Below are 55,963 nucleotides of genomic sequence, written 5' to 3' on the forward strand. Positions count from 1 at the left end.
TCGTCACATCGGCGCGCAGCAGTGCTTCGTTGCCGACCATCAGCCGGTCGATGTTGCTGTGCAAGCGGGCGTCGGCCAGCAGCGCACCAATTTCGCGCCGGTTGCGCAGCTTGTCGCTATCGATCCACGCGCCGGCCGTGACCTTCAGGTCGTTCCGGCCGGCCAGGTCCGACACTTCCGGGTTTTCGGTCGAGTTGTAGGTACGGATGCGGTGGGCGATGCCACCCAGTTGCACGAGGTCCTGCGCAATCTCTTCGTAAGAGGGGTAGATGCCGCGCAGCGGCGTCTGGTCACGGCGGTAGGGGCTGTACGAAAATCCGTCGATGTAATCGAGCGGTTCGACCACGCTGACCGGCCGGTTCATCACCGCCCACAGGCCGAAGTGGACCGCGGCAACGCCGCCCGCCACGAACAGCGCCATCAGTATCCGGGCGAGCGAAATATGTCTTTTCATGCGCGGTGTGCGACCGCGCCATGAAGCGTCGGACGCGGAATTTCCGGTAAGGTTGGGGTCTGCACAACTCGCCATTCTGCCGCGTTGTACATGTCTGCGAACGACCCGTTGTTGCAGCGCGGCGATGCTAACACAGCGAAAATCCGTTGCCCTGCGGCGACGGACTCCGCCTACACTCCCCCGCCCATGAACCGACACCTGTTTCACCGCAACGCGCCGCTCACCGGCCTGATCGTCGCCTTCGCCGCCGCCGTCGCGGCCAGCGCGGCGCTGCGTTACGGGTTGATGGAATCCGACGCGCTGCATGGCTTGTGCGCGGCAACGAGCGACGACTGGCGCTGCGCTGCAAGGCGCTACGCGCCGCAGCTGTTCATCGACCAGCGCATCGGCTGGCTGGCGCTGGCGTCCGGCGCACTGGCCGTGGCGACGCGCATCCCCGCGCTGACGGCACTGGCTGTGGTCAGCGGCGGCGCCGGCCTGATCCTGTACAGCGCCGATTACGCCGCCGCCGGACTGCTGCTCGGTCTGGTCGCGCTGACCTCGACCCGGTCACGGCGCAACAGCGCGCACTGAGTGCGCGGCGCAATTGTTAACAGCGCGTAAACCGGCTGTGTGGATTTGTCCCGAGTGCATGCGCGGCGGCGGCAAGCCGCTAAGCTTGCATGCATGAACATCGCCAATCCCAAGCCGCGCATTCTGGTCGTCGATGACGACCCCGACCTGCGCGAACTGCTGCGCGACTATCTCGGCAAGCAGGACATGGACGTGCGCACCGTGGCTGACGGCCCGGGCCTGCGCGCCGCACTCGCCCACGAAGCGTGCGACCTGCTGATTCTCGACGTGATGCTGCCCGGTGACGACGGCCTCGCGCTGTGCCGCGAAATCCGCGCGAAATCGCGCCTGCCCATCCTGATGCTGACCGCGCGCGGCGACGAACTCGACCGCATCATCGGCCTCGAAATGGGTGCCGACGACTACCTGCCGAAGCCATTCCATCCGCGCGAACTGCTGGCCCGGGTGCGCAGCATCCTGCGCCGAGCCCCCGAGCAGCCGGACGGTGACGGCAATGTGCGTACGCTCAGATTCGCCGGCTGGACGCTCGATCTGGGTGCGCGCCACCTGGTGGACGCCCAGGGCGTCGTGACACCGCTGTCGAGCGGCGAATTCCGCATGCTGAACGCGCTGGCCGAAAGCCCCAACCGCGTGCTGTCGCGCGACCAGCTGATGGATGTGCTGGCCGGTCGCAGCGCCGGTCCGTTCGATCGCACGGTCGATGTGATGATCAGCCGGCTGCGCCGCCGGCTCGGCGACGACGGCCGCGAACCGCGCATCATCCGCACACTGCGCAGCGAAGGCTATGTGCTGTCGGTGCCGGTGGAGAAACACGTTTGAGCGCGTTTTTCTCGCGCCTGATGCCGCGCACGCTGTTCGGCCAGATCCTGCTGACGCTGCTCGGCGGCTTGCTGGTGGCCAATGGCATCGGCCTGTGGCTGGTGGTGGACGACCGGGTGCGCCTGTCGCGTCAGGTGCGCAGCGAATATGCCGCGACCCGGGTGGCCGAATCGATCGCACTGATCAACGACACCGGCCCGGCCGGCCGGGCCCGTCTGGTGCGGCTGCTGGCAAGCCCGAGCACAACGCTGTCGCTCGACGAGCCCTGGCATGACGACGCGCGGCCGGTGGACGAGGAATTCGAGGCGTTTTCCAGCAAGGTCGGCGAACGCATTGCGGGACGGCATGTGCATCAGGTGATCACGCTGGAACGTCCAAAGGCGCCCGCCGGCGCGCCGGCCGGTGACGCGCTGCCGCTGCGACCGCCACCTCCGCCACCGCCAGCACTGGCCCGGCTGCTCGCCAGGCCGCATGCCGAAAACGTGTCGACGCAGGCGCGCCTGGACGACGGGACCGTGGTCACCTTCCGCTACTCGCCGCCCCCCGCAGTCGCCGAGCGACCGCTGCGCATCATCGGCAGCCTGCTGCTGGTGGCCGTCGTCGTCAGCCTGCTGTCGATCTGGGTGGTACGCCGGCTGACCCGGCCGCTCGACATGTTCGCGCGCGCCGCCGACGGGCTGGCGCGCGACCTCGAACAGGCCCCGCTGGGCGAATCCGGGCCGCGCGAAGTGGCCGGCGCCGCACGCGCCTTCAACAGCATGCAGCGCGCGCTGCGCACGCTGATCCACACCCGGGCGCAGGCGCTGGCCGGCGTGTCGCACGACCTGCGGCTGCCGATCACCCGCGTGCGGCTGCGCCTGGAACAATTGCCCGAAGGCCCGGTACGCGAGGCCATCGAGCGCGATCTGTCCGACATGGAAACGCTGATCGACGACACCCTGGCCTTCCTGCGCGCCGGCGACAGTTCAGAAGCTGCCGCACCGACCCGGCTCGACGCGCTGGTCGAAGGTGTGGCCGACGACATCGCCGCGCTGGGTGCCGACATCGAAGTGAGCGGCAGCGTGGCGCAGCCGGTCATCGTGCGGCCGTCGATCACCCGTCGCTGCCTGGCCAATCTGATGGACAACGCGCGCCGCTACGGCGGCGGCAAGATCCGCGTCACCGTGTCGGGCACCGCCACCGAAGCGCGGGTGGATATCGACGACGACGGCCCGGGCATTCCGGAAGCCGAGCGCGAGCGGGTATTCGAACCCTACGTGCGGCTGGAAGCGTCACGCGCCCGCCACACCGGTGGCAGCGGCCTGGGTCTCGCCATCGCCCGCGCCGTGGCCCGCGCGCAGGGCGGCGACATCACGCTGAGCCGCCGGCCCGAAGGCGGACTGCGCGCCAGCCTGGTGTTGCCGATCGCGCCCTGAGGCCAGCGGCAGCCGGGCCACGATTCAAGATTGCGAGGCGGCACCCGGGGGGTCACCAGGGTCGATCAGAAGCCCGCCCGGCAGGTAATTGCGGTCTCCGAGCACGCGCTGTCGCCTGATCAACGCACACATCGCGGACAGGGTCCGCTCCTGCGAAAAACGTCGCCAGCTGCGAAGCCCTCGCGGTCTTCGCAGGAGCCGTCCCACGGTCGGCCCTGCATGGCCGACCGGCTCCACGGGCGGCGAGCGGTGTTCGCCGAAACCCTCGCCGACGCGAGGCCCGGTGAAACGCGCTATGCGCTGCGCAGGTGCAGGGCGCGGGCGATCAGGATGGCGCTGACCGGCATCAGCACGGCGATGGCGACCACGGTCAGCAGCAGCGACGTGAGATCGCTGTAGTTGGCGGCGGTCACGACGGCACCGGTTGCCGGGTCCTTTACTTCGCGCGCCAGCGTGAAGATCTGGTTCAGGTACTTGGTGCCGAGCTGGCTGGCCGACAGCGCCAGATTGGTGAAGGACGCCATCACCGCGAAGAAAGTCGCCTTCAGATGGGCCGGTGCCGAATTGGCGATCCAGGCCAGCATCGGAATCATCGAAATCTGACCCAGCGGTGACTCGAGCGCGGTGTCGATCACCGCGATGAAGCGCGCGTCCACGACACCGCCGGTTACGCTTGCGGTCCATTCGTGCAGCCCCATGCTCATGCCCAGTGTGGGCATCGACAGCACGAAGCTGGCCGCGGTCAGGAAGCCCACGACGTACAGGATGGACCGCTCGGCCATGAAGCGGCGGAACAGGAACATGCCGATCAGCGTCAGCGAACTGGCGATCAGCGACAGCACCGAAAAGAAGGCCTGGTCGAAGCCCAGCACGTCGATCGACCACCAGGACACACCGGGCCCGGTGCCTGGCGTTGCGCGGAACATGAAAATGACCAGCGCGGTGCCGATCAGTGTGTTGCGTGCCCGGGTGTCCAGTTCGCGCGTGAGCTTCGCCATCAGGAAGGCGATGATGGCGAACGAACCGACGAAAATGATTTCCTGATTCCATTTCAGGTTCGACAGCCCCATTGTCAGCGTAAAGGTCACGAAGACCACGCTGCCGCCGATGATCCACCAGTTGGGTGTGGTGTTGCCGTCCGGGTCGCGCAGCAGCGCCGCCGCTTCGGCGCGTGAAAGGCCGCGCGCCATGTGCGCCCGCATGTGGCGCATCTTGAGCAGCGCCGCGAAGGCGACACCGGCCACCGACACCGCCGGAATGACCAGCGCCATCAGATAGATGTCGCGGTACAGCAGCACCTTTTCGGCTTCCGGCAGCGTTTCGCTGCCGGAAAACAGATAGAGGTTCACCAGTGCCACCAGCACGCTGCCGCCGATGATGGCGACCCGGCCGAGGGTCTGCATCGTGGTGTGCATCAGCTTGAGGCGTTCGGGCGTGACCGGCGTGCCGTCTTCCTCGACATGCGGCACCGCCTCGACCGTCATCGCGTCGGCCACCGCGTCCTGCAGCACGTAGCCGATCGGGCTCAACAGCGCGCTCAGCACGAACCAGGTATTGATCGGCAGGATGGCCGCCATCGCATCGCGTCCGGCGATCAGGCCGGCCATGATCAGCAGGCTGGCTGCGATGATGCTGGCGCCGAGGTAGATCAGCAGGCTCTTGTAGCGCCACACCAGATCGACCAGATGGCCCATCGGAATCTTCAGCGCCCATGGAATGCCGACCCAGAAACCCAGTGCGGCGAGAAACTCCGCCGACAGACCGAGGTAGTCCTTGACGAAGAAGGTGCCGACGATGCCGGTCAGGCCCTGGATGCCGGCTGCCATGTAGACCATCAGCGGCGGCAGGTAGGAGAGGCGCATGTCGCGCCCGAGCGACAGGATGTTCAGGTCCAGCCAGTGCAGCAGTCGGGATGTCATGGTCTGTATTGATTTTTTTGGCCGTGCCTGTGACCGGCAAGGATAGGGGGAATTCCGCGTCCGGCGTACTTTTGCGCGCACAAAACTCGGTATGCTCCGGCGTTGAGATCGATGCCCTACCGAACGGAGTCCGACGTGCGCTTGTTTGGCCGCCATGATGCACACGAAGCGCCGCATCCGCTGCGCCAGATCAAGCTGTTTTCGACCTTGAGCCGGCGCGAAATGCCGGTGGTGCAGGCACTGCGGCACGAGCGCAGCTACCTCGCGGGCGAGGTGGTGTTCGACGAAGGGGATGACGGCGAGGCGATCTATGCCATCGTGTCCGGCGAAGTCGAAATCCTGCGCCATGACGGCGGGCGCCAGCAGCGTCTGGCCGTGCTGGCCGCCGGTGAGGTGTTCGGCGAACTGGCGCTGCTCGATCAGGCGCCGCGCGCAGCGCAGGCCCGCGCCACGGCCGACTGTGTGCTGGTCGTGTTTTTTCGCGCCGACTTCATGAACCTGCTGGAAACCCACCCGAAGATCGCGTCGAAGATTGCGCTGTCGCTGGCGCGTCATCTCGGCAGCCGGCTGCGTCAGGCCAATGCGGGGCAGCGGCAGGACGGTCATCTGTGAGCGCGCAGGCATGAGGCGGCTGCGACCTTCCGGTGCCGGGCCGCTGGCCTGGTGCGGCATCCTGCTCGCCACCACCCTGGCGCTTTACCTGTTCCAGCAGGTGCTGTGGCTGGTGCTGCCCTTCCTGTTCGGGCTCATCGCCTACTACTTTCTGGCGTATCCGATGCAGCGGCTGATGTTCGCCGGCCTGTCGCAGGAATCGGCCGCCAACATCACGGTGGGCGTGTTCGCGCTGCTGCTGGTCGGCGCCTTCGCATTCATGCTGCCGCGCTTTGCCGCGCAGGCGGTCGGCGTGCAGGAAACCGGCATGCGCTATCTGCAGGGCGGCCTGTTGCTGCTCGACCAGACCCTGCGTGCGCTGGAACAACAGTCCCGTTTCATGCGCGATGCACATGTGGCCGACGCCGTGTCGTCCTACATTGCGGTGGCCGGCGAGGGCTTTGCGCAGAACCGGCTGCCGTCGCTGATGATGTCGGTCGCCGCCTGGCTGCCGTCCATGCTGCTCGCGCCTTTCCTCGCCTATTTCTTCCTGCGCGACGGCCGCCGCTTCCAGCGCTTTCTTGCGCGCGCCGTGCCCAACGCCTACTTCGAGCGCACGCTGCATCTGCTGTACGAGGTCGACCGCACGACGCGCGCCTACTTCCAGGGGCTGGTCAAGCTGACCGTGCTCGATGCGGTCTGTCTGGCGGCCGGGCTGTGGGTCATCGGGCTGTCGTCGCCGCTGACGCTGGGCATCATCACCGCGGTGCTGGCGTGGATTCCATTCGTCGGCTCGGTCATCGGCTGCGCGCTGGTGGTCATGGTCGCGGCAACCGATTTTCCCGGTTCGCCGTCGATTGCGTACGCGTCGATCGGCCTGTTCATCCTGGTGCGCCTGCTCGACGATTTCATCTTCATGCCGCTCACCATCGGTCGCAGCCTGCGCATGCATCCGCTGATCACCGTGCTGATGATTTTCGTCGGCGGTGCGGTGGCCGGCGTGGCGGGTCTGCTGCTGGTGCTGCCGGTGCTCGGCGTCATCATGGTGGTCGGCGAAACGCTGAGCATCGTGGCGTCAGACCCGCGCTTGCGCGCGCGCCACGCGCACGCCCGCCGCCTGCGCTGGCAGGCGGTCACGCGCGACCTCTGATCGCCCGGGCATCTTCCGCCTCCCGATGGCGCTTGCTAGTATGACGATCGGGTTGATGGAGGGGCGACATGAAAAGGTATGCAACCAGACCGATTGCCGCAGACGCCGCAGACGCCGCAGCCGCCCCGGACGGTCCGGCTGACGGTTCGCCGGTGGCGCAGCTCAAGCACCTGCTCGATGTGCCGGCCGAAGCCTGCTTCCTCGGCTTCGCGCTGACGCACCGCGGTACCGGCGACTATCTGTGCCTGTCACTTGACCGGTCGCACGCCGCGCTGTGCAGGTGGTCTGTCACCCCAGACAAGGCGGTCTTCTTCCGCAACTGGTCCGATACGCTGCAGGCTGCGGCAGCCCGCCCCGAGGCCGACATCGTGCTCATCTTCGATGTCGGCGACGCGCTGCTGGTGTTTCCGGCACGCTGAGTCCCGGCGTCAGTGAAAGTCCCGGCTGCGCGGTGCAAGAGCGCCGAGCAGCGGCGAGCGGTCGACCAGCCGGCGGGCGATCAGGTGGATCACCTCGCCTTCGCGCGACACCTGGCCGTAGATGCCGAGCAGCGTGGCGCCGAGCACTTCGCTGCGCTGCCGCTCCTGCAGGTCCTTGTGCACGATGATGTTGGCCAGCCCGGTTTCGTCCTCGACGGTGACGAACATGACGCCGCTGGCCGTACCGGGGCGCTGGCGGCAGGTGACGATGCCGGCGGCACGCGCCAGTGCGCGGTCTGGCAGGCGGCGCAATTCGGCCGCAGTGATGAAGCGCTGCGCGGCGAGCTGGCTGCGCAGCAGCGCCAGCGGATGGCGGCCGAGCGTGAAGCCCAGGCTGGCGTAGTCGGCCACGATGTCTTCGCCTTCACGCGGAGCGGCCAGCGCCAGCACCTGCTCGTTCACCGGTGCGTCGCGCAGCAGCGCGTCGGGCCGGCGTGCGGCAGCCTGCCAGTGCGCCTGATGGCGGTTGCCGGCCAGTGACTGCAGCGCGCCGCCGCTGGCCAGGCAGCCGAGCTGCCGGCGGTCCAGCCGGGCGCGGCGGGTCAGGTCATCGACATTCGACAACGGCGCCTGCGCGCGCGCCGCCACGATGCGCCGCACCGCGTCCTGTTCTACCCCCTTGACCATGCGCAGGCCCAGGCGCACGCCCGGTGCCACGCTGTGCGGTTCTGCTTCGAGCACGCAGTCCCAGCCGCTGACCGATACATCGGCCGGCCTGATGTCGACACCGTGCGCACACGCATCGGCGATCAGTTGCGCTGGCGCATAGAAACCCATCGGCTGGCTGTTCAGCAGGCCGCACAGGAAGGCGGCCGGGTGATGGCATTTGAGCCAGGAGGAGATGTACACCAGCAGCGCAAAGCTCGCGGCGTGCGATTCCGGAAAGCCATAGCCGGAAAAACCTTCGATCTGGCGGTAGATCTGCGCCGCAAATGCAGGTGTGTAACCGTTCTTCAGCAGGCCATCGGTCAGTTTCTGCTGGAATTTCTCCATCGTGCCGCGCTGCCGCCAGGCCGCCATCGAACGGCGCATCTGGTCGGCTTCGCCGGCGGTGAAACCGGCAGCAACCATGGCCAGCTGCATCACCTGCTCCTGGAAGATGGGCACGCCCAGCGTGCGTTCGAGCACCGGGCGCAGCGCGTCCGACGGATAGTCGATGCGTTCCGGTGGCAGGTGGCGGCGCGCCAGATAGGGATGCACCATGCCGCCCTGTATCGGCCCCGGCCGCACGATGGCGACCTGGATCACCAGATCGTAGTAACGGCGCGGTCGCAGTCGCGGCAGCATGTTCATCTGCGCGCGCGACTCGACCTGGAACACGCCGGTCGACTCGCCGCGGCACAGCATGTCGTAGGTCGCCGGGTCTTCGTGCGGAATGTCGGCCAGCGTGCGCGGGGCTTTTCCTGCCGCGGCCGGATCCCCGTCTTCGAACGCCGCCAGTGCGTCCAGCGACTTGCGGATGGCGGTCAGCATGCCCAGCGCCAGCACGTCCACCTTCATCAGGCCGAGCGCTTCGAGGTCGTCCTTGTCCCACTGGATGACGCAGCGCTCTGCCATGCGGGCGTTTTCGATGGGCACCAGCCTTGAGAGGCGGCCACGTGCGATGACGAAGCCGCCGACATGCTGCGACAGGTGGCGCGGCGCGCCGATCAGTTCGTTCGACAGTTCGAGCAGCAGCTGCACGCGTGGCGCTTCGGGCCGGAAGCCGGCTTCGAGCAGGCGGTCTTCGCGTACGCGGCCGCCGTCCCACCACATGTGGCCCTGCGTGAGCCGGTCGAGTGCATCGTCGGTGTAGCCGAGCGCGCGGCCGACGTCGCGCAGTGCCGAGCGCGGCCGGTAGGTGGTCAGGCTGGCAGCCAGGGCGGCGCGGTCGCGGCCGTACTTGCCATAGATGTACTGGATGACCTCTTCGCGCCGCTCGTGTTCGAAGTCGACGTCGATGTCCGGCGCCTCGTTGCGTTCGCGCGAAATGAAGCGGCCGAACAGCATGTTGGCGCGCCACGGGTCGACTTCGGTCACGCCGATGCAGTAGCACACGGCCGAATTCGCGGCCGAGCCGCGACCCTGGCACAGGATGCCCTGCGTGCGCGCCCAGGCCACGATGTCGTAGACGGTCAGGAAGTAGGGCTCGTATTCCAGCTCGGCGATCAGCGCGAGTTCGACCTCGATCTGTTGGCGCATCTCCTGCGCCTTGCGCGCGAAGGTGGCGTCGTCCAGCGTGACGATGCGGCGGATCTGCGCACAGCGCTCGACGTAGCCGCGCTCGGTCAGCTCGCGCAACCAGGAGGTGGTGGTATGGCCGGGCGGCGCGATTTCCTCCGGGTATTCGTAGCGCAGTTCGTCGAGCGAGAACCGGCAGCATGCAGCCACCTTGAGTGTTTCGGTCAGCAGTGCTGCGGGGTAGATACCGGCCAGCTTGTGCGGCAGGCGCAGGTGGCGCTCGCCGTTGGCGTACAGCGCGTAGCCGCAATCGGCCAGCGTGCGCCCGAGCCGTATCGCGGTCATCGTGTCCTGCAGGCGGCGGCGCTTGCGCACATGCATGTGCACGTCGCCGGCGGCGCACAGCGGCAGCCCGCCGGCGGCACCGATGGCCTGCAGCCGGTACAGCCGCGTGGCGTCGTCCGGACCGTGGTGCAGTTCGACGGCCAGCCAGGCACGTTCGGTGAAGCGCTGCTTGAGCCAGCCGGCGTGCGCCGACAGCGCGGCGTCCGTGTCGGGCAGCGCAGCGCCGGGCACCAGCAGCGCGATGCAGCCGGGCAGGCCGTCGTCGAGATCGGCGCAGCTCAGCTGGTAGCGGCCTTTCTCCGCCCGCATGCGACCGAGCGTGATCAGTTCCGACAGGTTGCCGTAACCGTCGCGATCGCAGGCCAGCAGGACCAGCTTCGGGCCGTCGGCCAGCTGCACTTCGCAGCCGATGATCAGTTTCATCCGCGGTTCGGACAGGTTGCGCCAGGCCAGGTGGGCGCGTGCGGCGCCGGCCAGCGAACATTCGTCGGTGATGGCCAGTGCGGCATAGCCCAGTTCCGCGGCGCGCGTCACCAGTTCGTCCGGTGCGGAGGCGCCGCGCAGGAAGGTGAAGTGGCTCAGGCAATGCAGTTCGGCGTATTCGACGAGTGGGGCTGGCATGGTGCATCGGCACGAATGAATGGGGTGATACGAATGTGCTGTTATTTTATACAGTAATACGGGGCGGTGAATCGCGTGTTGCGGCATCGGTCGGGTTGCGTCAGGCACCTTGATGGTGCATTTCCGGGCGCTACCAGTGCATGGCGATGCAAGGTGCAGCGCATGCCGCAACACGCGCCGGATACGTCTCCGCGGTGGCCGGTCGTGGCGACTTCCCCGCCTGCAGGCCGCGTGCGGCGAGGCTGTACCCGACTTCGTCTGCCACCCATCCGGTGCGGTCGGGCACGACCTTGCGGAATGCCCGACGTGAACTGGACCGCTACTTGCTGAACACCGGTCAACGGTCTGGATTGCCGGCGCGTCAACTGCTTGAAAGAGGAAGTGTGTCGCGCGCTGACCGGACCACCCGGAACGGGGAACTTAGGGGGCATCGCGACATCGACATCGACAGATGTTTCGACATCGCGCGGCACGGGTGTTCGACCGGATCAGAATGGTGATTGCAGTGTTTATCGAACTTTGCACAAGCGCTGCCGTAGACCAAGCTGAAAGCAGGGCGAACGATAGTGCGCCGCCGGTCGCGCATGCCGGGCAACAGGTGTTTTGCAGGTCAACGGATTGTGGAGATCAACATGGACATCGTCAGTCATTTCGCCGCACGCTACGAACGCACGCGTGAGGAAGAACTTTCGCTGGAAGAATATCTGGCGGAGTGCAAACGCGACCCGCTGAGCTACGCCAGCGCGGCCGAGCGCATGCTGAAGGCGATCGGCGAACCGCAGACGGTGGATACGCGCAACGATCCGCGGCTGTCGCGGCTGTTTGCCAACAAGGTGATCAAGATCTATCCGGCCTTCGCCGAGTTCTACGGCATGGAAGACGCGATCGAGCAGGTCGTGAGCTACTTCCGCCACGCCGCCCAGGGGCTGGAAGAGAAGAAGCAGATCCTCTATCTGCTGGGGCCGGTCGGCGGCGGCAAGTCGTCGATCGCCGAGCGGCTGAAGTCGCTGATGCAGGAAGTGCCGTTCTATGCGATCAAGGGTTCGCCGGTGAATGACTCGCCGCTCGGACTGTTCGATGCGACCGAAGACGCTGCCATCCTGGAGAAGGAATACGGCATCCCGCGCCGCTACCTCAACCGCATCCTGTCGCCCTGGGCAGTCAAGCGGCTGGAGGAGTTCGGCGGCGACATCCGCAAGTTCCGCGTGGTCAAGCGTTACCCGTCGGTGTTGAAGCAGGTCGGCATCGCCAAGACCGAGCCGGGCGACGAAAACAACCAGGACATTTCGAGCCTGGTCGGCAAGGTGGACATCCGGAAGCTGGAAACCTTCGCGCAGGATGATCCGGATGCCTACAGCTTTTCCGGCGGCCTGTGCCTGGCCAATCAGGGTCTGCTCGAATTCGTCGAAATGTTCAAGGCGCCCATCAAGGTGCTGCATCCGCTGCTGACCGCGACCCAGGAAGGCAACTTCAAGGGCACCGAAGGTTTCGGCGCCATCCCGTTCGACGGCGTGGTGCTTGCGCACTCGAACGAGAGCGAATGGAAGGCCTTTCGCAACAACAAGAACAATGAAGCTTTCCTCGACCGTATCTACATCGTCAAGGTGCCGTACTGCCTGCGCGTCAGCGAGGAGGTGAAGATCTACGAGAAGCTGCTGCGCGGTTCGTCGCTGGCCGAAGCCATCTGCGCCCCGGGCACGCTGAAGATGATGGCGCAGTTCGCCACGCTCACCCGCCTGAAGGAGCCGGAAAATTCCAGCCTGTATTCGAAGATGCAGGTGTACGACGGCGAAAACCTGAAGGACACTGATCCGCGCGCCAAGAGCTATCAGGAGTACCGCGACTACGCCGGGGTGGACGAAGGCATGAGCGGCGTGTCCACCCGCTTCGCGTTCAAGATCATTTCCAAGGTGTTCAACTTCGATTCGACCGAGGTCGCCGCCAACCCGGTGCACCTGATGTATGTGCTGGAACAGCAGATCGAGCGCGAGCAGTTTCCGCAGGATGTCGAGCAGAAGTACATTTCGTTCATCAAGGAACACCTGTCGCCGCGCTACGCCGAATTCATCGGCAAGGAAATCCAGACCGCCTACCTGGAAAGCTACAGCGAGTACGGTCAGAACATTTTCGACCGCTACGTCACCTACGCCGACTACTGGATCCAGGACAGCGAATACCGCGACACCGACACCGGCGAGGTGTTCGACCGCGCGTCGCTGAACGCCGAACTGGAAAAGATCGAAAAGCCGGCCGGCATCAGCAACCCGAAGGATTTCCGCAACGAAATCGTCAATTTCGTGTTGCGTGCGCGGGCCAACAACGGCGGCAAGAATCCGGTGTGGAGCAGTTACGAAAAGCTGCGCACGGTGATCGAGAAGAAGATGTTCTCCAACACCGAAGAGTTGCTGCCGGTGATCAGCTTCAATGCCAAGGCGAGCGCCGACGATGCGAAGAAGCACGAAGATTTCGTCACCCGCATGGTGGACAAGGGCTACACCGCGAAGCAGGTCAGACTGCTGTGCGAGTGGTACCTGCGTGTGCGCAAGAGCTCGTGAGGGCGCTGGCGCAAAAAGGGCAAGGACGTAGAAGTCGGATCGACTGACGGCTCGGAGAACACATCTTGCAGCAGATCATTGATCGACGGCTGGCCGGCAAGAACAAGTCCATCGGCAACCGCGAACGCTTCCTGCGCCGCCACAAGGAGCAGATCCGCGAGGCGGTGCGCCGGGCCGTGGAAGGGCGCGGCATCCGCGACATCGCGCAGGGCGAGGACATCCACATCCCGCGGCGCGACATCAGCGAGCCGGTGTTCGGTCACGGCCAGGGCGGCAAGCGCGAAATGGTGCACCCGGGCAACAAGGACTTCGTGCGCGGTGACCGGATCGAGCGGCCCAAGGGCGGGCAGGGCGGTGGCGGCGGCCAGGCGAGCGATTCCGGCGGGGGTGAGGACGACTTCGTGTTCCACCTGTCGAAGGAAGAGTTCATGCAGGTCTTCTTCGACGACCTCGCGCTGCCCAACCTGATCCGCACCACGCTGGCCGACACGCCGGAGTACAAGACGCACCGCGCCGGCTTTTCCAGCGACGGCACGCCGAACAACCTGCACGTCGTGCGCTCGATGCGCGGCGCCATCGGCCGGCGCATCGCGCTCGGCAGCGAATCGCGGCGCGAACTGCACCGGCTCGAAGACCTGCTGGCCGAATTGCGCGCCCAGCCGGTCAGCGCCGAACGGCTGCACGAAATCGAGCAGCTCGAAACCGACATTGCGGCGTTGCGCGCACGCATCGACCGCATTCCCTACCTCGATCCGATAGACCTGCGCTATCGCAGCCGGGTGCGCACGCCGGTGCCGACGGCCAAGGCGGTCATGTTCTGCGTGATGGACGTGTCCGGCTCGATGGACGAGGCGCGCAAGGATCTGGCCAAGCGCTTCTTCATCCTGCTCTATCTGTTCCTGACGCGGCACTACGAAAAGATCGACATCGTGTTCATCCGCCACCACACGCAGGCGCAGGAGGTGGACGAGCACGACTTCTTCCACGCCACCGAAACCGGCGGCACCGTGGTGTCGAGTGCGCTGGTGCTGATGGAAGAAATCATCCGCGCGCGCTACCCGCGCAACGAGTGGAATGTTTACGGGGCGCAGGCCAGCGACGGCGACAACTGGCACGACGACAGCCCGCGCTGCCGCCAGCTGCTCGAACACGGCATCCTGCCGCTGTGCCGTTACTTCGCCTACATCCAGGTGGTCGATCAGGAACAGAACCTGTGGCATGAGTACGCCTCGCTGGCGGAAGAATCCGACACCTTCGCGATGCGCAAGGCGAGCGAAGTCGACCAGATCTATCCGGTGTTCCGCGACCTGTTCAGGAAGGAAGGAGCGGCAAAATGAGCGACACCTTCAATCGCCGGCATGTCGGTCAGGCGGCCACGCCCGACGAATACGGCGGCCGCCGTCCGCGCCCGCCGCTGCGCGTGCCGCTGCCGCCGACCGACCGGCCGGCGCAGACGCTGCCCGCCCCGAGCGACTGGACCTTCGATCTGATCGATCAGTATCACACGGTGATCCGCGCAACGGCGCAGCGCTTCAGCCTCGACACCTACCCGAACCAGCTGGAAATCATCACCGCCGAACAGATGATGGACGCCTACGCGTCGGTCGGCATGCCGGTCAATTACCGGCACTGGAGCTACGGCAAGGAATTCATCAGCACCGAAAAGAACTACCGGCGCGGCCAGATGGGTCTGGCGTACGAAATCGTCATCAACAGCAATCCGTGCATCAGCTATCTGATGGAAGAGAACACGATGGCCATGCAGGCCCTCGTGATCGCGCACGCGGCTTACGGGCACAACAGCTTCTTCAAGGGCAACTACCTGTTCCGCATGTGGACCGACGCGGGTTCGATCGTCGATTACCTCGTGTACGCGAAAAACTATGTCGCGGCCTGCGAAGAGCGCCATGGCGTCGATGCGGTCGAACTGCTGCTCGACAGCTGCCATGCGCTGATGAATTACGGTGTCGATCGCTACCGCCGCCCGGGCAAGCTGAGTCTGACGCAAGAGCTGGAGCGCGCGAAGGACCGCGAGGCGTATGCGCAGCAGCAGGTGAATGAAATCTGGCGCACCTTGCCGCCGAAGTCGGGCAAGGACGCCGCGGAAAAGGAACAGGCGCGCTTTCCGGCCGATCCGCAGGAAAACCTGCTGTATTTCATCGAGAAGAACGCGCCGCTGCTCGAACCCTGGCAGCGCGAAATCGTGCGCATCGTGCGCAAGATCGCGCAGTACTTCTACCCGCAACGCCAGACCCAGGTGATGAACGAGGGTTGGGCGACGTTCTGGCACCACCACCTGCTGAACACGATGTACGACGACGGCTATCTCGAAGACGGCATCATGATCGAGTGGTTGAAGTCGCACACCAATGTGGTGTTCCAGCCGCCTGTGGATCACCCGGCCTACAGCGGCATGAACCCGTACGCGCTCGGGTTTGCGATGTACAGCGACATCAAGCGCATCTGCGAGACGCCGACCGACGAAGACCGTTACTGGTTTCCGGACATCGCCGGCCGTGACTGGCTGGAAACGCTCGATCACGCGATGCGCAATTTCAAGGACGAAAGCTTCATCGGCCAGTATCTGTCGCCGCGTGTCATGCGCAATTTCCGGCTGTTTTCCATCGTCGACGACGAGATCGATCCGACGCTGGAAGTGTCGGCCATCCACGACGAAGCCGGTTACCGCAGCCTGCGCGAGGCCATGTCGCGCCAATACGATCTGGGCTCGCGCGAGCCGAACATCCAGGTGTGGTCGGTCAATCTGCGCGGTGACCGCTCGCTGATGCTGCGCCACACGCAGCACAACGAGCGCCCGCTGCACGACAACGCCTACGAGGTGCTCAAGCACGTCGCCCGGCTGTGGGGCTTTCCGGTGCATCTGGAAAGCGTCGGCAGTCTTGGCAATGTGTCGCGCCGCTGGACCGTGGACCCGAGTACGGCCTGATCCGGTCCTGACTTGACCTGCTCGCGGCTGCGCGATTCCGGTCGGCGCCGTTTCAGTTCGATCCGGACTCGCCGGCGCCCGCCCGGATCAGTGCCACCAGTTCGGGCAGCCGGCGTGCCGCGGCGATGCGCGCGTCCTCCTCGATCGCCCGGTAGAGCGCGAGCACCTGTTCGCCGGTAGGTGTGAGCCGGGCACCGCCGCCCGCCGCGCCGCCGCGTTGCTTGATGACCAGCGGTTCGACGAAATCCTTGTTCATCGCATCGACCAGCGACCAGATCCGCTGGTAGCTCATGCCCAGCTGGCGACCGGTTTCGGCCAGCGAGCCGGTTGCGGCGATGCCCTGCAGCACGTCCGCCTTGCCCGGGCCGATCGCGACGGCGTGCTTGATCTGCACGCGAAACCGCGTGCTGTGTTCGGGTGTGTCGGGCGCAGCGTTCGTGTTCATCGTTGATCGCGGTCCATCGCTGTCGATGGACGAACTTCAGTCAGAGTGATGCATGGAAGACCCTGCACGGCATACGGTACTCGTTATACTCGGCGAACGATATCCATAAGAATGTATATCGAACCGTGCGGAGGCGCGTTGCCCGTGAAATCTGTTCGCCTGATCCACCGAATCCTGCTGTTGTGCGTCGTTGCCTGGTCTGTCGTGCCGCTTGCGCGCGCGGCCGGGTCGCCGACCGTGGCGGCCGCATCCGATCTGAAGTTTGCCATTGAGGAACTGGCGGCCCGCTTCGAGCGCGACACCGGCCACAAGCTGCGTCTGGTGTTCGGCTCGTCCGGCAATTTCTTCTCGCAGATCCGGCAGGGCGCACCGTTTCATCTGTTCATGTCGGCCGACGAAGACTTCGTGTTCAAGCTCGCCGAGCTGGGGCTGACGCAGGACCGCGGCCGGCTGTATGCCTACGGCCGGATCGGCCTGATGGTTCCGAGGGGCTCGCCGCTGAAGGCCGACGGCGAATTGAAGGATCTGGCGCTCGCGCTGCGCGACGGGCGATTGAAGAAGTTTGCCATCGCCAACCCGGAACACGCGCCGTACGGCGCGCGCGCAAAAGAAGCGCTGCAGCACGCCGGACTGTGGGCCGACATCGAACCGCGTCTGGTGCTGGGCGAGAATATTTCACAGGCGGCCCAGTTCGCCACCTCCGGCTCGGGTCAGGGCGGCATCATCGCGTTGTCGCTGGCCATGGCGCCCCAGGTGGGCGGCTTGGGCGAATTCGCGCTGATCCCCGAAAGCTGGCATCGCAGGCTGGCCCAGCGCATGGTGCTGCTGCGCGATGCGCCGCCGGCCGCGCGGGCCTTCTACGATTACGTCGCGACGCCGGCGGCACAGGACGTGATGCGTCGTTACGGTTTCGAAATGCCGAAGGAGTGACCCGGCGTGCGCCACTGCGGCTGACGCCGGTGTACTGATCCGGAAACGGGAGCTGACATGGACTGGCAGGCATTTTCGCTGTCGATCGAACTTGCTGTGGTGACGCTGCTGGTGCTGCTGCCCTTCGGCGTGCTGGCCGGGCGCTGGCTGGCGCGCACGCGCTTTTCCGGCAAGGCCTGGATCGAAGCATTCGTCGTGCTGCCGCTGGTGCTGCCGCCGACCGTGCTGGGCTACTACCTTCTGGTGTCGCTGGGTGCGGGCTCGCCGCTGGGCCGCTGGCTGCTCGACAGCTTCGATGTCAGGCTGACCTTCAATTTCGCCGGCCTGCTGATCGCCTCGCTGGTATTCAACATTCCATTCATCGTGCAGCCGGTGCAGCGCGCCTTCGAGGCGATACCCGAAAATCTCGCCGAAGCGGCGTCGGTCTGCGGGCTCACCGACTGGCAGACTTTCTGGCGTGTCGAACTGCCGCTGGCCTGGCCGGGCATCCTGTCGGCCATGGTGCTGACTTTTGTACACACGCTGGGCGAATTCGGCGTGGTGCTGATGATGGGCGGCAGCATTCCGGGCGAAACCCGGACAGTGGCCATCGCCATCTACGATCGCGTGCAGTCGTTCGACCTCGCCGGGGCCGATCGCATGGCACTGCTGCTGCTTGTGCTGTCGCTCGGCGCGGTCGCGGCATCGTTCTTCGCGTCGGCCAGACTGGTGGCCCGGCGATGAGCGACCGGCGCGACGGACCGCGCGCCTTGCGCGTCGAGATCGATCAGCACGAACCGATGCCGCTGCGCGGCCGCTTCGAGTGTTCAGCCGGCGAACTGCTGGCGCTGGTCGGCCCGTCGGGTGCCGGCAAGACATCGATGCTGCGCGTGCTGGCCGGGCTGATGCGCCCGCAGAGCGGACGCGTCGAGGTCGGCGGGCAGGTGTGGTGCGACAGCGAACAGGGCATCTTCCTGCCGCCACAGCGTCGGCATGTCGGGCTGGTGTTCCAGAACTACGCGCTGATGCCGCATCTGAGCGCGGCCGACAACGTCGCGCTGGCCATGCTGCACCTGCCGATGGCCGAGCGCGACGCGCAGGCCCGGCGCTGGCTCGACCATGTGCACCTGTCGAGCGAACAGCAACAGCGGCGGCCGGCTGCGCTGTCCGGTGGCCAGCAGCAGCGCGTGGCGGTGGCGCGTGCGCTGGCCCGCGAACCGAAGCTGCTGCTGCTCGACGAGCCCTTTTCGGCGGTCGACCAGATGAGTCGACAAGGGCTTTACCGCTTGCTTGCCCAGTTGCGCAGCGATCTCGACATCCCGATCCTGCTGGTGACCCATGACCTGAACGAGGCGCGCCTGCTGGCTGACCGGCTGGTGGTGATGGATGCCGGCGCGGTGCTGCAGGAAGGGCCGCCCGAACACATTCATCGGGCGCCGCGCAATGCGCGTGTGGCCGATCTGGTGGGCATGCACAACCGGTTTCAGGGCGTCTGGATGGGGCCGTCAGGTCGCGACGGCTGGGGCCTGCTGAAGTGGGTGACGGCGGCCGGTGGCGCGAGCGAGGCCGGGGACATGCTGCTCGAAGTGCGCGACAAGGGAAAGATCAAGCCCGGCCAGCCGGTGAACTGGGTCGTGCCGGGTGACGGCATCCTGCTGGGTGCGGAAGGCAGCGGTCAGGCGCTGGAAGCGCGGGTCAGCGACGCCCGTCATCTGGGCGAAATCACGCTCGCATCGCTGACGCTGGAGCGCAACCCGCAGATCAGTCTGCGCATCACGCTGGCCGGGCCGCAGCGCCAGCGCATCGGCAACGGCGATCGGCTGGACGTGCGCCTGGATCCCGCGCTGGTGCACGTGATGCCGCTGCATCCGCGTCCGCCACTTGAGGTGGAGCAATAGCCGATTGCAGCCGGCCTCGCCGGTCAGGGGGTCGGCTCGGGCTTGCGCGGCAGCAGCATGCGCGCGATCGCGCTCGCAGCCAGCCCCATCAGCAGGAAGCCGAGGGCACCGATCAGCCACACCGCCCAGACGATGGCGCTCAGCCAGCCGGTCAGGTCGGGAATCTGCTGCAGCGACGCCTGTATCGTCGGTCCCCAGTCGAGCAGGGTTTGTCGCGCCGACTCCAGCCAGAGCTCAGGCAGCCAGGGCGCCAGCCACACGGGTGGCTGCAGGCTCACCACCCAGCCCGGCCAGGTCGCCAGTGCGTCGGCATTCCAGCCCGGCCACGTGAGCACGGCGTCGGCCGTCCAGGTCAACAAGGTCCAGAAGCCGAGCAGAAGCGCGGTGATGATCCAGATGATTGCGTAAGTCATGGGGTCCTCTGTGCTTCTATGGGCAGTTTCGTCAGATGGTGTGGGTCAGTGGGAGCGGCGGCCTCGCCGCGATACGCACTCTGCAATGAGACCATCGCTGCGCCGATCGCGGCGAGGCCGCCGCTCCCACAAAACCGCCGCCGAGCTCAATCCTCCTGCACCAGCTTCTTCAGCGCATACAGCGCATCGAGGGCTTCGCGCGGGCTCAGGCTGTCCGGGTCGAGCGCGGCCAGCGCATCGACTGCGGCGTGCGTGGGTGGTTCCGGCGGCGGGGCGGCAGGCGCGAACAGGTCGGCCTGCGGACCGGCGCTGATGCGGCTGGCTTCGAGCTGCTGCAGCGCGCGCCGCGCGTCGCGGATCACCGTGCCGGGCACACCGGCGAGTGCCGCGACTTCGATGCCGTAGGACTGCGACGCCGGGCCCTCTTCGATGGCGTGCAGGAATACGATGCGCCTGCCGTGCTCGACCGCGTCCAGGTGCATGTTGGCGCACATCGGGTGGGTCTGCGCCAGCTGCGTCAGTTCGAAATAGTGGGTGGCGAACAGCGTCCAGCTGCGGTTGCGCGTCAGCAGGTGGCGGGCGATGGATTGAGCCAGCGCCACGCCGTCGAAGGTCGAGGTGCCGCGACCGATTTCGTCCATCAGCACCAGGCTGCGCTCGGTCGCGCCGTGCAGGATGCCGGCGGCTTCGGTCATTTCGACCATGAAGGTCGAGCGGCCGGAAGCCAGATCGTCGGACGCGCCGATGCGCGTGTGGATGGCGTCCAGCGGGCCGAGCCGCACCGACTGCGCCGGCACCGGGCAGCCGCAGTGCGCCATCAGCGCGATCAGTGCGACCTGTCGCATATAGGTCGACTTGCCGCCCATGTTCGGGCCGGTGATCAGCAGCATGCGCCGCGCGTCATGCATGGCGGTGTCGTTGGCGATGAAGCTGTCGACCTGCTGTTCGACCACCGGGTGGCGCCCGCGTACGATCGTGATTTCGGGTTCGTCGACGAACTGCGGCCGGCAATAGTCGTGGCGCTGCGCGGCGCGCGCGAAGGCGAGCAGGCCGTCGAGCTGCGCCAGCGCACGGGCGATGTCGCCGAGTGCCGGCAGATCCGGGGCGAGTGCGTCCAGCAGTTGTTCGTACAGGTGCTTTTCGCGCGAGGTGGCGCGTTCGGCGGCCGACAGTGCGCGGTCCTCGAAGGTTTTCAGCTCCGGCGTGATGTAGCGCTCGGCGTTCTTCAGCGTCTGCCGGCGGCGATAGTCGTCCGGAATGCGTTCGACGTGGGCGTTCGTCACCTCTATATAGAAGCCGTGCACGCGGTTGTATTCGACCTTCAGGTTGGCGATGCCGGTGCGGCTGCGCTCGCGCGCTTCCAGTGCCAGCAGGAATTCGCCGCAGTTGTCCTGCAGGCCGCGCAATTCGTCGAGTTCGGCGTCGAAGCCGGCGCGCATCACGCGGCCGTCGCGCAGCTGCGAAGCCGGTTCGTCCATGATGGCGCGGGCGAGCAGGGCGCAGGCGTCGAGCGGCTGCGCCAGTGTGGCGCGCGCGTCGTCGAGCAGGCCACCGTCCGGCGGCACGGCGGCGGCGATGCTGCCCAGCCGCGCCAGACTGTCGCGCAGGCTCGACAGATCGCGCGGCCGCGCGGTGCGCAGCGCGATGCGTGCGCCGATGCGCTCGATGTCGGCCAGCCCGCGCAGCGCGTCGTGCAGCGGGTCGGCGGTGGTGTCGGTACGCAGTGCATCGACCGCCTGGTGCCTCGTCTCGGCCTGCGCGCGTTCGCGCAGCGGGTGGTGCAGGCAGCGGCGCAGCCAGCGCGACCCCATCGACGTGGCGCAGGTGTCGAGCAGCGAAAGCAGCGTCGGCGACGCTTCGCCGCGCAGCGTTTCGGTCAGTTCGAGATTGCGCCGGGTGGCGGCGTCCATGCGCAGCCAGGCGGAGTCGTGTTCGACGGCGAGTGTCGTCACGTGTGCCAGCGCGCGCTGCTGTGTCGCCTGCGCGTAGCTGAACAGCGCACCACAGGCGGCCAGCGCGATCGGCACCTCGACCACGTCGAAGGCGGCCAGATCGCGACTGCCGAAGTGTTCGCACAGCAGGCGCGTGGCTTCGCCCGCGTCGAACTGCCAGGCGCTGCGCGACGTGACGGCCCAACTGCCCTCCGGCGCCGTGACGCTGTCGGCCACCAGCAGTTCAGCCGGGCGCAGCCGGTCGAGCAGCGAAGGCAGCACATTGGCGGCGACTTCGGTCAGTTTCAGTTCGCCGCTGGCCAGATTCAGCCAGGCGACACCGGCGCGGCTGCGCTCGACATGCAGCGCCATCAGCAGCGAATCGGCGCGCTCGTCGAGCAGACTGGCGTCGGTCAGCGTGCCCGGCGTGACGATGCGCGCAATCGCGCGCTCGACCGGTCCCTTGGACGTCGCCGGGTCGCCGATCTGTTCGACGATGACCACCGACTCGCCCAGCTTCACCAGCCGCGCCAGATACTGCTCTACCGCGTGGAAGGGCACGCCCGCCATCGGGATCGGCTGGCCGGCCGACTGGCCGCGGTGCGTCTGCGTGATGTCGAGCAGCCGCGCGGCGCGGATCGCGTCCTCGAAGAACAGCTCGTAGAAATCCCCCATCCGGTAGAACACCAGCAGATCGGGGTGTTGCCGCTTGAAGCCGAGATACTGCTGCATCATCGGTGTATGCGACGGATCGATGCTGGGCACGCCGTTCGATGAATTCATTTTTGACGTTCAGCCCGCTTTCGGAAAAAGCCGCACGCCCGGCAGTCCGTCGAAGTGCCGGTCACAGGTGATCAGGTCAGCCTTGTACTCGCGCGCAGTGGCGTACACGATGGCGTCGGCCGTGGCCAGCCGATGCGCGCGATGCAGGTCCGCTGCGAGCAGGGCGATGCGGGTGTCGAGTGCTGCGATGACGCATTTCTGCGTGTAGGCGATGACCTGGTCGGCCTTGTCATCGCCGACTTCGCGCACCAGCCACTTCGAAAGTTCGAGCTGCACGATCGTGGGCACGATGCAGTGCGGGCGCTCCGGCAGTTCCTTGCCGATGATTTCGCCGAGGTCGCTGCCGGTGAGCCACTCGATCCACGCCGAGGTATCGACCACGCACGCGGCGGCCGGCATCAATAGCGGTCCTCGCGGTCGCGCGTGTCATCGGTCGATGCGCCCCGGGCGATGCCGGCGAGCTGCGCGGCATCGGGTACCGGCATCATCAGCACGCCTTTGCCTTTCGGGATGAACACGAATTCCTGTCCGGCTTCCCAGTGCTGTGCTTCGCGCACGGCCTTGGGGATGGAAATCTGGAATTTGCTGGACAGCATGGCAGTACTTGGCATGGTCGTACCCGGAGCTGATCGATCGGAGTTTGGTAAGAATACTCGTTCGCGACCGGTGCCGCCACGGGTGGCCTGCGGTCAGCTGCGCAGCGCGTCCGTCAGGTGCGGTTCGATCGCAGCCAGCAGGGCCGGGAAGATGCGCGGCGTGGAGGCGACCAGATTGCCGCTGTCCAGATAGCCGGTTTCACCGGTCAGATTGCCGACCAGCCCGCCCGCTTCGGTCACCAGCAGGGCGCCGGCGGCGATGTCCCACGGCGACAGGCCGATTTCGAAGAAGCCGTCGAAGCGGCCGCAGGCGACATAGGCCAGGTCGAGCGCGGCGGCACCCGGGCGGCGCAGGCCGGAGGTCTTTTCCATCAGGTCCTTGAACATGCCCAGATAGGCGTCGACGTGGTCCCACACGCGGTAAGGAAAGCCGGTGCCGATCAGTGCCTCGCCCAGCTTGGCCCGGCGCGACACGCGGATGCGGCGGTCGTTCAGGAAGGCGCCGCGGCCGCGGCTGGCGGTGAACAGCTCGTTGCGCACCGGGTCGAACACGACGGCCGACTGCATCAGGCCGCGGTGTTCGAGCGCGATCGACACCGCGTACTGCGGCATGCCGTGGATGAAGTTGGTGGTACCGTCGAGCGGATCGATGATCCAGCGGTATTCGGATTCACCCGATGCGCCGCTCTCCTCCGCCAGGATGGCGTGGTCCGGGTAGGCTTCGCGCAGGATGCCGATGATGGCGTCCTCGGCGGCGCGGTCGACTTCGGTGACGAAGTCGTTCTGGCGCTTGCTGCTGACTTTCAGCAGGTCAACATCCTGGCTGGCGCGGGTGATGATCTGGCCTGCGCGGCGGGCGGCCTTGACGGCGGTGGTGAGCGTCGGATGCATGGGAGATGTCTGTGCGCGGACCGTGCGGTCCGCAAGTCGGCGGGAAAGCCAAGCATTTTAGGGGCTGTTGCGATTTAATTCGAGGCCCGCACCTGAATTGACCTCTGACCGCACCTTAGATGGACGCTCTTTCTTCCCCTTCCGATCGTCACGCCGCCCTGGACCGGGTGCGCGTGGTCATGTCGCACACCACCCATCCGGGCAATATCGGCGCCTGCGCACGGGCGATGAAGGTGATGGGGCTGTCACGCCTCTATCTCGTCAATCCAAGACACTTTCCGCACGACGAAGCGGTTGCGATGAGTTCGGGCGCGACCGATGTGCTGGACAGCGCAGTGGTGGTCGACACGATCGAAGCCGCGCTGGCCGGCACCGTCGCGCAGGCGGCGCTGACTGCGCGCCGGCGTGAAATGGCGCTGCCGGTGCGCGATGTCAGGTCGGCGGCGACCGAACTGGCGACCTTGCTGGCCGCCGGCGACGCCGAGGTGGCGCTGGTGTTTGGCACCGAAAGTTCGGGGCTCACCAATGAAGAAGTGGCGATGTGCTCGCTGCCGGTCACCATTTCGACCAGCGATACCTATCGCTCGCTGAACGTGGCGGCAGCCGCGCAGATCATGTGCCACGAATTGCGCGTGGCCGTCGCCGCCACGCCGACCTTCGTCAGTGAAGCGCCGGTGCTGGCCAGCCACGAAGGGCTGGAAAGCCTGTACGCGCTGCTCGAACAGCTGATGCTCGATGCGGGCTTTCTCGACCGGGTCAATCCGGGCCGCGCCCTGCCGCGCCTGCGCCGCCTGTTCGGCCGCACCCGGGTCGAAGCGGAAGAACTTCACCTGCTGATGGGCGCGCTGAAGGCGATCGGCGGCATTCCGAAGAAGCGCCCGGGGTCGAACGGATAAGGTCGGATGCAGTCTGCGTTGTTGCATCTACGCCAGTGCTTCCGCGTGCGGCCACGACGGTCGATGGACAGACCCTGACGCAGGTGCACAAAAACCGACTAAAATCGTCGGGTTTCAACTGACCGCGAACGCCACCGGCGTTTCATAGGGAAAAAGGATGTTCCAACACCTGCGCGAAGACATTGCCAGCGTGCTCGCACGCGACCCCGCCGCACGTTCGTCGTTCGAAGTCCTCACCTGCTACCCGGGCATCCACGCGCTGATCCTGCACCGCATGGCGCACGCCTGCTGGGGCGCAGGCCTGCACTGGCTGGGGCGCTTCATTTCGCACATCGCCCGCGTGCTGACCGGCATCGAAATTCACCCGGGTGCGTCGATCGGCCGGCGCGTGTTCATCGATCACGGCATGGGCGTGGTGGTGGGTGAAACCGCGGTCATCGGTGACGACTGCACGATCTATCAAGGCGTGACGCTGGGCGGCACCTCGCTGTATCGCGGTGCCAAGCGCCATCCCACGCTGGGTCGCGGCGTCGTGATCGGCGCCGGCGCCCAGGTGCTGGGCGGTTTTGAGGTCGGTGACGGCGCCAAGATCGGTTCCTGCGCAGTTGTCGTGAAGCCTGTTCCGGCCGGCGCCACGGCGGTCGGCAATCCGGCGCGCATCATCGAAGCCAGCGGGCCGGGCGCCGACGACGAGAAGAAGCGGCGCGCCGAACAGGCCGGCTTCACCGCCTATGGCGTCACCCGCGACATGGAAGACCCGATGGCCAAGGCGCTCACTGCGCTGGTCGATCACGCACTGGAAAACGACCGGCGCCTTGCCTGCCTGATGGAAAAGCTCGAACGGGCAGGCGTCAGTCTCGACGACGAGGCGCGCGAGGAAATGGCGGATCACTCGCACGTCGATCTGGACAAGATCAGGCCTAATTGTTGACTGAACTTGTCGGGAATTATAAAGTCGACTGAATTGATCGGGAATTGGATTGTGTGTTCAATCGTGAGCCCAATCGTGCCTTCCCCGAGTCACTCCATCGAGGAGATCGCTTCATGAGACTGACGACCAAAGGCCGCTTCGCCGTTACCGCGATGCTGGATCTGGCACTTCGCCAGGACAATGGCCCGGTGACGCTGGCCGGCGTGGCCGAGCGCCAGCGCATCAGCCTGTCCTATCTCGAACAGCTGTTCGGCAAGCTGCGCCGCCAGGAACTGGTGGCCAGCGTACGCGGGCCGGGCGGTGGCTACTGCCTGGCGCGCGATGCGCGCTCCATTTCCGTCGCCCAGATCATCACCGCCGTCGATGAACCGCTCGACGCCACGCAATGCGGCGGCAAGGAAAACTGTCTGGACGAACATCGCTGCATGACGCACGACCTGTGGTCGAGCCTGAGTCGGCGCATGTACGACTACCTCGACTCGGTGAATCTGCACGATCTGATGGTTCAGCAGCGCGACAAGACGACCCACCGCGTGGTCGTGCACGATCACGCAGTGCGCCCGGGTGTGTCCGAAATGGTGCGGGTGCAACTCTGATCATGTTCGCACCGGTCTATCTTGATCACAACGCCAGCACACCGCTCGCCGATGCAGTGCGCGAAGCGATGCTGCCCTGGCTGGGCGCGCGCTTCGGCAATGCGTCGAGCCGGCACGAATACGGCCGCGCTGCGCGCCGGGCGATCGACGAGGCACGGGCACAGGTGGCCGCCGCAGTGAATGCGCATCCGACCGAAGTGGTGTTTACCAGCGGCGGCTCGGAAGCGAACAATCTGTTCGTCAAGGGTGCCGCCGCGCGACTCAAGCCCGGTGTGATCGCGATTTCGGCGATCGAGCACCCGTGCGTGCGCGAGCCGGCACGCCAGCTGGTGCGCCGCGGGTGGACGCTGAAGGAATTGCCGGTCGACGCGCAGGGCAGGGTGCAGGTCGACGGCTTCGATGGCCAGGCGGCGCTGGTGTCGCTCATGCTCGCCAATAATGAAACAGGCGTGCTGCAGGACGTTTCGACGCTGGCAGCGCAGGTGCGCCGCGCCGGCGGCTGGCTGCATACCGACGCGGTGCAGGCGCTGGGCAAGATCGCCGTCGATTTCCGTGCGCTGGGCGTGTCGGCAATGACACTGTCGGCGCACAAGATCGGTGGCCCGCAGGGTGCGGGCGCGCTGATTCTGGACAAGCGGGTCGATGTCGAGCCGCTGATTGCCGGCGGCGGGCACGAGCATGGCCTGCGTTCCGGCACCGAAAACATCGCGGCGATCGTCGGTTTCGGCCGTGCCTGCGAGCTGGCCATGACGCAGCCGGCGGCGCGACGCGAACTGCTCGAAGCGCAGCGCGAACGCATCGAACGCTGTGTGCTGGCGCTCGGCGGCACGGTATTCGGCGCGCAGGTGCCGCGCCTGCCGAACACCTGTTACTTCGCACTCGATCACATCGACGGCGAAACGCTGGTCGGCAAGCTCGACCGCGCAGGTTTCGCAGTGGCCAGTGGTTCGGCCTGCTCGAGTGCGTCGCCCGAGCCGTCGCGCACGCTGACCGCGATGGGCGTGCCGCCCGAACAGGCGCGCGGTGCGGTCCGCGTGAGCACCGGCGCGATGACGAAAATGCAGGATGTCGATGATTTTTGCGGCGCGCTCGCGCAGGTGGCGGATCAACTCCGCGGTCTGCGGGCGATGGCTGAAGCGTAATGAAGAACCTGAAGGAGCAACCCGAATGCTGAAATTCCCGATCTATCTCGACTACTCGGCGACGACGCCGGTCGACCCGCGCGTCGCGGCGAAGATGATTCCTTACCTGACCGAGCACTTCGGCAATCCGGCGTCGCGCAGCCACGCCTATGGCTGGGAAACCGAAGCGGCCGTGGAAGAGGCGCGCGAGCAGGTTGCCCGTCTGGTGAATGCGGATCCGAAGGAAATCGTCTGGACCTCGGGTGCCACCGAATCGAACAACCTCGCCATCAAGGGTGCGGCGCATTTCTATTCCGGCAAGGGCAAGCACATCATCACGCTGCGCACCGAACACAAGGCGGTGCTGGATACCTTCCGCGAACTGGAGCGCGAAGGCTTCGAGGCGACCTATCTCGATCCGCTGCCCAATGGCCTGATCGACATGGATGCGTTCAAGGCCGCGCTGCGTCCGGACACCGTGCTGGTGTCCATCATGTTCGTGAACAACGAAATCGGCGTCATCCAGCCGATCGCCGAACTGGGCGAAATCTGCCGCGACAAGGGCATCATCTTCCACGTCGATGCCGCGCAGGCAACCGGCAAGGTGGTCATCGATCTCGACAAGCTGAAGGTCGACCTGATGTCGTTCTGCGCGCACAAGACCTACGGGCCGAAAGGCATCGGCGCGCTGTACGTGCGCCGCAAGCCGCGCATCCGCCTCGAGGCGCAGATGCACGGCGGCGGTCACGAGCGCGGCATGCGCTCGGGCACGCTGGCGACGCACCAGATCGTCGGCATGGGCGAAGCCTTCCGCATCGCGCGCGAAGAGATGGGCGCCGAGAACGAGCGCGTGCGCATGCTGCGCGACCGCCTGCTGAAGGGCCTGTCGGACATCGAGGCAACCTTCGTCAATGGCGACCTCGAAGCGCGCGTGCCGCACAACCTGAACATCAGCTTCGCCTATGTCGAAGGCGAATCATTGATCATGGCGATCAAGGATGTCGCGGTGTCGTCCGGTTCGGCCTGTACCTCGGCCAGCCTTGAACCGTCCTACGTGCTGCGCGCGCTGGGCCGCGAAGACGAGCTGGCGCACAGCTCGATCCGCTTTTCGATCGGCCGCTTCACGACCGAAGAGGAAATCGATTTCACGATTGACCTGCTGCACCGCAAGATCGGCAAGCTGCGCGAGTTGTCGCCGCTGTGGGAAATGGTGCAGGAAGGTGTTGATTTGAATAGCGTCCAGTGGGCCCACCACTGATTGCGCGTGCACGGCGACTGAAGGAGAACTGTTATGGCCTATAGCGAAAAACTGCTGGATCACTACGAAAACCCGCGCAATGTCGGCGCGTTCGGCAAGGACGACGACGATGTCGGCACCGGCATGGTCGGCGCACCCGCCTGCGGCGACGTGATGAAGCTGCAGATCAAGGTGGGTGCGGACGGCATCATTGAAGATGCGAAATTCAAGACCTACGGCTGCGGCTCGGCCATCGCATCGAGCTCGCTGGTGACCGAATGGGTCAAGGGCAAGACGCTCGACGAGGCGATGACCATCAAGAACACCGCAATCGCCGAAGAACTGGCCCTGCCGCCGGTCAAGATCCACTGCTCCATCCTCGCGGAAGACGCCATCAAGGCGGCGATCGACGACTACCGCAAGAAGCACGGCGATGCGGCCGCGCCGGCCGAAGCTGCGTAAGGAGAGCAATATGGTGAGCGATACGGGGAGAACGACATGGGCGTGACACTGACCGAAAAAGCAGCCACACACGTGAGCAACTACATCGCCAAGCGTGGCCGCGGCGTCGGCCTGCGCCTGGGCGTGCGCACCAGCGGCTGTTCCGGCATGGCGTACAAGCTCGAATTCGCCGACGACACGACGCCGGAAGACCTGATTTTCGAAAGCCACGGCGTGAAGGTGCTGATCGACCCGAAAAGCCTGGCCTATCTCGACGGCACCGAGCTCGACTTCGTGCGCGAAGGTCTGAACGAAGGCTTCAGGTTCAACAACCCGAACGTCAAGGACGAGTGTGGTTGCGGCGAAAGCTTCAACGTCTGAGCGGCAATCGCCACAGACAAGATCGAACGATGAATCCTGACCCTACCGCATCCGGCCTGCCGGACGCCGAACTGTTCAGTCGCGACCACTTCGAGTTGTTCGCGTTGCCGCGCCGCTTCGTCATCGACGATCGCTCGCTCGAATCGCGCTATCACGAGCTTCAATCGTCGGTGCACCCCGACCGCCATGCCAGCAGCCCGGAAGCCGAGCGGCGGCTGTCGATGCAGTGGTCGACACGCATCAACGAAGCCTACCGGCTGCTGCGCACGCCGCTGAGCCGCGCGCGCTACCTGCTGGAGCTTGATGGCATCGACGTGGCAGCGGAAAACAACACCGCGATGCCGGCCGATTTCCTGATGCAGCAGATGGAATGGCGTGAAGCACTCGACGAGGCGCGCGATGCGCGCGATGCCGGTGCGCTTGACGAACTGGCGCGCATGCTGCGGCACGCCCGGCGCGACGCGGAAGAGCTGCTGGTCCGGCAGCTGGATGCAGAACACGACACCGTTGGCGCAGCCGCGACGGTGCGCCGCATGATGTTCATCGCCCGACTGGCGGAAGACATTGCCGAAGCACACGAAACACTGGACAACTGATGGCCCTGCTGCAGATCGCCGAACCCGGCGAATCCACCGCGCCGCACCAGCACAGGCTGGCCGCGGGCATTGATCTCGGAACGACCAATTCACTGGTGGCCAGCGTGCGAAACGGCGTACCGCTGGTGCTGAACGACGAGCACGGCCGTGCGCTGCTGCCGTCGGTGGTGCGCTATCTCGCGGACGGCTCGACCGTCATCGGCCACGCGGCCCGCGCCGCGCAGGCGCTTGATCCGCGCAACACCATCGCTTCGGTCAAGCGCTTCATGGGACGCGGTGTGGCCGATGTGGCGCACGTCGAATCGATGCCCTATGTATTCGAGGACGCGCCCGGCATGGTGCGGCTGCGCACTGCACAGGGCGCAAAAAGCCCGGTCGAGGTGTCTGCCGACATCCTGCGCGCGCTGCGTGAGCGCGCTGAAGCCAGCCTCGGCGGGCCCTTGACCGGCGCCGTCATCACGGTACCGGCGTATTTCGACGATGCGCAGCGCCAGGCCACGAAGGATGCCGCGCGGCTGGCCGGTCTCGATGTGCTGCGCCTGCTGAACGAACCAACCGCCGCCGCGATCGCCTACGGGCTGGACAATGCGTCCGAAGGGATTTACGCGGTGTACGACCTGGGCGGCGGCACCTTCGATATTTCCATCCTGAAGCTGTCGCGCGGCGTGTTCGAAGTGCTGGCCACCAGCGGCGACGCCGCACTGGGCGGCGATGATTTCGACCATCGCGTCTATTGCTGGCTCATCGAGGCGTCGCGCATCGGCCCGCCCAGCCTGGAAGACATGCGCACGCTGTACATGGAAGCCCGGCGCGCGAAGGAGGCGCTCAGCGGTGCCGACGATGTGCATGTCGGGCTCAAGCTGTCGTCGGGCGACGAAATCGACGTGCATCTCACGCGTGAAGCGTTTGCTGCGATGACGAAGACGCTGGTCGACAAGACCCTGGTGCCGACGCGCAAGGCGCTGCGCGACGCCGGTTTGTCGGTCGAGGACGTCAAGGGCGTGGTCATGGTGGGCGGCGCCACGCGCATGCCGCAGGTGCAGCGCGCAGTCGGTGATTTCTTCGGCCAGGTGCCGCTGACCAATCTTGATCCGGACAAGGTGGTGGCCATCGGTGCCGCGATCCAGGCCAATGTGCTGGCCGGCAACCGCGCGGCCGGTGAAGACTGGCTGCTGCTCGACGTCATTCCGCTGTCGCTCGGTCTGGAAACGATGGGTGGCCTGGTCGAGAAGATCATTCCGCGCAATTCGACGATACCGACCGCGCGCGCGCAGGAATTCACCACCTATCGCGACGGCCAGACGGCGATGGCCATCCATGTGCTGCAGGGCGAACGCGAACGCGTCACCGACTGCCGCTCGCTGGCCCGCTTCGAATTGCGCGGCATTCCGCCGATGGTGGCGGGTGCGGCACGCATCCGCGTGTCGTTCCAGGTGGACGCCGACGGCCTGCTCGCCGTGTCTGCGCGCGAACTGGGCACCGGCATCGAAGCGCGCATCGAGGTCAAACCCAGTTATGGTCTGGGTGATGACGAAGTCGCCCGCATGCTGCGCGACGGCTTCGATCATGTGCAGGACGACATTGCGGCGCGCGCGCTGGCCGAACAGAAGGTGGACGCCACGCGCCTGATCGACGCCACGCAGACCGCGCTGGCTGCCGACGGCGATCTGCTCGACGGCGCCGAACGGGCTGCGGTCGACGCCGCCGTCCGCGCGCTGGCCGAGGTGGTCGAGGGCGACGATACGGCGGCCCTGCGCGCCGCTGTCGAAGTGCTCGGTCGCGCCACCGACGAGTTCGCCGCCCGTCGCATGAACCGCGGTATCCAGCGCGCGCTGGCCGGGCGCAGCATCGAATCACTCTGATTGACGGAACACCGCGCAATGACCCAGATCGTCGTATTGCCCCATGTCGAACTGTGCCCGGACGGCGCGGTGTTCGACGCCGAACCCGGCACCACCATCTGCGACGCACTGCTGGCCAACGGCATCGAAATCGAACACGCGTGCGAAAAATCGTGCGCCTGCACGACCTGTCACGTCGTGGTGCGCGAAGGCTTCCGCAGTCTCGACCCGGCCGAAGACCTGGAAGAAGATCTGCTCGACAAGGCCTGGGGGCTGGAGCCGAATTCGCGCTTGTCCTGTCAGGCCGGGGTGGCCGGCGAGGCGCTGGTGATCGACATCCCCCGCTATACGATCAATATGGTCAGTGAAGGAAAGAGGTAAGCACCATGAAATGGACCGATACGCTGGACATCGCGATTGCGCTGACCGAGGCACACCCCGACGTCGCCCCGGGCAATGTGCGTTTCACCGACCTGATGCAGTGGGTGCTCGATCTGCCCGACTTCGATGACGATCCGAAGCGCTGTGGCGAAAAGATACTCGAAGCCATCCAGCTCGCCTGGATCGACGAGGCGGACTGACACGACGCGGAGTGATCGTCGTAGGGGCCGTCCATCAGGTCGGCCAGGGTCGTATTTGCCTGCCGGTCGGCTTCAAGCTGCGGGACTTTTCCGGTAAACTAGGAATTTCCCGCTGCAGTGCAATAAATGACAAAGTACGTGTTCGTCACCGGCGGTGTGGTGTCCTCGCTAGGCAAGGGCATCGCAGCCGCGTCACTGGGCGCGATTCTCGAATCGCGTTCCATCCGTGTCACCCATCTGAAGCTTGACCCCTACATCAACGTCGATCCGGGCACGATGAGCCCGTTTCAGCACGGCGAGGTGTTCGTCACTGAAGACGGGGCCGAAACCGACCTCGATCTGGGCCACTACGAACGCTTCACGCACGCGCGCATGGGCAAGCGCAACAACTTCACTACCGGCCAGATCTACGAGGCGGTGATCAAGAAGGAACGCCGCGGCGAGTATCTGGGCAAGACCGTGCAGGTCATCCCGCACATCACCGACGAAATCAAGCTCTACATCAAGCGCGGCGCCGAAGGTGCGGACGTCGCCATCATCGAGGTCGGCGGCACGGTCGGCGACATCGAATCGCTGCCCTTCCTTGAAGCCATCCGCCAGATGGGCATCGAAGAAGGCCGTGGCAACACCTGCTTCATCCATCTGACGCTGGTGCCCTACATCGCGACGGCCGGCGAGCTGAAAACCAAGCCGACCCAGCATTCAGTCAAGGAATTGCGCGAGATCGGCATCCAGCCCGACGTGCTGCTGTGCCGCTCCGACCGCGTGGTGCCGGATGAAGAGCGCCGCAAGATCGCGCTGTTCACCAACGTGCTGCCCGAGGCGGTCATTTCGGTGGTCGACGCCGACAGCATCTACAAGATTCCGGCCATGCTGCACGACCAGATGCTGGATGAGATCGTCTGCCACAAGCTGAACATCCTGGCGCGCGCGGCCGACCTGAGCACCTGGAAGCGCATGATCGACGCGCTGGAAAACCCGGAACGCGACGTCGACATCGCCTTCGTCGGCAAGTACGTCGACCTGACCGAATCCTACAAGTCGCTGTCCGAGGCGCTGATCCACGCCGGCATCCAGACGCGCTCGCGCATCAACATCCACTACATCGATTCGGAAGCCGTCGAGCGTTCGACCGACGGCGGACGCGCACTGCTCGACCCGATGGACGCCATCCTGGTGCCCGGCGGCTTCGGCCGGCGCGGCGTCGAAGGCAAGATCGGCGCCATCCGCTACGCGCGCGAAAACGGCGTGCCCTATCTGGGCATCTGTCTGGGCATGCAGCTGGCGGTGGTCGAGTACGCCCGCAACGTGGCCGGCCTGGCTGGCGCGCACAGCACCGAATTCGAGCGCGACACGCCGCATCCGGTGATCGGCCTGATCACCGAATGGATGAGTGCCGAAGGCAAGCTGGAGCGGCGCGACGAGTCGTCGGACATCGGCGGCACGATGCGTCTGGGTGGCCAGACCTGTCATCTCGCGGCAGACAGCCTGGCGCGCGAAATCTACGGTGTTGAACAGATCATCGAGCGGCATCGCCACCGCTACGAAGTGAACAACCAGTATCTGGCACAGCTTGAAAAGGTCGGCCTGCGCGTGTCCGGCCGTTCGCTCGACACGGTCGATCCGCTGTGCGAAATGATCGAGCTGCCGGACCATCCGTGGTTCGTGGCCTGCCAATTCCACCCGGAATTCACGTCCACGCCGCGCGCCGGGCATCCGCTGTTTTCCGCCTTCGCCCGTGCCGCGCTCGCCCGTCAGGACGCGCGTGGCATGGTGAAGCGCTCATCGCGCAAGGTGACTTCATGAAACTGTGCGGATTCGATGTCGGCCTCGACAAGCCGTTCTTCCTGATTGCCGGCCCGTGCGTGATCGAATCGCGTGACATGGCTTTCGATACTGCCGGCCAGTTGAAGGAAATCACCGCGCGTCTGGGTATCCCCTTCATCTACAAGTCGTCGTTCGACAAGGCCAACCGCAGTTCGGGCACCAGCTTCCGCGGCCCGGGCATGCAGAAGGGGCTGGAAATCCTGGCCGACGTGAAGCGCGAGCTGGGGGTGCCGGTGCTGACCGACGTGCATACCGCCGAAGAGGCGCCGATCGTCGCGCAGTACGTCGACGTGCTGCAGACGCCGGCCTTCCTGTGCCGCCAGACCGACTTCATCCACGCCTGCGCCGCCACCGGCAAGCCGGTGAACATCAAGAAGGGCCAGTTCCTCGCGCCGGGCGACATGAAGCACGTCGTCGCCAAGGCGAAGGAAGCCAACGGCGGCGCCGACACCATCATGGTGTGCGAGCGCGGCGCGTCCTTCGGCTACAACAATCTGGTGTCCGACATGCGATCACTGGCCATCATGCGCGAAACCGCCTGCCCGGTCGTGTTTGACGCCACCCACTCGGTGCAGCTGCCGGGCGGGCAGGGTGCATCGTCCGGCGGTCAGCGCGAATTCGTGCCGGTGCTGGCGCGCGCCGCCGTGGCGGTGGGCATCGCCGGGCTGTTCATGGAAAGCCATCCCGATCCATCCAAGGCGATGTCCGATGGCCCGAATGCCTGGCCGTTGCCGATGATGGCCGCGCTGCTCGAGCAGCTGCGCGACCTCGACGCGGTCACGAAGCGCCACGGCTTTCTCGAATCCGCGCTCGCCTGAGTGCGCGCCGGTTATTCATAATCTGTCTTCTTACCCAGGAACCCAGCGACCATGAGTGCAATTGTCGATGTCGTCGCGCGCGAAATTCTAGATTCGCGCGGCAATCCCACCGTTGAAGCGGACGTGCTGCTGGAGTCCGGCATCATGGGCCGCGCCGCCGTGCCGTCCGGCGCGTCCACCGGTTCGCGCGAAGCGATCGAGCTGCGCGACGGCGACAAGGACCGCTATCTCGGCAAGGGCGTGCTGGCCGCGGTCGAAAACGTCAATACCGAAATTTCCGAAGCCATCATCGGTCTGGACGCCGAAGAACAGGCCTTCATCGACCGTACGCTGATCGAGCTCGACGGCACCGAAAACAAGGGCCGTCTGGGCGCCAATGCCATGCTGGCCGTGTCGATGGCGGTGGCCAAGGCGGCGGCTGAAGAGGCCGGACTGCCGCTGTACCGTTACTTCGGCGGCTCGGGCGGCATGGCGATGCCGGTGCCGATGATGAATGTGATCAACGGTGGCGCACACGCCAACAACAGCCTCGACTTCCAGGAATGCATGATCATGCCGGTCGGCGCATCGAGCTTCCGCGAGGCACTGCGCGCCGGCGCTGAAATCTTCCATGCGCTGAAGAAGCTGACCGACAAGAAGGGTTTTCCGACCACGGTCGGTGACGAAGGCGGTTTCGCGCCCAACGTCGGCAGCGCCGAAGAGGCGCTGAACATGATTCTCGACGCGGTCAGCGCGGCCGGCTACGAGCCGGGCACCGACATCGTGCTGGCGCTCGACTGCGCGGCGTCCGAGTTCTACAAGAACGGCAAATACCACCTCGAAGGCGCCGGCCTGACGATGGAGTCGGCCCAGCTGGTCGATTACCTCGCGACGCTGGCCGACAAGTACCCCATCGTCAGCATCGAAGACGGCATGGCGGAAAACGACTGGGACGGCTGGAAGCTGCTGACCGAACGTCTGGGCAGCCGCGTGCAGATCGTCGGCGACGACCTGTTCGTCACCAACACCAAGATCCTGAAGGAAGGCATTTCGCGCGGCATCGCCAATTCCATCCTGATCAAGATCAACCAGATCGGCACGCTGACCGAAACCTTCGCGGCGGTCGAAATGGCCAAGCGCGCCAGCTACACCGCGGTGATTTCGCACCGTTCGGGCGAAACCGAAGACAGCACGATCGCCGACATTGCGGTCGGGCTGAACGCGATGCAGATCAAGACCGGTTCGCTGAGCCGCTCGGACCGCATCGCCAAGTACAACCAGCTGCTGCGCATCGAGGAAGATCTCGGTGATACGGCGTGGTACCCGGGCGCTTCCGCGTTCTACAACCTGCGCAAGTAGTCATGACGCGCCATTGGCCTGCGTTGTTGCTGGTGGCGCTGATTGCGGGGCTGCAGTATCCGCTCTGGCTCGGCAAGGGCGGCTGGCTGCAGGCCTGGGAAGCGGGCCGCGCGCTGGACGCCCAGCGCGACCTCAACACCCGGCTGGAAGCGCGCAATGCCGCGCTGGACGCCGACGTGAAGGATCTGAAAACCGGCTTCGACGCGATCGAAGAGCGGGCGCGCACCGAACTCGGGCTGATCAAGCCGGGCGAGGTGTTCGTGCAGATTCCGAACGACAAGCCCTGACCGTCATCACCCTTCGCGCCTGAGCGTGCGCAGGCCGCTGATGCGCGGGGCAAACCAGCCGCTGTCCAGTCTGTCCGTCCGTACATACTTGCCGCGCGTGCTCGGTGCGTGGATGAAGCGCCCCTCGCCGGCGTAGATGCCCATGTGCGAATGCGGCGTGCCGTTCGTGTTGAAGAACACCAGATCGCCGGGCGCCAGTGCGCTGCGCTCGATCGGCCGCGCGATCTTCGCGATCTGGGCTGCGTTGTGCGGCAGGCGCACGCCGGCCACCTGTTCGTAGATCCAGCTCACCATGCCGCTGCAGTCCAGCCCGCTGTCCGGGTTGCGACCGCCGAACTGGTAGTGGTTGCCGATCAGGCCGAGCGCGTAGATCACCGCGTCCTGGGCATGTGTGTCGTCGGCGAGCTGTATCCGGCCCGCCGGCGTCGGTCTTGCAGCGGGTTGTTCGGCCGGCGTGCCTGCCGGCGGCCGCGCAGCCCGCTCCGGCAGGCTGCCGCACGCGGCCAGCGCCAGCGACAGCAAAAGGGCCGGCGCGAGGGCAGCGGGCCTGCGACTACCGGCGCTCAATCTCGATCTGTCCGCTGATCGACACCGCCACGCGCGATTCACCGGCTTCGACCGGCATGTCGGCCATCGCTTCGGCAATGCCCGCCTTGCTGCGCATCATCATCGGGCGCGGCGGCGGCATGCCACCGGTGTGATTCACGTTCATGTGCAGGATGCGCCACGACTTGCCGAGTGATTCGGCGACGATCTTCGCGCGGGCGTTGAAGGCGGCGATGCCGTCGGCGATGGCGTCGTTCTCGGCCTGCCTTGAGGCTTCTTCGCTCGGTTCCAGCGTCAGCTGGCCAACCGCCAGCTGGGTCTGCAACTTGCCCAGCAGTTCGGAAATGGCGGCCTGATCCTTCGATTCGAGCAGCAGCTCCGAACGCATGCGCCAGCTTTCGATGCTGCGGCCGTTCTTGCCATAGACCGGGTAGGTCGAGGTATTGCCGCTGCGCACCTTCACACTCGGGTAAGGCTTGGTCGTGGCGATGGCCGACTGCATGACCGCATTGACCTTCTTCGCCAGCGCGCTCGGCGTGGCGTCACCCATTTCGATGTAGGCCTGGGCGCGTGCGAGGTCATTCGGGGCGAGGCGGGAGGCTTCGGCATTCAGGTCAACCACGATGCCGGCGCGCTGGACGGCGGTGTGGTCGGCGGCCTGGGCGACGGAAAGCGTGGCGGCAAGCAGCAGCCAGAACGGATGTTTCATGGGGGGCTCCCGCAATGTGATCAGTGCGGGAGTATAACCAGCGCGCTGCAGGCGTCTGTCAGCGCTTGCGACGTACCGGCCGGTCGTCTTCGGTGTCGATGCGGATCGGCTCGCCCAGCTCTTCTTGCGTGTCGCGCTCATCGCCCAGCGCCGACAGCAGCGCGGCGCCGATCAGTGCGAGGTAGGCCAGCACGGCCAGTCCGGCCGCTTCGCTGTTGAAGGCGACCATGATGGCGGGCAGGGCGTGCGCGCCGGTGAAATAGAAGGTGGTGCGTTCGGCCATGTCGATCTCCTCGAGTGACGTTCTCAGGGAATATCGACGCCGGTTGGCAGAACTGAAGCGTGATTCAGGGTTGACTGCGCCTAGTCGCGCGGCACTTCCTTCAGCCCGGTCCGGTAGTGCCGCGCCTTGTCGACGTACTGCGCAGAGCCGGACATGAGCGCCGCCACTTCTTCGTCGCTCAGTTCGCGCACGATGCGACCGGGCGAGCCGACGACGAGCGAGCGGTCGGGAATGACGCGCCCTTCCGGAATCAGCGCATTGGCGCCGATCAGGCAGTTGCGGCCCACGACGGCGCGGTTCATGACCACCGCCTTGATGCCGATCAGCGACCCGTCACCGATGGTGCAACCGTGCAGCATGGCATGGTGACCGACCGTGACGTCGTCGCCGATGGTCAGCGGCACGCCTTCGTCGATATGCAGCACCGCACCGTCCTGCACGTTGCTGCGTTCGCCCACGACGATGCGGTCGTTGTCGGCCCGGATGACGGCGCCGAACCATACGCTGCTGTCGGCCTTCAGTTCGACCTCGCCGATCACGGTCGCGTTGGACGCGATCCACGCGGAAGGATGGATGTCGGGCTGCTGGTCGTCGATGCTGTAGATGCTCATGCTTGCTTTCGTTTTCCCGCGTGGGCGGTGAATCGGGCGGTGAATCAGTTCCCCGAACGATCAGATACGTCGTGCCTGTCCAGACCCGGTTTGCGCATTACACTCGTGCTGCAATGCAAACAGGGCGCGATTGTAAGCGCAAGCGCACAGGGTCTTGCAAGCAGGGGGTAGTTTTGCCACCGTGCCGGAGAGTGCAGATGAACGAAAGATTGGGCAGCTCGCTGGACGATTTCGAAGCCGGGCGCATCGACATGGACGCGCTGATCGCCATCTGGCGCCGCCTTGGCGTCGAAGACGCAAACCTGCCGGCGAAGTGGCGCGAAGTGCTCGACGGCCTGCTGATGCGGCTTGAATCCGCCCGGTTGTTTTCGCAGGACAGTTGCTCGTTCAGCCGCAGCGAACTGCTCGCAACGATGCGCGAATGGCTCGCGCGGGCGCAGACCCAGGTGCAGGCGCAGCAGTGAGGCGGGGGCGGGGTGTTGTTGTTGGGCATCGCTTCGCTCACCCCAACCTACGGGTTGATGCGGCGCGAATCGGTGGGCGGTTTGTGTGAGGTAACGGTGAGGCGAGGTGTGGGGTGCTGCTGTTGGGCATCGCTGCGCTCACCCCAACCTGCGGGTGGATGCGGCGCGAATCGGTGGGCGGTTTGTGTGGGGTAACGGTGAGGCGAGGGGCGGCGTGTTGTTGTTGGGCATCGCTGCGCTCACCCCAACCTGCGGGTTGATGTGGCGCGAATCGGTGGGCGGTTTTTGTGGGGGGTATCGGTGAGGCGAGGTGTGGCGTGCTGCTGTTGGGCATCGCTTCGCTCACCCCAACCTACGCCGGTGATCCGGCTGCGACACCGCGAGCTCCATCCCGGCCGAGAAGCCGTAGGTTGGGGTGAGCGCAGCGATGCCCAACACCCGCCGCTGATCCAACGCCGACATTTTTTATTCCCGCCCGAAAAAAGGGCGCCCGCAGGCGCCCCTTGATGACCGAACTGACGGTTCAGAGCTTGCTCTTCACCACCTCGACCACGCGATCGGCTTCCGCCACCCACCTGGCTAGCAGGGCGTCGGTTTCGGCGCGGCGCGAGGCGGCGAAATCGGCGTCCTTGATGCTGGGCACGTTGATGTCGACGTTCAGCGCCGCCGAACGCAGCGCCGCCTGGGCGGCCAGCGCGGCGACACCGGCGTCGGACACGACGTTCCGGTTGCCCTTTTCGGCCGCCACCAGACTGAGGGCGATCACCTCGGCGCAGGCGCGGGCGCAGGCCAGCGGTGCGTCGGTGGCCATCTTCAGGCCGTCCTGGATCGCGGCAGAGCGTGCAGCCTTCTGCTCGTCCGTGTCCTTGGGCAGACCGTAGGCGGCCATCAGGCCGTCAAAGGCTTCGACGTCGGCGCGGATGAAGTCGGTCAGCGTGGCACGCAGGCCTTCGGCTTGCGCCAGCAGGTCCTTCATGTCGCCTTCGACTTCGGCGTACGCCTTCTTGCCGATGGTCAGGTTGCACACCATGCTGACCAGCGCCGCACCCATGCCGCCCATGATGGCCGCGGCGCTGCCGCCGCCCGGCGTGGGCGCGCTGCTGGCCAGTTCGTCGAGAAAGGTGGTGACCGGTTTATCCTTGATCATGGTCATCGCTCAGCCCACCATCGTCTTGGCCATCGCGTAGATTTCCGGCGCATCCAGCGTGATGTCGTTGCTTTCAAACAGCTTGGCCACGCAGGCGCGCTGCAGCGCAATCTTCAGCGCACCGAAACCGATGGCACCGAACACGATCTTGCCGTGCTTGACCGCGCCCTTGTCCATCATGTCGATGCCTTCGATGCCGAGCGGCGGCGTGGCGTTGGCGTCGGCCATCATTTCCAGCGTCGGGTTGTCCTTCCAGTGACGCTCTTCGAGCAGCTGGATGCCGCCGGCACCGGTCGCGATGACGATGTTCGCGCCTTCGATCGCGCGACCGCGCGCGTCATTGTCCGCCGCCTCGGCAATGCCGACGTCGAGGTTGAACGTGGCCTTCAGCTGTTTCGCCGCGTCTTCCGCAGTGGCCAATTTGCGCGACACCAGCGTGACCGTTGCACCTTCGCTGGCCAGCATCACGGCGGCGCGCGTGCCGACCGGTCCGGTACCGCCGAGGATGACGACCTTCTTGCCCTTCAGCGGACCGCGGTGACCCAGCCAGGCGACGCAGGCGGCCGCGGTGGTGTTCGAACCGTTGCTGTCGAGCATCACCGACACGCGGAAGTTGCTGAAGAACTTCTTCTTTACTGCCTTGAACAGGGCTTCGCCTTCGGCCATGTTGCTGCCGCCGATGAAGATCGCGGTGTTCTTCTTGTCCTTCGGCGCGCGCGTGAAGATGGCGCCATCGACCATGGCACCGACGTTGTGCGGATGCACGCCGCCGTAGCCGATCACGTGGTCGGCGCCGCCGTCGTTGCATACGACGTTGTCGAAGACGGACGGATGTTCATCGGTATCGAATTGATAAAGCAGTTTTTTCATTGTCGTCTCTCGCTGTCTCGATGAACGCCGCACCGCCGGCCGGGGTGCGGCGAACGATTTTCAGGTCACGGTATTGACCGGGCTGCCCTTGACCCAGGCTTCCACATTGTCGATCAACTGGTCGGCCAGGAACTGCATGGCACCATCCGACGCCCATGCGACGTGCGGCGTCAGGATGAAGTTCGGCAGGCGCAGGTCGAGCAGCGGGTTGCCTTCCTTCGGCGGCTCCTTGGTCAGCACGTCGAAGCCGGCACCGCCGATGACGCCTTCCTTCAGCGCAGTCACCAGATCTTCTTCATGTACCAGACCGCCGCGCGCCGTGTTGATCAGGATGGCGCTGCGCTTCATCTTCCTGAACTGCGGCATGCTGAACATGTTGCGGCTGTCCGCGGTCAGCGGGCAGTGCAGCGAAATGATGTCGGACTCGGCCAGCACCTGTTCGACCGGCGTGAATTCCACACCCGGCGCCTTCGGACCTTCATGGTCGGCAAACAGCACCTTCATGCCGAAGCCGCGCGCGATCTTCGCCGTGCCCTGGCCGAGCGCGCCTTCGCCGAAAATGCCGATGGTGCTGTCGAACAGGTCATGGATCGGGTGATCGAAAAAGCAGAACTGATCCACTTCCTGCCAGCGGCCGCGCTCCACGTCCTGCCGGTAGGCCAGGATGCTGCGACGCAGCGCAAGGATCAGCGCGAACGCATGTTCCGGCACGGTGTGCACCGCGTAATTGCGGATGTTCGATACGGTGATGCCACGCTCGCGGCAGGCCGGTACATCGATCACGTCGTAGCCGGTGGCGGCGACGCCGATCATCTTCAGGTTCGGCAGCTGGGCCAGCACATCGCCGCGCAACGCAACCTTGTTGGTGATGGCCACGGTCGCATTCTTCAGGCGCTCGACCACCTGGGCGGGTGAGGTGGTCTCGTATTCTTCCCAGGTGTGCTCGAACGACGGCCGACGTACGGTGGCCTTGAGCGTCGAACGGTCCAGAAACACGACGTGTTGCGACATGCTATTTCCTCGCAGTGTTTGTAAATACAAAAAAAGGCCGGGCGAACCCGGCCGTTCAAAATGAGCAAACGGTCGGGAAGCCCTTACTTTACCTGCTGCGCATGGGTACGCCACCAGGTCGAAGCGGCCGCGACACCGGAACCCGGCGTCACGTTGATGCCGTTGTCGAGCATCGACATTTCAGCACCGGCAATCGCGCTCATCAGCGACAGGCAGTTCAGGTCGCCGACGTGGCCGATGCGGAACACCTTGCCGGCCACCTTCGACAGGCCTGCACCCAGCGACAGGTTGTAGCGGGCGTAGGCGTTGCTGATCACCTTGGCGGCGTCGAAACCTTCCGGCACCAGAATGGCGCTGACGGTGTTCGAGTACCACTCCGGTGCCTGGGCGCACAGCTTGAGCTTCCAGCCGTCGTGGACCGCGGCGCGCACGCCGTTCGCCAGATATTCGTGACGGGCGAAGATGTTCTCCAGGCCTTCCTCGAAAATCGTGTCCAGCGCTTCACGCATGCCGTACAGCATCGGAATCGACGGCGTATAGGGGAAGTAGCCGGTGGCGTTGTTCTTCAGCATGTCGCCGATGTCGAAGTAGCAGCGGCGCGAGGTCGCACCTTCCATCGCCTTGATCGCCTTCGAGCTCATGCCCAGGATGCCCATGCCGGCCGGCAGCATGAAGCCCTTCTGCGAACCCGACACGGCGCAGTCGACGCCCCACTCTTCCATGCGGAAGTCGATGCTGACCAGCGAACTGACCGTATCGACCATCAGTAGCGCCGGGTGGCCGGCGTTGTCCATGGCCTTGCGCACCTTGCCGATGTCGCTCGAGACGCCGGTGGCGGTTTCATTCTGGCAGGCCAGCACGGCCTTGATCTTGTGCTCCTTGTCGGCGCGCAGGACTTCCTCGTACTTGTCGTACGGCACACCCGTGCCCCAGTCGGTGTCGATGACCTGCACCTCGAAGCCCAGGCGTTGCGCCATGTCGGCCCACAGGTGGCTGAACTGGCCGAAGCGCGAGCACAGCACCTTGTCGCCCGGCGACAGGGTGTTGGTCAGCGCGGCTTCCCACATGCCGGTGCCCGATGCCGGGAACGTGACGATGGTGCCTTCGGTGGTCTTGAACACCTTCTTCAGGTCCGCCAGAACCGACAGCGTCAGTTCCGGGAACCTGGGCGAACGGTGGTCTTCCTGTGCCACCACCATGGCGCGCAGGATGCGGTCCGGCGTGTTGGTGGGGCCCGGCACGTACAGATGGTTACGGCCTGCGATACGCATATAACAATCTCCTGAAATGAATGCTTCGAATGTCTGTAATGGGAAGGGCGGAAATGGGGGATCCGTTCATGGCGTTCACTTGCGACCGTATACCGGGTGTGCGGTGCACAGCGTCGTGACTTCGCCGACGACGCGCGCGATCACGGCGTCGTCGGTCGGGGCTTCAAGCACGTCCACGATCAGGTTTGCAACTTGTCTGGCCTCGGCTTCCTTAAAGCCTCGGGTAGTCATCGCTGGGCTTCCGATGCGGATGCCGCTAGTCACGAACGGTTTTTGTGGGTCGTTCGGGATGGCGTTCTTGTTGACCGTGATATGCGCACGGCCGAGCGCGGCTTCAGCTTCCTTGCCGGTCACGTTCTTGGCGCGCAGGTCGACCAGGAACAGGTGCGACTGGGTGCGGCCGGACACGATGCGCACGCCGCGCTCGACCAGCGTTTCAGCCATCACCTGCGCGTTGTTCAGCACCTGCTGCTGATAGGTCTTGAATTCCGGTGTCGCGGCTTCCTTGAACGCCACGGCCTTGGCGGCGATCACGTGCATCAGCGGACCACCCTGGATGCCCGGGAAAATCATCGAGTTGATCGGCTTTTCGAACTCGGCCTTGCCCATGATCACGCCACCACGCGGGCCGCGCAGCGTCTTGTGCGTGGTCGAGGTGACAAAGTCGGCGATGCCGATCGGGCTCGGGTACAGGCCGGCAGCGACCAGGCCGGAGTAGTGGGCCATGTCGACCAGCAGCAAGGCACCGACCGAATCGGCGATCTCGCGGAAGCGCTGGAAATCAATGTGCAGCGAGTAGGCCGACGCGCCGGCGACGATCATCTTCGGCTTGTATTCATGCGCCAGCATTTCGACCTGCTTGTAGTCGATCGCTTCGGTTTCGGGATCCAGACCGTAGGCGACGCCCTTGTAGATCTTGCCGGAGAAGTTCACCGACGAACCGTGCGTCAGGTGACCGCCGTGGGCCAGCGACATGCCGAGCAGGGTGTCGCCCGGCTGCAACATCGACATGTACACAGCGGCATTGGCCTGCGAGCCCGAATGCGGCTGCACATTGGCGAACTCGGCGCCGAACAGCGCCTTCAGGCGGTCGATGGCCAACTGTTCCGCAACGTCGACGAACTCACAGCCACCGTAATAGCGCTTGCCCGGATAACCCTCGGCATACTTGTTCGTCAGTACCGAACCCTGCGCTTCCATGACCGCAGGGCTGGCGTAGTTTTCCGACGCGATCAGCTCGATGTGGTGTTCCTGACGTGCGTACTCCGACTCCATGGCGGCCCACAGTTCGGGATCGGAATGGGCGATGGTCTGTTTCGGGTCAAACATGGGATGCCTTTCGGGGAAGTGAGCGTCTGGCCCGGTTTCGGGCGTTGGCGCGTGAACTAAAACAAGACAAATCAACTATATCGTACGAAGGCAAGCCGTCGTATCGGACTTTCTTATCGCCGGGATAAGTATAAGTGAAGCTTAATTCAAACAGCCTCACCCATAATCAAATCCATAGGTTTGTGTTTCGGACCTCCGTGCTGCCCGATGTCGGGGCGCCCGGTGATGCGGCGACAAACCGTTCTTTGAATTCAATCTGACTGACGGAAGGTGGAGCATGGACATTCACGAATACCAAGCGAAAGAGTTGCTGGCCGGTTTCGGAGTTCCGGTGCCGCGCGGCAGCGTGGCCTACAGCCCGGATCAGGCTGTGTACACGGCGACGGAACTGGGCGGCTGGCACTGGGCGGTGAAGGCGCAGGTGCACTCCGGGGCGCGCGGCAAGGCAGGTGGCGTCAAGCTGTGCAAGACCTATCACGAGGTCGATGCGGCGGCGCGCGAACTGCTCGGCAAGCGTCTGGTGACGGTGCAGACCGGCCCTGAAGGCAAGCCGGTGCAGCGTGTTTACGTCGAAGTCGCCGAGCCGTTCGAACGCGAATTGTATCTGGGCATCGTGCTCGACCGGAAGGCCGAGCGGGTGCGCGTGATCGCCTCGTCCGAAGGCGGCATGGACATCGAGGAACTGGCCAGCACGGCGCCGGAAAAGATCATGCAGGTCGTGGTCGAGCCGGCGGTCGGCCTGCAGGCCTTCCAGGCCCGGCAGATCGCCTTCGGCCTGAAGCTCAACATCAAGCAGGTATCGCGTGCCGTCACCGCCATCATGGGTGCCTATCGCGCCTTCCGCGATCTCGACGCGACGATGGTCGAAATCAACCCGCTGGTGGTGACCAAGGACGACCGCGTGCTGGCACTCGATGCCAAGATGTCGTTCGACGACAACGCGATGTTCCGCCAGCGTGCCGTGGCCGACATGCGCGACCCGTCGCAGGAAGATCCGCGCGAAGTGCAGGCGGCCGAGCACAACCTGAACTACGTGGGTCTGGAGGGCGACATCGGCTGCATCATCAATGGTGCCGGTCTGGCCATGGCCACGATGGACACCATCAAGTACGCCGGCGGCGCACCGGCCAACTTCCTCGACGTCGGCGGCGGCGCCTCGCCCGAGCGCGTGGCCAATTCCTTCCGTCTCGTGCTGTCGGACAAGAACGTCAAGGCCATCCTGGTCAACATCTTCGCCGGTATCAACCGCTGCGACTGGGTCGCCCAGGGCGTCGTTCAGGCGTGCAACGACATCGATATCACGGTGCCGCTGATCGTGCGTCTGGCCGGAACGAACGAGGAAGAGGGGCAGCGCATCATCCGCGAAAGCGGGCTGCCCATCATCAGCGCCAGTTCGCTCACCGAGGCGGCGAAGAAGGCGGTCGAAGCCGCCCGTTCGCACGCAGCCAGCTGAGAAAAAAAAGGACCCCCACGCTCACTTCGTTCGCTGCCCCCCGAGGGGGCTGCGCTCGCCCTTGGGGCGGCCCGGCGGGCGGCGCGTAGCGGATAACCGATGCACAAGAGGATTTAGACATGAGCATTCTGATCAACGAAAAAACCAAGATCATCGTCCAGGGTTTCACCGGCGACAAAGGCAGTTTCCACGCCAAGGAAATGATCGAGTACGGCACCAATGTGGTCGGCGGCGTCACGCCGGGCAAGGGTGGTACGACGCATCTGGGCAAGCCGGTGTTCAACACGGTGGCCGAAGCGGTCGAGGCGACCGGTGCCGAAGCCAGCATCACCTTCGTGGCACCGGCGTTCTGCGCCGACGCCATCATGGAAGCGGCCGATGCCGGCCTTCAGCTGGTGTGTTCGATCACCGACGGCATCCCGGCGCAGGACATGATGCGCGTCAAGCGCTACCTGATGCGCTATCCGAAAGAGCGCCGCACCCTGTTGGTCGGCCCGAATTGCGCCGGCATCATCAGCCCGGGCAAGGCCATGCTGGGCATCATGCCGGGCCACATCTACAAGCAGGGCACGGTGGGCATCGTGTCGCGCTCGGGCACGCTGGGTTACGAAGCGGCCGCGCAGATGAAGGCGCTGGGCATCGGCGTGTCGACCTCGGTCGGCATCGGCGGCGACCCGATCAACGGCTCGTCCTTCCTCGATCACCTGATGAAGTTCCAGGAAGATCCGGAAACGACGGCGGTCGTGATGATCGGCGAAATCGGCGGCCCGCAGGAAGCGGAAGCGTCGGCCTGGGTCAAGGAAAACATGACCAAGCCGGTGGTCGGTTACGTCGCCGGCCTGACGGCACCGAAGGGCCGCCGCATGGGCCACGCTGGCGCCATCATTTCGGCAGCCGGTGATTCAGCCGCGGAAAAGTCGGAAATCATGCGCTCCTACGGTCTGTCGGTCGCCCCGAGTGCGGGCGAACTGGGCACCACCGTGGCTGCCATGATGGCCAAGCTCTGATCGAACGACGTCTGATCCCGGCGCCATCCGCTGCGCTGCACTGTCCGTCGGGCCGCTCCGGTCCGGCGGGCGGCGCCCAACCTCGACCAGCGAAAGTCCATCGTGGTGAGTGATCCTGTTTCCATCCCGGCGTCGCCCGACGCACCGGGACACGATTTTTCCGAGAAGGCCGTCGACCTGCTGTTCGCGCAGTTGCGCGAGGTGGTCCGGCGCCATCATCCCGAACTGCTGAACGTACTGTCCGGCGGCACCTCGGGCGCCGGGCTGTCGCCGCAGATGCTCGGTCGCGCCATCCAGGCGCAGGGCATCCTGTTCCAGCTGCTGTCGATCGCCGAACAGAATGGCGGCATGCGCAAGCGTCGTGAAGTGGAGCGGCTGCAGGGGCGGGAATGTCTGCCCGGCACCTTCGCCCACGTGTTTGCGGCTGCCCGCAAGGCGGGCCTGAGTGCCGACGCGGTCCGCGCCGCCTTTGCCGGCCTGAAGGTGCGGCCGGTGCTGACCGCCCACCCGACCGAAGCCAAGCGCGTGACCGTGCTGGAACGGCACCGCCGCATCTACCGCCTGCTGATCGAGCTCGAATCGCCGCGCTGGACGCCGCGCGAGCGCACCGGGCTCGAAAGCACGCTGCGCAATGAAATCGAGCTGTTGTGGCTGACTGGCGAGTTGCGGCTCGAAAAACCCAATGTGTCGCAGGAAATTGCCTGGGGCCTGCACTTCTTCAATGAAACCTTGTTCGACGTCGCCCCCGATGTGCTGGCACGCGCCGACGAGGCGATGGCCGAGCACTTCGGCGCCGACGAAGCCGGGCTGCCCGGTTTCCTGGAATTCGGTTCGTGGATCGGCGGTGATCGCGACGGCAACCCCTTCGTCACCAACGCCATCACGCGCGGTGCGCTGACCGAATGCCGGCTGGCGGCGCTGCGTCGTCACCGGCAGAGCGTGTTCGATCTGGTGCGCAGCCTGTCGGTAACCGAGGCGGCGCTTGCGCTGCCGGACGACTTCCGCGACGCGCTGACGCTGGCGCTGGAAGAGCGCAGCGACGGCAATGCGATCGCCGCGCGCAATCCGGGCGAGCCGTTCCGCCAGTTCCTGGTGTGCATGCTGGCCCGGCTCGACGACAGCATCGCCGACGCGTTGCGTGAGCCGAACGACACCGGCACGCGCCACGGTTATGAATCGGCCGAACGTCTGATCGCCGATCTGCGCACGCTGGAAACCGGCCTGGCAGACTGCGGTCTGGCCGAGCTGGCCGGCAGCGAAGTGCGTCCGGTGCGCCGCGAGGTCGAGGTGTTCCGCTTCAGCACCGTGCGGCTGGACCTGCGCGAAAACTCCACCCGCGTCACGCAGACGCTGGAAGCGCTGTGGCGCGCCAGCCGCGGCGAGCCGGCCGATGCAACGGTGCCGGAGCAGACCGGCCCTGAATGGCGCGACTGGCTGCTTGCCGAACTGGCACAGCCGCGCAGCGGACCGCGCGACGTCGACGAACTGCCGGCGGTGGCCAGCGAAACGCTGGGCCTGTTCCGGCTGATCGCCGAACTGCGGCCGCGCCTGGGTCGCGACGCCTTCGGCAGCTTCATATTGAGCATGACGCGCAACGTGTCGGACGTGCTCGGCGTCTATCTGCTGGCCAAGGAGGCCGGCTTGTACGCCGACCCGGGCGGTGTCGAACGCTGTGCGCTGCCCATCATGCCGCTGTTCGAAACCATCGAAGACCTGCGCCGCGCGCCGGCCATCATGCGCGAGCTGCTCGCCATGCCGCTGATCAAGCGCTCGGTGCGCGCGCTCGGCGGCGTGCAGGAAGTGATGATCGGCTACTCGGATTCGAACAAGGACGGCGGCTTCCTGTCGTCGAACTGGGAACTGTACAAGGCGCAGATGAAGATGACTTCGGTCGGCACGGAAGCCGGCGTGAAGATCGCCTTCTTCCACGGCCGCGGCGGTTCGGTCAGCCGCGGCGGCGTGCCGGCCGGGCGCGCCATTGCGGCGCAGCCGGCAGGCTCGATCCAGGGGATTTTCCGCCTGACCGAGCAGGGCGAAGTCATCTCGTCAAAGTATGCAAACAAGGGCACGGCGGCGTTCAACCTCGAACTGCTGGCGGCCAGCGTGTTCGACCATGCGCTGAAGTCCGGCCGCAGCGACGGCATCACGATGGTGGCCGAATTCGACGACGCGCTCGAAGCGCTATCGGGCGCCGCGCACGCCGCCTACGCGAACCTGATCGGTCATCCCGGTCTCGTGAGCTACTTCCAGGAAGCCAGCCCGCTCGACGAAATTTCGCTGCTCAACATCGGCTCGCGCCCGGCGCGTCGCTTCGGCGCGCGCTCGCTGTCCGAGCTGCGGGCGATCCCGTGGGTGTTCGCGTGGGCGCAGAACCGCCACCTGATCACCGGCTGGTTCGGCGTCGGCTCCAGTCTGGATAACTTCACCCGCGTGCGCGGGGCCACCGGCGAGGCGCTGCTGGCGCGCATGTTCAACGAGTCGCCGCTGTTCCGGCTGATCGTCGACGAGGTCGAAAAGACGCTCGCCGTGGTCGATCTCGAACTGGCGCGCGAATACAGCCTGCTGGTGGCCGACGCCGGCGTGCGCGAAGAAGTGTTCGGCATGATCGTGCGCGAGCACGAAATCACCTGCAGCCAGATCCTTCGGCTGTCCGGTTCGCGCACGCTGGCCGAGCGTTTCCCGGACTACCGCCAGAAGCTGGCGCACCGCCTGCCGGTGGTCAATCAGGTCAGCCGGCAGCAGATCGGCCTGCTGCGCGCCTACCGCCAGACCGACGACGCGGCGCGCAAGGAGGAATTCCGCAAGGCGCTGCTGCTGTCGATCAACTGCGTGGCCGCCGGTTTCGGCGCCACCGGCTGACCGGGGGCGCCCTGTTCATCGTTTCTGAACCATTCATTCAACATTCGCAACATCACCGGAGGAGACATCCATGAGCTTCACAATCATCGAACAAGCCACACCGCGCCTGCACCGTTCGGAACTTGCCGTCCCGGGTTCCAACCCGGGCATGTTCGAAAAGGCCGCCAAGTCGGCCGCCGACATCATCTTTCTCGACTGCGAAGACGCGGTCGCACCGGATGACAAGGAACAGGCACGCAAGAACATCATCCAGGGCCTGAACGAGGTCGACTGGGGCACCAAGACGATGATGGTGCGCATCAACGGTCTCGACACCCACTACATGTACCGCGACGTGGTCGACATCGTCGAAGCCTGCCCGCGCCTGGACATGATCCTGATCCCGAAGGCCGGTGTCGCGGCCGACGTGTACGCCGTCGACATGATGGTCACGCAGATCGAAGCGGCCAAGAAGCGCACCAAGCGCATCGGCTTCGAAGTGCTGATCGAGACCGCGCTCGGCATGGCGAATGTGGAAGCGATCGCCCAGTCGTCGAAGCGCCTCGAAGCGATGAGCTTCGGTGTGGCCGACTACGCCGCCTCGACGCGCGCCCGCACGACCGTGATCGGCGGCGTGAACAAGGACAGCGTCGTGCTGAGCGACAAGGACGAAGCCGGCAACCGCCAGGCCTTCTGGACCGACCCGTGGCACGCCGCGCAGACGCGCATGATGGTGGCCTGCCGCGCCTACGGTCTGCGCCCGATCGACGGCCCGTTTGGTGACTTCAACGATCCGGACGGCTATATTTCCGCGGCGAATCGCGCCGCAGTGCTGGGCTACGAAGGCAAGTGGGCCATTCACCCGTCGCAGATCGAACTGGCGAACACGGTGTACACCCCGTCGGCCGCCGAAGTGACCAAGGCCCGCCGCATCCTCGAAGCGATGGCGCAGGCGGCGAAGGAAGGTCGCGGTGCGGTGTCGCTTGACGGTCGCCTGATCGACATCGCCAGCATCCGCATGGCCGAAGCGCTGATCGCCAAGGCCGACAGCATCGCCGCGGCGACCTGATCGCTGCATATATACAGAGGGGGCGCACATCTGCACTCGCCGGTCGCGCCCGCATCCGATTCATGACCACATCTCGACTACACGGAAAAAACCGATATGGCATCCGATATTGAAATTGCACAGCAGGCCAAGATGTTGCGCATCAGCGAGGTCGTGTCCAGGCTGGGCATCCCGGAAGACGCGATCGAGCCGTACGGCCACTACAAGGCCAAGGTGTCGCTCGAATACCTGAACACGCTGAAGGACCGCCCGGACGGCAAGCTCATCCTGGTCACCGCGATCAGCCCGACGCCGGCCGGCGAAGGCAAAACTACGACCACGGTCGGTCTGGGCGACGCGCTGAACCGCATCGGCAAGAAAACCATGATCTGCCTGCGCGAGCCTTCGCTCGGGCCGGTGTTCGGCGTGAAGGGCGGGGCGGCCGGCGGTGGCTACGCCCAGATCGTGCCGATGGAAGACATCAACCTGCACTTCACCGGTGACTTCCACGCCATCGGTGCCGCGCACAACCTGCTGTCGGCGCTGATCGACAACCACATCAACCACGGCAACGAGCTGCGCATCGATCCGCGCCTCATCCAGTGGAAGCGTGTGGTCGACATGAACGACCGCGCACTGCGCAAGATCACCATCGGCCTGGGCGGCACCGCCAACGGCTTCGTGCGCGAAGACGGCTACGACATCGTCGTGGCCTCGGAAGTGATGGCCATCCTGTGTCTGGCCGGTTCGCTGTCCGACCTGAAGGAACGCCTCGGCCGCATCATCATCGGCTACACGCTGGGCGACAAGAAGCCGGTGTATGCGAGCGACCTGAAGGCGCAGGGCGCCATGGCCACATTGCTGAAGGACGCGATCAAGCCGAACATCGTGCAGACGCTGGAAAACAACCCGGCCATCATCCACGGCGGCCCGTTCGCCAACATCGCGCACGGCTGCAACTCGGTCACCGCGACCAAGGCCGGTCTGAAGATGGCCGACTACGTCGTGACCGAAGCCGGCTTCGGCGCGGACCTGGGTGCCGAGAAATTCATCGACATCAAGTGCCGCATGGCCGGGCTGAACCCCGCCGCCGTCGTGCTGGTCGCCACCATCCGCGCGCTCAAGTTCCACGGCGGCGTGAAGAAGGAAGAGCTGAACCAGGAAAACCTGGCCGCGCTCGAAAAGGGCATCTGCAACATCGAGCGCCACCTGAAGAACATCAAGGAGCACTACGGCCTGCCGTGCGTCGTGTCGGTCAATCACTTCACCTTCGACACCGACGCCGAAATCGCGCTGCTGAAGAACCGCATCGAAGCGCTCGGCGGCAAGTTCGTCATCGCCCGCCACTGGGCGAGCGGCGGTGCCGGCGCCGAAGAACTGGCCCGCATGGTCGCCGACATCTGCGACAACGCCCCCGGCCAGCACACCTTCGTGTACGACGCCAACGCGACGCTGCAGGACAAGATCACCACCATCGCCACCAAGATCTACGGCGCCGGTGCAGTGACCTTCGCCGATGCCGCGCGCAAGCAGCTCGAAAGCTGGAACGCCGACTACGGCCACTTCCCGGTGTGCATGGCCAAGACCCAGATGTCGTTCTCGGCCGACGCCAACGCCAAGGGTGCCCCGAGCGGCCACACCCTGAACGTGCGCGAAGTGCGCCTGGCCAACGGCGCCGGCTTCGTCGTCGCCGTGTGCGGCGACATGATGACCATGCCGGGCCTGCCGAAGGTGCCGAGTGCGGAGAAGATCGACATCGACGACAACGGCAAGGTGTCGGGGTTGTTCTGATCGTCATGGCGCTGCAATGAAGAAGGCCGCCTTCGGGCGGCATTCTTTGTTTACTACGCATCGCGCGCATCGCAGGTACGCTCAATCGTCGAGCCGATCCGTTGCCCGACGCATTCGGGGTATCCTTCAGCCGACGTTTGGTAGAGGAATTCAGCTTATGGATATTCAGAACTTGAGCGCCAGCGAACGCATCCTGCTTGCGCAGAAGCTGTGGGACAGCGTCCATGATTCGGCAAACGACATCCCGGTGACGCCCGCACAGCAGGCGGTGCTCGATCAGCGGCTGGCCGCACTGGCGCTGGACGCGCACCCCGGCGATGACTGGAAGGACGTAAAGCGGCGCATCACGAGCGCCTGACATGAGCTGCAAGGTGTTCGTCCGCCCCGAAGCGGAACGCGATCTTGCGAGCAGCTACGCCTTCTATCAGGAGTGTCGTCGTGGTCTGGGCGAAGACTTCCTGAGCAGCGTCGAAGAATCCTTCGAACGCATCTCGAAAAATCCATTTCTCTACCCCGACGTCCATCGGGGCATTCCTGCGCCGGTTTCCCTATGGCGTGTTCTATCTGGTGATCGACGGCAGGATTTCCGTGCTGGCTGTTCTGCACGCTGCCCGGGACCCGGACGAATGGCAGGCGCGGCGCTGATGCTCACGGCGCACTGATCGCCGGCTCTGGCCAGTTCGAGAACAGGGAGCAGACCAGGAATACCTATTTGGCGTTCGAGCGAGTATTCCTGGTCTGCCACCTGTTTTCCATTAGTCTGCATATGCGGGATCGCCCGTCGTGTCTCGCGCACTCGTTCAACTCACTGTTCAAGCACATGACATCCACCAACAAGAATCGGGACAATCGGGGACAGGGACAATCGGAGGGACAATCGGGGACAGACCACGAAAAAATATTCTGCCTTCAAGCGAGTATTCGTCTTCTGTCAGCGATTTTTCATTTCCCGGTCTTTCATAGCCTCGGCGTCGCCTGCTGAGCCACTGCGACGATGTCGTCTAGCACCCGGAGCACTTCCGCATCCAGTTGACCCAGCGGCAGCGCGTCGGCCAGACCGTGGTAGTCGCGCTTGTACAGTTGTTGTGGAGTGCCGAGCTGGTGAAAGTAGTTTTCCATCAGCGGGTCGAGAAATTCGTCGGTCACCTTGATGTCGGCGCCCCAGGGTGAGGGGCGGCGGGTGATTTCGAGCGCGTGCAGCAGTTCGTCCAGGCAGCGCTCAAGTACCTCAAGCCGCTTCGCGCGCTCGGCGGCGTCCACCAGATCGTTGTCGCGCAGGTCGAGTTGCACGAAGCCGCGCAGGCTGTCGGGCGTGACCAGATAGTTCTCGATTTCGCGTCGCGACCACTGGTATTCGGTCAGTGGCGTGCCGGCCTGCAGTTCGCGGTCCAGCCGGTCAAAAAGTGCATAACCGACCAGATCGGGCTTGGCTTCGCGCAGGCCGTAGAAGTGGTTGCGCGCGTCCTGCGGCTGGTTGCTGCCGAGGTAGGTGACCGGCACCGAATCGTTCAGCACCGCCTGCGCCGGATGATCCAGCCGCTGCGCCAGCCGCCGCAGGATGGCGAGATCGGTCGATCCTTCGACATAGAGCATCCAGCCCTTCTGCTCGGCAAGGTAGTAGTCCGCCATGCGTATGCTTTCCAGCGCCTTCTTCACCTGACCGCGCGCACGCGTGTCGATGCGGTGCGGCGCGCCGACGAAAGCCATCACCACGTCGCGTTCGGCCGCTTCCTGCAACACGACTTCGGAATGGCTGGCGGCGACGATCTGCGAACCATTGCCGGCGGCGATTTCGGTGATCAGGTTGTACACGTCGCGCTGGCGCAGGATTTCAAGGTGCGCGTCCGGCTCGTCGAGCAGGAGGACGGCCCCCGGATTGGCGAGCAGGAAGGACAGCAGCAGGATGACCTGCTGGCAGCCGCGCCCGGACGAGGACAGATCCAGCTCCACACCATTGCGCTCGCGGTAGGTGAGCACCAGTTCGCTGCGTTCCTTGATGTACTGCGGGTCGTTCAAGCGGATCTGGAACAGCGCGTCGATGCGCTCGACGAGCAGCGTCCAGCCGGCCTTGTCGTCCTGCGAATGGAGCTGCCAGCAAAGATTGCGCAATACCTGCGCGGTCTGGCCTTCGCCGATCAGTACGCCGATTTCGCCCTTTTCCTTGCGGTATTCGCGCTCGGCCAGCCCGGACATCGGCGGCAAGAACACCACCGCGTGCTTGCGCGCGGCAGCCGGCACCTTGCCTTCGGTGTCGCCTTCGACCAGGCGGCAGTAGAAGGACTCTTCATTGGCGTAATAGAAGTCGAGCACGCAGCGCCAGGGCAGGTCGTCCTCAACGCCGTCGGCTTCGAGCGTGATGTAAACCTTTTCGGTCTTCGGCTTGCCGCTGCTGCGGTCGCTGTCGTGGGTGTGCAGGTCGTTCCACAGCAGGCGCGCATTCGGCACCGGAATCGCATTCAGATCACGCCGGTTGATCGTCACGCCCTGGCGTTCGCTGGCACTGCTGCGGTCCCGCTTTTCCGCCCAGCGCCGCCAGCCGATGTCCCACAGCGCGAGCGCCTGAAGGGCAGTCGTCTTGCCTGAATTGTTCGGCCCGATGAAAACGGCGGCTGTACCCAGTTCGAGTTCGGCCGAAGTCAGGCGCTTGAAATTCCGGATGCAGAAGCGGGTGATCATGAGGCGGAAGAATACCGGCGAGCGGATGGCGGTTCATTATGCCCCGGCGCCATCGGACCGTCTTCCTGACGGTGCAGCGGCCGACGATGCACGGGTTGTCCGCCGACTGTCTCGCGGCCGGTTG

Annotated in this window: 54 protein-coding genes (1 of these 54 running past the window's edge); 35 read left to right on the forward strand and 19 right to left on the reverse strand. The window is 65.3% G+C overall.

Going from position 1 to position 55,963, the window contains the following annotated elements:
* On the reverse strand, positions 1-454 hold the start of the coding sequence (locus Q8Q80_RS16045; protein ID WP_305633887.1) for a glycosyltransferase. 2,150 nt of this gene lie to the left of the window's left edge; 454 of the gene's 2,604 nt are visible here — the first part of the coding sequence; its start codon is at positions 452-454; its stop codon lies off the left edge, out of view.
* Positions 455-640: 186 nt separating this feature from the next.
* On the opposite strand from Q8Q80_RS16045, the gene Q8Q80_RS16050 reads away from it, so the two are divergent.
* From Q8Q80_RS16050 to Q8Q80_RS16060, 3 genes are all read left to right on the forward strand, one after another.
* Positions 641-1,027 (forward strand): hypothetical protein, encoded by a 387-nt coding sequence (locus tag Q8Q80_RS16050; RefSeq protein ID WP_305633888.1) that lies wholly within the window; start codon positions 641-643, stop codon positions 1,025-1,027.
* 93 nt (positions 1,028-1,120) lie between these two features.
* Positions 1,121-1,846 carry a response regulator gene (locus Q8Q80_RS16055; protein WP_305633889.1) on the forward strand — a complete coding sequence of 242 codons (726 nt, stop codon included), beginning with the start codon at positions 1,121-1,123 and terminating at the stop codon, positions 1,844-1,846.
* Positions 1,843-3,261: an ATP-binding protein gene (locus Q8Q80_RS16060; RefSeq protein WP_305633890.1), complete on the forward strand. Its 1,419-nt coding sequence runs from the start codon at positions 1,843-1,845 to the stop codon at positions 3,259-3,261. The genes Q8Q80_RS16055 and Q8Q80_RS16060 overlap by 4 nt, the downstream gene beginning before the upstream one ends.
* 293 nt (positions 3,262-3,554) lie before the next feature.
* Here the strand turns inward: Q8Q80_RS16060 and Q8Q80_RS16065 are convergent, their stop codons facing one another.
* On the reverse strand, positions 3,555-5,180 hold the full coding sequence (locus Q8Q80_RS16065; RefSeq protein WP_305633891.1) for a hypothetical protein: 1,626 nt from the start codon (positions 5,178-5,180) through the stop codon (positions 3,555-3,557).
* 135 nt (positions 5,181-5,315) lie between these two features.
* Between Q8Q80_RS16065 and Q8Q80_RS16070 the strand changes: the two genes are divergently transcribed.
* From Q8Q80_RS16070 to Q8Q80_RS16080, 3 genes are all read left to right on the forward strand, one after another.
* On the forward strand, positions 5,316-5,792 hold the full coding sequence (locus Q8Q80_RS16070) for a cyclic nucleotide-binding domain-containing protein (RefSeq protein WP_305633892.1): 477 nt from the start codon (positions 5,316-5,318) through the stop codon (positions 5,790-5,792).
* 10 nt (positions 5,793-5,802) lie between these two features.
* A complete protein-coding gene (locus tag Q8Q80_RS16075) occupies positions 5,803-6,921 on the forward strand; it encodes an AI-2E family transporter (RefSeq protein WP_305614780.1) in 1,119 nt (372 codons plus the stop codon).
* 68 nt (positions 6,922-6,989) lie between these two features.
* The gene (locus Q8Q80_RS16080; RefSeq protein WP_305633893.1) at positions 6,990-7,340 is read left to right on the forward strand and encodes a hypothetical protein; all 351 of its coding nucleotides are present in this window, start codon (positions 6,990-6,992) and stop codon (positions 7,338-7,340) included.
* 9 nt (positions 7,341-7,349) lie between these two features.
* On the opposite strand, the gene Q8Q80_RS16085 is transcribed toward Q8Q80_RS16080, so the two are convergent.
* Entirely contained in the window at positions 7,350-10,526 is a 3,177-nt protein-coding gene (locus Q8Q80_RS16085; RefSeq protein WP_305633894.1) for an error-prone DNA polymerase, read from the reverse strand.
* 632 nt (positions 10,527-11,158) lie between these two features.
* On the opposite strand from Q8Q80_RS16085, the gene Q8Q80_RS16090 reads away from it, so the two are divergent.
* From Q8Q80_RS16090 to Q8Q80_RS16100, 3 genes are all read left to right on the forward strand, one after another.
* Positions 11,159-13,081, forward strand: a complete 1,923-nt coding sequence (locus tag Q8Q80_RS16090; protein WP_305633895.1) for a PrkA family serine protein kinase — start codon at positions 11,159-11,161, stop codon at positions 13,079-13,081.
* A gap of 65 nt (positions 13,082-13,146) precedes the next feature.
* Positions 13,147-14,418 carry a YeaH/YhbH family protein gene (locus Q8Q80_RS16095; protein WP_305633896.1) on the forward strand — a complete coding sequence of 424 codons (1,272 nt, stop codon included), beginning with the start codon at positions 13,147-13,149 and terminating at the stop codon, positions 14,416-14,418.
* Positions 14,415-16,028 (forward strand): SpoVR family protein, encoded by a 1,614-nt coding sequence (locus Q8Q80_RS16100; RefSeq protein WP_305633897.1) that lies wholly within the window; start codon positions 14,415-14,417, stop codon positions 16,026-16,028. Before Q8Q80_RS16095 ends, Q8Q80_RS16100 begins: the two co-directional genes overlap by 4 nt.
* A 52-nt stretch (positions 16,029-16,080) precedes the next feature.
* Here Q8Q80_RS16100 and Q8Q80_RS16105 read toward each other — a convergent pair whose 3' ends face one another.
* Positions 16,081-16,473, reverse strand: a complete 393-nt coding sequence (locus Q8Q80_RS16105; protein ID WP_305633898.1) for a winged helix-turn-helix domain-containing protein — start codon at positions 16,471-16,473, stop codon at positions 16,081-16,083.
* A gap of 144 nt (positions 16,474-16,617) precedes the next feature.
* Here Q8Q80_RS16105 and modA point away from each other — a divergent pair, with 144 nt between their 5' ends.
* From modA to Q8Q80_RS16120, 3 genes are read left to right on the forward strand one after another with little or no spacing between them, the layout of a single operon-like run.
* Complete coding sequence (modA, locus tag Q8Q80_RS16110) at positions 16,618-17,403, forward strand: molybdate ABC transporter substrate-binding protein (protein WP_305633899.1); 786 nt, start codon at positions 16,618-16,620, stop codon at positions 17,401-17,403.
* Positions 17,404-17,460: 57 nt separating this feature from the next.
* Positions 17,461-18,126 carry a molybdate ABC transporter permease subunit gene (gene modB, locus Q8Q80_RS16115; RefSeq protein ID WP_305633900.1) on the forward strand — a complete coding sequence of 222 codons (666 nt, stop codon included), beginning with the start codon at positions 17,461-17,463 and terminating at the stop codon, positions 18,124-18,126.
* Entirely contained in the window at positions 18,123-19,280 is a 1,158-nt protein-coding gene (locus Q8Q80_RS16120; protein WP_305633901.1) for an ABC transporter ATP-binding protein, read from the forward strand. Before modB ends, Q8Q80_RS16120 begins: the two co-directional genes overlap by 4 nt.
* Before the next feature lie 23 nt (positions 19,281-19,303).
* Here Q8Q80_RS16120 and Q8Q80_RS16125 read toward each other — a convergent pair whose 3' ends face one another.
* The 5 genes from Q8Q80_RS16125 to Q8Q80_RS16145 all read right to left on the reverse strand — a co-directional run bounded on the left by Q8Q80_RS16125 (position 19,304) and on the right by Q8Q80_RS16145 (position 23,894).
* Entirely contained in the window at positions 19,304-19,693 is a 390-nt protein-coding gene (locus Q8Q80_RS16125; RefSeq protein WP_305633902.1) for a hypothetical protein, read from the reverse strand.
* A 146-nt stretch (positions 19,694-19,839) separates the two neighbouring features.
* The gene (gene mutS / locus Q8Q80_RS16130) at positions 19,840-22,407 is read right to left on the reverse strand and encodes a DNA mismatch repair protein MutS (RefSeq protein WP_305633903.1); all 2,568 of its coding nucleotides are present in this window, start codon (positions 22,405-22,407) and stop codon (positions 19,840-19,842) included.
* A gap of 9 nt (positions 22,408-22,416) precedes the next feature.
* Positions 22,417-22,806, reverse strand: coding sequence for a type II toxin-antitoxin system VapC family toxin (locus Q8Q80_RS16135; protein ID WP_305633904.1), 390 nt, complete (start codon positions 22,804-22,806; stop codon positions 22,417-22,419).
* Positions 22,806-23,018 (reverse strand): AbrB/MazE/SpoVT family DNA-binding domain-containing protein, encoded by a 213-nt coding sequence (locus tag Q8Q80_RS16140; RefSeq protein WP_257081206.1) that lies wholly within the window; start codon positions 23,016-23,018, stop codon positions 22,806-22,808. The genes Q8Q80_RS16135 and Q8Q80_RS16140 overlap by 1 nt, the downstream gene beginning before the upstream one ends.
* Before the next feature lie 78 nt (positions 23,019-23,096).
* Positions 23,097-23,894, reverse strand: a complete 798-nt coding sequence (locus tag Q8Q80_RS16145; RefSeq protein WP_069037572.1) for an inositol monophosphatase family protein — start codon at positions 23,892-23,894, stop codon at positions 23,097-23,099.
* Positions 23,895-24,013: 119 nt separating this feature from the next.
* Between Q8Q80_RS16145 and Q8Q80_RS16150 the strand changes: the two genes are divergently transcribed.
* The 15 genes from Q8Q80_RS16150 (at position 24,014) to ftsB (ending at position 36,785) form a co-directional block, all read left to right on the forward strand.
* A complete protein-coding gene (locus tag Q8Q80_RS16150; RefSeq protein WP_305633905.1) occupies positions 24,014-24,790 on the forward strand; it encodes an RNA methyltransferase in 777 nt (258 codons plus the stop codon).
* Positions 24,791-24,947: 157 nt separating this feature from the next.
* The gene (gene cysE / locus Q8Q80_RS16155) at positions 24,948-25,721 is read left to right on the forward strand and encodes a serine O-acetyltransferase (protein ID WP_305633906.1); all 774 of its coding nucleotides are present in this window, start codon (positions 24,948-24,950) and stop codon (positions 25,719-25,721) included.
* A gap of 113 nt (positions 25,722-25,834) precedes the next feature.
* Positions 25,835-26,317, forward strand: coding sequence for a Fe-S cluster assembly transcriptional regulator IscR (iscR, locus tag Q8Q80_RS16160; RefSeq protein ID WP_305633907.1), 483 nt, complete (start codon positions 25,835-25,837; stop codon positions 26,315-26,317).
* 2 nt (positions 26,318-26,319) lie between these two features.
* A complete protein-coding gene (locus Q8Q80_RS16165) occupies positions 26,320-27,459 on the forward strand; it encodes a cysteine desulfurase family protein (protein WP_305633908.1) in 1,140 nt (379 codons plus the stop codon).
* 25 nt (positions 27,460-27,484) lie between these two features.
* Positions 27,485-28,696: an IscS subfamily cysteine desulfurase gene (locus Q8Q80_RS16170; RefSeq protein ID WP_305633909.1), complete on the forward strand. Its 1,212-nt coding sequence runs from the start codon at positions 27,485-27,487 to the stop codon at positions 28,694-28,696.
* Positions 28,697-28,729: 33 nt separating this feature from the next.
* On the forward strand, positions 28,730-29,137 hold the full coding sequence (gene iscU, locus Q8Q80_RS16175; protein WP_257096591.1) for a Fe-S cluster assembly scaffold IscU: 408 nt from the start codon (positions 28,730-28,732) through the stop codon (positions 29,135-29,137).
* A gap of 36 nt (positions 29,138-29,173) precedes the next feature.
* Complete coding sequence (iscA, locus tag Q8Q80_RS16180) at positions 29,174-29,497, forward strand: iron-sulfur cluster assembly protein IscA (RefSeq protein ID WP_305633910.1); 324 nt, start codon at positions 29,174-29,176, stop codon at positions 29,495-29,497.
* Positions 29,498-29,526: 29 nt separating this feature from the next.
* Positions 29,527-30,093 (forward strand): Fe-S protein assembly co-chaperone HscB, encoded by a 567-nt coding sequence (hscB, locus tag Q8Q80_RS16185; RefSeq protein WP_305633911.1) that lies wholly within the window; start codon positions 29,527-29,529, stop codon positions 30,091-30,093.
* Entirely contained in the window at positions 30,093-31,955 is a 1,863-nt protein-coding gene (gene hscA / locus Q8Q80_RS16190) for a Fe-S protein assembly chaperone HscA (RefSeq protein ID WP_305633912.1), read from the forward strand. The genes hscB and hscA overlap by 1 nt, the downstream gene beginning before the upstream one ends.
* 18 nt (positions 31,956-31,973) lie before the next feature.
* Positions 31,974-32,315 (forward strand): ISC system 2Fe-2S type ferredoxin, encoded by a 342-nt coding sequence (gene fdx / locus Q8Q80_RS16195; RefSeq protein ID WP_305613910.1) that lies wholly within the window; start codon positions 31,974-31,976, stop codon positions 32,313-32,315.
* A 5-nt stretch (positions 32,316-32,320) separates the two neighbouring features.
* Positions 32,321-32,515: a Fe-S cluster assembly protein IscX gene (iscX, locus tag Q8Q80_RS16200; protein WP_305633913.1), complete on the forward strand. Its 195-nt coding sequence runs from the start codon at positions 32,321-32,323 to the stop codon at positions 32,513-32,515.
* Positions 32,516-32,641: 126 nt separating this feature from the next.
* Positions 32,642-34,321 carry a CTP synthase gene (locus Q8Q80_RS16205; protein ID WP_305633914.1) on the forward strand — a complete coding sequence of 560 codons (1,680 nt, stop codon included), beginning with the start codon at positions 32,642-32,644 and terminating at the stop codon, positions 34,319-34,321.
* Entirely contained in the window at positions 34,318-35,160 is an 843-nt protein-coding gene (gene kdsA / locus Q8Q80_RS16210) for a 3-deoxy-8-phosphooctulonate synthase (RefSeq protein WP_305633915.1), read from the forward strand. Before Q8Q80_RS16205 ends, kdsA begins: the two co-directional genes overlap by 4 nt.
* Positions 35,161-35,211: 51 nt before the next feature.
* A complete protein-coding gene (gene eno, locus Q8Q80_RS16215; protein WP_257081225.1) occupies positions 35,212-36,498 on the forward strand; it encodes a phosphopyruvate hydratase in 1,287 nt (428 codons plus the stop codon).
* A 2-nt stretch (positions 36,499-36,500) separates the two neighbouring features.
* Positions 36,501-36,785, forward strand: coding sequence for a cell division protein FtsB (gene ftsB / locus Q8Q80_RS16220; RefSeq protein WP_305633916.1), 285 nt, complete (start codon positions 36,501-36,503; stop codon positions 36,783-36,785).
* Positions 36,786-36,791: 6 nt separating this feature from the next.
* On the opposite strand, the gene Q8Q80_RS16225 is transcribed toward ftsB, so the two are convergent.
* From Q8Q80_RS16225 to Q8Q80_RS16240, 4 genes are all read right to left on the reverse strand, one after another.
* A complete protein-coding gene (locus Q8Q80_RS16225) occupies positions 36,792-37,352 on the reverse strand; it encodes a C40 family peptidase (protein WP_305633917.1) in 561 nt (186 codons plus the stop codon).
* Complete coding sequence (locus Q8Q80_RS16230) at positions 37,339-38,040, reverse strand: SIMPL domain-containing protein (RefSeq protein ID WP_305633918.1); 702 nt, start codon at positions 38,038-38,040, stop codon at positions 37,339-37,341. The genes Q8Q80_RS16225 and Q8Q80_RS16230 overlap by 14 nt, the downstream gene beginning before the upstream one ends.
* A gap of 58 nt (positions 38,041-38,098) precedes the next feature.
* Positions 38,099-38,323, reverse strand: a complete 225-nt coding sequence (locus Q8Q80_RS16235; RefSeq protein WP_305633919.1) for a hypothetical protein — start codon at positions 38,321-38,323, stop codon at positions 38,099-38,101.
* Positions 38,324-38,403: 80 nt separating this feature from the next.
* Entirely contained in the window at positions 38,404-38,934 is a 531-nt protein-coding gene (locus tag Q8Q80_RS16240) for a gamma carbonic anhydrase family protein (protein ID WP_305633920.1), read from the reverse strand.
* 197 nt (positions 38,935-39,131) lie between these two features.
* Between Q8Q80_RS16240 and Q8Q80_RS16245 the strand changes: the two genes are divergently transcribed.
* A complete protein-coding gene (locus tag Q8Q80_RS16245) occupies positions 39,132-39,398 on the forward strand; it encodes a hypothetical protein (protein WP_305633921.1) in 267 nt (88 codons plus the stop codon).
* A 523-nt stretch (positions 39,399-39,921) separates the two neighbouring features.
* Here the strand turns inward: Q8Q80_RS16245 and fchA are convergent.
* From fchA to glyA, 5 genes are all read right to left on the reverse strand, one after another.
* Positions 39,922-40,545, reverse strand: coding sequence for a methenyltetrahydrofolate cyclohydrolase (fchA, locus tag Q8Q80_RS16250; RefSeq protein ID WP_305633922.1), 624 nt, complete (start codon positions 40,543-40,545; stop codon positions 39,922-39,924).
* A gap of 9 nt (positions 40,546-40,554) precedes the next feature.
* Entirely contained in the window at positions 40,555-41,415 is an 861-nt protein-coding gene (locus tag Q8Q80_RS16255; RefSeq protein WP_305633923.1) for an NADP-dependent methylenetetrahydromethanopterin/methylenetetrahydrofolate dehydrogenase, read from the reverse strand.
* A gap of 60 nt (positions 41,416-41,475) precedes the next feature.
* Positions 41,476-42,426, reverse strand: coding sequence for a D-2-hydroxyacid dehydrogenase (locus Q8Q80_RS16260; protein WP_305633924.1), 951 nt, complete (start codon positions 42,424-42,426; stop codon positions 41,476-41,478).
* An 83-nt stretch (positions 42,427-42,509) separates the two neighbouring features.
* A complete protein-coding gene (locus Q8Q80_RS16265) occupies positions 42,510-43,697 on the reverse strand; it encodes an aminotransferase class V-fold PLP-dependent enzyme (RefSeq protein ID WP_305633925.1) in 1,188 nt (395 codons plus the stop codon).
* Positions 43,698-43,772: 75 nt separating this feature from the next.
* Entirely contained in the window at positions 43,773-45,026 is a 1,254-nt protein-coding gene (glyA, locus tag Q8Q80_RS16270) for a serine hydroxymethyltransferase (RefSeq protein WP_305633926.1), read from the reverse strand.
* Positions 45,027-45,303: 277 nt separating this feature from the next.
* On the opposite strand from glyA, the gene Q8Q80_RS16275 reads away from it, so the two are divergent.
* The 7 genes from Q8Q80_RS16275 to Q8Q80_RS16305 all read left to right on the forward strand — a co-directional run bounded on the left by Q8Q80_RS16275 (position 45,304) and on the right by Q8Q80_RS16305 (position 53,825).
* Positions 45,304-46,479: a malate--CoA ligase subunit beta gene (locus tag Q8Q80_RS16275; RefSeq protein WP_305633927.1), complete on the forward strand. Its 1,176-nt coding sequence runs from the start codon at positions 45,304-45,306 to the stop codon at positions 46,477-46,479.
* A 119-nt stretch (positions 46,480-46,598) separates the two neighbouring features.
* Positions 46,599-47,486: a succinate--CoA ligase subunit alpha gene (sucD, locus tag Q8Q80_RS16280; protein ID WP_305633928.1), complete on the forward strand. Its 888-nt coding sequence runs from the start codon at positions 46,599-46,601 to the stop codon at positions 47,484-47,486.
* Between the two features lie 105 nt (positions 47,487-47,591).
* Positions 47,592-50,345: a phosphoenolpyruvate carboxylase gene (locus tag Q8Q80_RS16285; RefSeq protein ID WP_305633929.1), complete on the forward strand. Its 2,754-nt coding sequence runs from the start codon at positions 47,592-47,594 to the stop codon at positions 50,343-50,345.
* A gap of 70 nt (positions 50,346-50,415) precedes the next feature.
* Positions 50,416-51,393: a CoA ester lyase gene (locus tag Q8Q80_RS16290; RefSeq protein WP_305633930.1), complete on the forward strand. Its 978-nt coding sequence runs from the start codon at positions 50,416-50,418 to the stop codon at positions 51,391-51,393.
* 96 nt (positions 51,394-51,489) lie between these two features.
* Positions 51,490-53,163 carry a formate--tetrahydrofolate ligase gene (locus Q8Q80_RS16295; protein ID WP_305633931.1) on the forward strand — a complete coding sequence of 558 codons (1,674 nt, stop codon included), beginning with the start codon at positions 51,490-51,492 and terminating at the stop codon, positions 53,161-53,163.
* 157 nt (positions 53,164-53,320) lie between these two features.
* Positions 53,321-53,521: an addiction module protein gene (locus tag Q8Q80_RS16300; protein WP_257081240.1), complete on the forward strand. Its 201-nt coding sequence runs from the start codon at positions 53,321-53,323 to the stop codon at positions 53,519-53,521.
* A 1-nt stretch (position 53,522) separates the two neighbouring features.
* The gene (locus Q8Q80_RS16305; protein WP_305633932.1) at positions 53,523-53,825 is read left to right on the forward strand and encodes a hypothetical protein; all 303 of its coding nucleotides are present in this window, start codon (positions 53,523-53,525) and stop codon (positions 53,823-53,825) included.
* Positions 53,826-54,120: 295 nt separating this feature from the next.
* On the opposite strand, the gene Q8Q80_RS16310 is transcribed toward Q8Q80_RS16305, so the two are convergent.
* A complete protein-coding gene (locus Q8Q80_RS16310; protein ID WP_305633933.1) occupies positions 54,121-55,839 on the reverse strand; it encodes an ATP-dependent endonuclease in 1,719 nt (572 codons plus the stop codon).
* Between the last annotated feature and the right edge of the window lie 124 nt (positions 55,840-55,963).

It is taken from the genome of Methyloversatilis sp. (assembly GCF_030698125.1).
In the GTDB taxonomy this organism is placed as follows: Bacteria; Pseudomonadota; Gammaproteobacteria; order Burkholderiales; family Rhodocyclaceae; genus Methyloversatilis.

Coding starts and splice junctions, on each gene's coding strand:
- glyA (WP_305633926.1), bottom strand. CDS start 45,026: ATGTTTGACCCGAAACAGACCATCGCCCATTCCGATCCCGAACTGTGG.
- Q8Q80_RS16245 (WP_305633921.1), top strand. CDS start 39,132: ATGAACGAAAGATTGGGCAGCTCGCTGGACGATTTCGAAGCCGGGCGC.
- Q8Q80_RS16120 (WP_305633901.1), top strand. CDS start 18,123: ATGAGCGACCGGCGCGACGGACCGCGCGCCTTGCGCGTCGAGATCGAT.
- iscX (WP_305633913.1), top strand. CDS start 32,321: ATGAAATGGACCGATACGCTGGACATCGCGATTGCGCTGACCGAGGCA.
- Q8Q80_RS16105 (WP_305633898.1), bottom strand. CDS start 16,473: ATGAACACGAACGCTGCGCCCGACACACCCGAACACAGCACGCGGTTT.
- Q8Q80_RS16165 (WP_305633908.1), top strand. CDS start 26,320: ATGTTCGCACCGGTCTATCTTGATCACAACGCCAGCACACCGCTCGCC.
- Q8Q80_RS16145 (WP_069037572.1), bottom strand. CDS start 23,894: ATGCATCCGACGCTCACCACCGCCGTCAAGGCCGCCCGCCGCGCAGGC.
- iscR (WP_305633907.1), top strand. CDS start 25,835: ATGAGACTGACGACCAAAGGCCGCTTCGCCGTTACCGCGATGCTGGAT.
- Q8Q80_RS16265 (WP_305633925.1), bottom strand. CDS start 43,697: ATGCGTATCGCAGGCCGTAACCATCTGTACGTGCCGGGCCCCACCAAC.
- Q8Q80_RS16055 (WP_305633889.1), top strand. CDS start 1,121: ATGAACATCGCCAATCCCAAGCCGCGCATTCTGGTCGTCGATGACGAC.
- Q8Q80_RS16240 (WP_305633920.1), bottom strand. CDS start 38,934: ATGAGCATCTACAGCATCGACGACCAGCAGCCCGACATCCATCCTTCC.
- eno (WP_257081225.1), top strand. CDS start 35,212: ATGAGTGCAATTGTCGATGTCGTCGCGCGCGAAATTCTAGATTCGCGC.
- Q8Q80_RS16300 (WP_257081240.1), top strand. CDS start 53,321: ATGGATATTCAGAACTTGAGCGCCAGCGAACGCATCCTGCTTGCGCAG.
- Q8Q80_RS16290 (WP_305633930.1), top strand. CDS start 50,416: ATGAGCTTCACAATCATCGAACAAGCCACACCGCGCCTGCACCGTTCG.
- Q8Q80_RS16230 (WP_305633918.1), bottom strand. CDS start 38,040: ATGAAACATCCGTTCTGGCTGCTGCTTGCCGCCACGCTTTCCGTCGCC.
- hscB (WP_305633911.1), top strand. CDS start 29,527: ATGAATCCTGACCCTACCGCATCCGGCCTGCCGGACGCCGAACTGTTC.
- Q8Q80_RS16085 (WP_305633894.1), bottom strand. CDS start 10,526: ATGCCAGCCCCACTCGTCGAATACGCCGAACTGCATTGCCTGAGCCAC.
- Q8Q80_RS16275 (WP_305633927.1), top strand. CDS start 45,304: ATGGACATTCACGAATACCAAGCGAAAGAGTTGCTGGCCGGTTTCGGA.
- ftsB (WP_305633916.1), top strand. CDS start 36,501: ATGACGCGCCATTGGCCTGCGTTGTTGCTGGTGGCGCTGATTGCGGGG.
- Q8Q80_RS16260 (WP_305633924.1), bottom strand. CDS start 42,426: ATGTCGCAACACGTCGTGTTTCTGGACCGTTCGACGCTCAAGGCCACC.
- Q8Q80_RS16100 (WP_305633897.1), top strand. CDS start 14,415: ATGAGCGACACCTTCAATCGCCGGCATGTCGGTCAGGCGGCCACGCCC.
- Q8Q80_RS16150 (WP_305633905.1), top strand. CDS start 24,014: ATGGACGCTCTTTCTTCCCCTTCCGATCGTCACGCCGCCCTGGACCGG.
- iscU (WP_257096591.1), top strand. CDS start 28,730: ATGGCCTATAGCGAAAAACTGCTGGATCACTACGAAAACCCGCGCAAT.
- fdx (WP_305613910.1), top strand. CDS start 31,974: ATGACCCAGATCGTCGTATTGCCCCATGTCGAACTGTGCCCGGACGGC.
- sucD (WP_305633928.1), top strand. CDS start 46,599: ATGAGCATTCTGATCAACGAAAAAACCAAGATCATCGTCCAGGGTTTC.
- modB (WP_305633900.1), top strand. CDS start 17,461: ATGGACTGGCAGGCATTTTCGCTGTCGATCGAACTTGCTGTGGTGACG.
- Q8Q80_RS16135 (WP_305633904.1), bottom strand. CDS start 22,806: ATGCCGGCCGCCGCGTGCGTGGTCGATACCTCGGCGTGGATCGAGTGG.
- hscA (WP_305633912.1), top strand. CDS start 30,093: ATGGCCCTGCTGCAGATCGCCGAACCCGGCGAATCCACCGCGCCGCAC.
- Q8Q80_RS16205 (WP_305633914.1), top strand. CDS start 32,642: ATGACAAAGTACGTGTTCGTCACCGGCGGTGTGGTGTCCTCGCTAGGC.
- Q8Q80_RS16305 (WP_305633932.1), top strand. CDS start 53,523: ATGAGCTGCAAGGTGTTCGTCCGCCCCGAAGCGGAACGCGATCTTGCG.
- kdsA (WP_305633915.1), top strand. CDS start 34,318: ATGAAACTGTGCGGATTCGATGTCGGCCTCGACAAGCCGTTCTTCCTG.
- Q8Q80_RS16310 (WP_305633933.1), bottom strand. CDS start 55,839: ATGATCACCCGCTTCTGCATCCGGAATTTCAAGCGCCTGACTTCGGCC.
- Q8Q80_RS16065 (WP_305633891.1), bottom strand. CDS start 5,180: ATGACATCCCGACTGCTGCACTGGCTGGACCTGAACATCCTGTCGCTC.
- iscA (WP_305633910.1), top strand. CDS start 29,174: ATGGGCGTGACACTGACCGAAAAAGCAGCCACACACGTGAGCAACTAC.
- Q8Q80_RS16075 (WP_305614780.1), top strand. CDS start 5,803: ATGAGGCGGCTGCGACCTTCCGGTGCCGGGCCGCTGGCCTGGTGCGGC.
- Q8Q80_RS16295 (WP_305633931.1), top strand. CDS start 51,490: ATGGCATCCGATATTGAAATTGCACAGCAGGCCAAGATGTTGCGCATC.
- Q8Q80_RS16125 (WP_305633902.1), bottom strand. CDS start 19,693: ATGACTTACGCAATCATCTGGATCATCACCGCGCTTCTGCTCGGCTTC.
- Q8Q80_RS16090 (WP_305633895.1), top strand. CDS start 11,159: ATGGACATCGTCAGTCATTTCGCCGCACGCTACGAACGCACGCGTGAG.
- Q8Q80_RS16235 (WP_305633919.1), bottom strand. CDS start 38,323: ATGGCCGAACGCACCACCTTCTATTTCACCGGCGCGCACGCCCTGCCC.
- Q8Q80_RS16140 (WP_257081206.1), bottom strand. CDS start 23,018: ATGCCAAGTACTGCCATGCTGTCCAGCAAATTCCAGATTTCCATCCCC.
- mutS (WP_305633903.1), bottom strand. CDS start 22,407: ATGAATTCATCGAACGGCGTGCCCAGCATCGATCCGTCGCATACACCG.
- Q8Q80_RS16080 (WP_305633893.1), top strand. CDS start 6,990: ATGAAAAGGTATGCAACCAGACCGATTGCCGCAGACGCCGCAGACGCC.
- Q8Q80_RS16170 (WP_305633909.1), top strand. CDS start 27,485: ATGCTGAAATTCCCGATCTATCTCGACTACTCGGCGACGACGCCGGTC.
- cysE (WP_305633906.1), top strand. CDS start 24,948: ATGTTCCAACACCTGCGCGAAGACATTGCCAGCGTGCTCGCACGCGAC.
- Q8Q80_RS16050 (WP_305633888.1), top strand. CDS start 641: ATGAACCGACACCTGTTTCACCGCAACGCGCCGCTCACCGGCCTGATC.
- fchA (WP_305633922.1), bottom strand. CDS start 40,545: ATGATCAAGGATAAACCGGTCACCACCTTTCTCGACGAACTGGCCAGC.
- Q8Q80_RS16255 (WP_305633923.1), bottom strand. CDS start 41,415: ATGAAAAAACTGCTTTATCAATTCGATACCGATGAACATCCGTCCGTC.